47 protein-coding genes and 1 pseudogene (1 of these 48 only partly in view) are annotated in these 57,671 nt (G+C 58.0%); 19 read left to right on the top strand and 29 right to left on the bottom strand.

What is annotated here, in order from left to right; genetic code table 11:
- Window positions 1–182 precede the first annotated feature (182 nt).
- Window positions 183–2,765 carry a transporter substrate-binding domain-containing protein gene (locus tag ACR2TX_RS24155; protein WP_434130858.1) on the top strand — a complete coding sequence of 861 codons (2,583 nt, stop codon included), beginning with the start codon at window positions 183–185 and terminating at the stop codon, window positions 2,763–2,765.
- An 89-nt stretch (window positions 2,766–2,854) separates the two neighbouring features.
- Here the strand turns inward: ACR2TX_RS24155 and glgC are convergent, their stop codons facing one another.
- A complete protein-coding gene (glgC, locus tag ACR2TX_RS24150; protein ID WP_077729387.1) occupies window positions 2,855–4,078 on the bottom strand; it encodes a glucose-1-phosphate adenylyltransferase in 1,224 nt (407 codons plus the stop codon).
- A gap of 726 nt (window positions 4,079–4,804) precedes the next feature.
- On the opposite strand from glgC, the gene ACR2TX_RS24145 reads away from it, so the two are divergent.
- Window positions 4,805–5,401, top strand: coding sequence for a hypothetical protein (locus tag ACR2TX_RS24145; protein WP_156880683.1), 597 nt, complete (start codon window positions 4,805–4,807; stop codon window positions 5,399–5,401).
- Window positions 5,402–5,607: 206 nt separating this feature from the next.
- Here the strand turns inward: ACR2TX_RS24145 and ACR2TX_RS24140 are convergent, their stop codons facing one another.
- Together ACR2TX_RS24140 and ACR2TX_RS24135 are read right to left on the bottom strand one after the other, a co-directional pair.
- The gene (locus ACR2TX_RS24140) at window positions 5,608–5,949 is read right to left on the bottom strand and encodes a hypothetical protein (RefSeq protein ID WP_139841082.1); all 342 of its coding nucleotides are present in this window, start codon (window positions 5,947–5,949) and stop codon (window positions 5,608–5,610) included.
- Between the two features lie 44 nt (window positions 5,950–5,993).
- Window positions 5,994–7,754 carry a trans-sulfuration enzyme family protein gene (locus ACR2TX_RS24135; protein WP_434132544.1) on the bottom strand — a complete coding sequence of 587 codons (1,761 nt, stop codon included), beginning with the start codon at window positions 7,752–7,754 and terminating at the stop codon, window positions 5,994–5,996.
- Between the two features lie 535 nt (window positions 7,755–8,289).
- Here ACR2TX_RS24135 and ACR2TX_RS24130 point away from each other — a divergent pair.
- The 3 genes from ACR2TX_RS24130 to ACR2TX_RS24120 all read left to right on the top strand — a co-directional run bounded on the left by ACR2TX_RS24130 (window position 8,290) and on the right by ACR2TX_RS24120 (window position 11,972).
- On the top strand, window positions 8,290–10,275 hold the full coding sequence (locus tag ACR2TX_RS24130; RefSeq protein WP_205780700.1) for a cation:proton antiporter domain-containing protein: 1,986 nt from the start codon (window positions 8,290–8,292) through the stop codon (window positions 10,273–10,275).
- A gap of 633 nt (window positions 10,276–10,908) precedes the next feature.
- Entirely contained in the window at window positions 10,909–11,277 is a 369-nt protein-coding gene (locus ACR2TX_RS24125; RefSeq protein ID WP_133717420.1) for a translation initiation factor Sui1, read from the top strand.
- 392 nt (window positions 11,278–11,669) lie between these two features.
- Entirely contained in the window at window positions 11,670–11,972 is a 303-nt protein-coding gene (locus tag ACR2TX_RS24120) for a DUF5658 family protein (RefSeq protein WP_086134286.1), read from the top strand.
- A gap of 73 nt (window positions 11,973–12,045) precedes the next feature.
- Here the strand turns inward: ACR2TX_RS24120 and ACR2TX_RS24115 are convergent, their stop codons facing one another.
- From ACR2TX_RS24115 to ACR2TX_RS24105, 3 genes are all read right to left on the bottom strand, one after another.
- Window positions 12,046–15,822, bottom strand: a complete 3,777-nt coding sequence (locus ACR2TX_RS24115; RefSeq protein WP_434130855.1) for a PAS domain S-box protein — start codon at window positions 15,820–15,822, stop codon at window positions 12,046–12,048.
- Window positions 15,823–16,816: 994 nt separating this feature from the next.
- Window positions 16,817–17,392, bottom strand: coding sequence for an RNA polymerase sigma factor RpoE (gene rpoE / locus ACR2TX_RS24110; protein ID WP_077729405.1), 576 nt, complete (start codon window positions 17,390–17,392; stop codon window positions 16,817–16,819).
- 387 nt (window positions 17,393–17,779) lie between these two features.
- Window positions 17,780–19,348 carry a transglycosylase SLT domain-containing protein gene (locus ACR2TX_RS24105; RefSeq protein WP_434130854.1) on the bottom strand — a complete coding sequence of 523 codons (1,569 nt, stop codon included), beginning with the start codon at window positions 19,346–19,348 and terminating at the stop codon, window positions 17,780–17,782.
- 378 nt (window positions 19,349–19,726) lie between these two features.
- On the opposite strand from ACR2TX_RS24105, the gene ACR2TX_RS24100 reads away from it, so the two are divergent.
- Window positions 19,727–20,338 carry a hypothetical protein gene (locus ACR2TX_RS24100; RefSeq protein ID WP_205781060.1) on the top strand — a complete coding sequence of 204 codons (612 nt, stop codon included), beginning with the start codon at window positions 19,727–19,729 and terminating at the stop codon, window positions 20,336–20,338.
- 105 nt (window positions 20,339–20,443) lie between these two features.
- Window positions 20,444–21,415 carry a polyprenyl synthetase family protein gene (locus ACR2TX_RS24095; RefSeq protein ID WP_077729413.1) on the top strand — a complete coding sequence of 324 codons (972 nt, stop codon included), beginning with the start codon at window positions 20,444–20,446 and terminating at the stop codon, window positions 21,413–21,415.
- A 35-nt stretch (window positions 21,416–21,450) separates the two neighbouring features.
- Here the strand turns inward: ACR2TX_RS24095 and ACR2TX_RS24090 are convergent, their stop codons facing one another.
- Entirely contained in the window at window positions 21,451–22,152 is a 702-nt protein-coding gene (locus ACR2TX_RS24090; protein WP_077729492.1) for a class I SAM-dependent methyltransferase, read from the bottom strand.
- A 347-nt stretch (window positions 22,153–22,499) separates the two neighbouring features.
- On the opposite strand from ACR2TX_RS24090, the gene ACR2TX_RS24085 reads away from it, so the two are divergent.
- Window positions 22,500–24,125 carry a DHA2 family efflux MFS transporter permease subunit gene (locus ACR2TX_RS24085; RefSeq protein ID WP_086134290.1) on the top strand — a complete coding sequence of 542 codons (1,626 nt, stop codon included), beginning with the start codon at window positions 22,500–22,502 and terminating at the stop codon, window positions 24,123–24,125.
- Window positions 24,126–24,609: 484 nt separating this feature from the next.
- Here the strand turns inward: ACR2TX_RS24085 and ACR2TX_RS24080 are convergent, their stop codons facing one another.
- Genes ACR2TX_RS24080 through ACR2TX_RS24065 form a run of 4 tightly spaced genes read right to left on the bottom strand, consistent with a single transcriptional unit; the run spans window position 24,610 to window position 26,913 of the window.
- A complete protein-coding gene (locus ACR2TX_RS24080) occupies window positions 24,610–25,014 on the bottom strand; it encodes a CBS domain-containing protein (protein WP_086134291.1) in 405 nt (134 codons plus the stop codon).
- On the bottom strand, window positions 25,014–25,364 hold the full coding sequence (locus ACR2TX_RS24075; protein WP_077729416.1) for a P-II family nitrogen regulator: 351 nt from the start codon (window positions 25,362–25,364) through the stop codon (window positions 25,014–25,016). The genes ACR2TX_RS24080 and ACR2TX_RS24075 overlap by 1 nt, the downstream gene beginning before the upstream one ends.
- A gap of 11 nt (window positions 25,365–25,375) precedes the next feature.
- Window positions 25,376–26,158: a DUF1538 domain-containing protein gene (locus ACR2TX_RS24070; protein WP_077729417.1), complete on the bottom strand. Its 783-nt coding sequence runs from the start codon at window positions 26,156–26,158 to the stop codon at window positions 25,376–25,378.
- Window positions 26,155–26,913: a DUF1538 domain-containing protein gene (locus ACR2TX_RS24065; protein ID WP_077729418.1), complete on the bottom strand. Its 759-nt coding sequence runs from the start codon at window positions 26,911–26,913 to the stop codon at window positions 26,155–26,157. Before ACR2TX_RS24065 ends, ACR2TX_RS24070 begins: the two co-directional genes overlap by 4 nt.
- Window positions 26,914–27,277: 364 nt before the next feature.
- Here ACR2TX_RS24065 and ACR2TX_RS24060 point away from each other — a divergent pair, with 364 nt between their 5' ends.
- The gene (locus tag ACR2TX_RS24060; protein WP_086134292.1) at window positions 27,278–28,510 is read left to right on the top strand and encodes a cation:proton antiporter; all 1,233 of its coding nucleotides are present in this window, start codon (window positions 27,278–27,280) and stop codon (window positions 28,508–28,510) included.
- A gap of 34 nt (window positions 28,511–28,544) precedes the next feature.
- On the opposite strand, the gene ACR2TX_RS24055 is transcribed toward ACR2TX_RS24060, so the two are convergent.
- Together ACR2TX_RS24055 and ACR2TX_RS24050 are read right to left on the bottom strand one after the other, a co-directional pair.
- Window positions 28,545–29,768 carry a site-2 protease family protein gene (locus ACR2TX_RS24055; protein WP_077729420.1) on the bottom strand — a complete coding sequence of 408 codons (1,224 nt, stop codon included), beginning with the start codon at window positions 29,766–29,768 and terminating at the stop codon, window positions 28,545–28,547.
- An 83-nt stretch (window positions 29,769–29,851) separates the two neighbouring features.
- Window positions 29,852–30,541, bottom strand: coding sequence for a DUF502 domain-containing protein (locus tag ACR2TX_RS24050; RefSeq protein ID WP_434130852.1), 690 nt, complete (start codon window positions 30,539–30,541; stop codon window positions 29,852–29,854).
- Between the two features lie 363 nt (window positions 30,542–30,904).
- Between ACR2TX_RS24050 and ACR2TX_RS24045 the strand changes: the two genes are divergently transcribed.
- Window positions 30,905–32,653, top strand: a complete 1,749-nt coding sequence (locus ACR2TX_RS24045) for a multicopper oxidase family protein (RefSeq protein ID WP_434130850.1) — start codon at window positions 30,905–30,907, stop codon at window positions 32,651–32,653.
- Window positions 32,654–32,945: 292 nt separating this feature from the next.
- On the opposite strand, the gene ACR2TX_RS24040 is transcribed toward ACR2TX_RS24045, so the two are convergent.
- The 4 genes and pseudogenes from ACR2TX_RS24040 to ACR2TX_RS24025 form a co-directional block, all read right to left on the bottom strand.
- A complete protein-coding gene (locus tag ACR2TX_RS24040; RefSeq protein ID WP_077729424.1) occupies window positions 32,946–33,188 on the bottom strand; it encodes a hypothetical protein in 243 nt (80 codons plus the stop codon).
- A gap of 9 nt (window positions 33,189–33,197) precedes the next feature.
- Window positions 33,198–33,710, bottom strand: a complete 513-nt coding sequence (locus tag ACR2TX_RS24035; protein ID WP_434130848.1) for a cupin domain-containing protein — start codon at window positions 33,708–33,710, stop codon at window positions 33,198–33,200.
- A 181-nt stretch (window positions 33,711–33,891) separates the two neighbouring features.
- A complete protein-coding gene (locus ACR2TX_RS24030) occupies window positions 33,892–34,410 on the bottom strand; it encodes a lipocalin family protein (RefSeq protein ID WP_434130846.1) in 519 nt (172 codons plus the stop codon).
- Between the two features lie 200 nt (window positions 34,411–34,610).
- Window positions 34,611–34,904: pseudogene (locus ACR2TX_RS24025) on the bottom strand (DUF2956 family protein); the annotation flags it as partial.
- A 156-nt stretch (window positions 34,905–35,060) separates the two neighbouring features.
- Here ACR2TX_RS24025 and ACR2TX_RS24020 point away from each other — a divergent pair.
- The gene (locus ACR2TX_RS24020) at window positions 35,061–36,173 is read left to right on the top strand and encodes an RNA ligase (protein WP_434130844.1); all 1,113 of its coding nucleotides are present in this window, start codon (window positions 35,061–35,063) and stop codon (window positions 36,171–36,173) included.
- On the opposite strand, the gene ACR2TX_RS24015 is transcribed toward ACR2TX_RS24020, so the two are convergent.
- Complete coding sequence (locus tag ACR2TX_RS24015; RefSeq protein WP_077729430.1) at window positions 36,132–36,743, bottom strand: RNA ligase partner protein; 612 nt, start codon at window positions 36,741–36,743, stop codon at window positions 36,132–36,134. The genes ACR2TX_RS24020 and ACR2TX_RS24015 overlap by 42 nt on opposite strands.
- 231 nt (window positions 36,744–36,974) lie before the next feature.
- On the opposite strand from ACR2TX_RS24015, the gene ACR2TX_RS24010 reads away from it, so the two are divergent.
- The 4 genes from ACR2TX_RS24010 to ACR2TX_RS23995 all read left to right on the top strand — a co-directional run bounded on the left by ACR2TX_RS24010 (window position 36,975) and on the right by ACR2TX_RS23995 (window position 41,235).
- Complete coding sequence (locus tag ACR2TX_RS24010) at window positions 36,975–37,358, top strand: DUF6394 family protein (RefSeq protein ID WP_077729431.1); 384 nt, start codon at window positions 36,975–36,977, stop codon at window positions 37,356–37,358.
- The gene (locus ACR2TX_RS24005) at window positions 37,355–39,067 is read left to right on the top strand and encodes a potassium channel protein (protein WP_156880695.1); all 1,713 of its coding nucleotides are present in this window, start codon (window positions 37,355–37,357) and stop codon (window positions 39,065–39,067) included. Before ACR2TX_RS24010 ends, ACR2TX_RS24005 begins: the two co-directional genes overlap by 4 nt.
- Before the next feature lie 91 nt (window positions 39,068–39,158).
- On the top strand, window positions 39,159–40,571 hold the full coding sequence (locus ACR2TX_RS24000) for a M20/M25/M40 family metallo-hydrolase (RefSeq protein ID WP_156880696.1): 1,413 nt from the start codon (window positions 39,159–39,161) through the stop codon (window positions 40,569–40,571).
- 361 nt (window positions 40,572–40,932) lie between these two features.
- Window positions 40,933–41,235: a hypothetical protein gene (locus ACR2TX_RS23995; protein ID WP_156880697.1), complete on the top strand. Its 303-nt coding sequence runs from the start codon at window positions 40,933–40,935 to the stop codon at window positions 41,233–41,235.
- A 199-nt stretch (window positions 41,236–41,434) separates the two neighbouring features.
- Here ACR2TX_RS23995 and ACR2TX_RS23990 read toward each other — a convergent pair whose 3' ends face one another.
- From ACR2TX_RS23990 to ACR2TX_RS23975, 4 genes are all read right to left on the bottom strand, one after another.
- A complete protein-coding gene (locus ACR2TX_RS23990; RefSeq protein WP_434113807.1) occupies window positions 41,435–42,595 on the bottom strand; it encodes a papain-like cysteine protease family protein in 1,161 nt (386 codons plus the stop codon).
- Between the two features lie 232 nt (window positions 42,596–42,827).
- Complete coding sequence (locus ACR2TX_RS23985) at window positions 42,828–44,177, bottom strand: hypothetical protein (protein ID WP_210024014.1); 1,350 nt, start codon at window positions 44,175–44,177, stop codon at window positions 42,828–42,830.
- A gap of 371 nt (window positions 44,178–44,548) precedes the next feature.
- Window positions 44,549–45,319, bottom strand: a complete 771-nt coding sequence (locus ACR2TX_RS23980; RefSeq protein WP_434130841.1) for a Crp/Fnr family transcriptional regulator — start codon at window positions 45,317–45,319, stop codon at window positions 44,549–44,551.
- Between the two features lie 822 nt (window positions 45,320–46,141).
- Window positions 46,142–47,017, bottom strand: coding sequence for a radical SAM protein (locus tag ACR2TX_RS23975; protein WP_434113801.1), 876 nt, complete (start codon window positions 47,015–47,017; stop codon window positions 46,142–46,144).
- Window positions 47,018–47,198: 181 nt separating this feature from the next.
- On the opposite strand from ACR2TX_RS23975, the gene ACR2TX_RS23970 reads away from it, so the two are divergent.
- Window positions 47,199–47,879: a hypothetical protein gene (locus ACR2TX_RS23970; protein ID WP_077729444.1), complete on the top strand. Its 681-nt coding sequence runs from the start codon at window positions 47,199–47,201 to the stop codon at window positions 47,877–47,879.
- A 442-nt stretch (window positions 47,880–48,321) separates the two neighbouring features.
- Here ACR2TX_RS23970 and ACR2TX_RS23965 read toward each other — a convergent pair whose 3' ends face one another.
- Both ACR2TX_RS23965 and ACR2TX_RS23960 read right to left on the bottom strand, forming a co-directional pair.
- Entirely contained in the window at window positions 48,322–49,050 is a 729-nt protein-coding gene (locus tag ACR2TX_RS23965) for an MBL fold metallo-hydrolase (protein ID WP_077729446.1), read from the bottom strand.
- Window positions 49,051–49,303: 253 nt separating this feature from the next.
- The gene (locus ACR2TX_RS23960) at window positions 49,304–49,633 is read right to left on the bottom strand and encodes a hypothetical protein (RefSeq protein WP_434130839.1); all 330 of its coding nucleotides are present in this window, start codon (window positions 49,631–49,633) and stop codon (window positions 49,304–49,306) included.
- Window positions 49,634–49,966: 333 nt separating this feature from the next.
- On the opposite strand from ACR2TX_RS23960, the gene ACR2TX_RS23955 reads away from it, so the two are divergent.
- Together ACR2TX_RS23955 and amoC are read left to right on the top strand one after the other, a co-directional pair.
- The gene (locus ACR2TX_RS23955; protein WP_240506976.1) at window positions 49,967–50,566 is read left to right on the top strand and encodes a helix-turn-helix domain-containing protein; all 600 of its coding nucleotides are present in this window, start codon (window positions 49,967–49,969) and stop codon (window positions 50,564–50,566) included.
- A 369-nt stretch (window positions 50,567–50,935) separates the two neighbouring features.
- On the top strand, window positions 50,936–51,751 hold the full coding sequence (gene amoC / locus ACR2TX_RS23950) for a bacterial ammonia monooxygenase, subunit AmoC (protein ID WP_086134307.1): 816 nt from the start codon (window positions 50,936–50,938) through the stop codon (window positions 51,749–51,751).
- Window positions 51,752–51,872: 121 nt separating this feature from the next.
- On the opposite strand, the gene ACR2TX_RS23945 is transcribed toward amoC, so the two are convergent.
- The 5 genes from ACR2TX_RS23945 to ACR2TX_RS23925 all read right to left on the bottom strand — a co-directional run bounded on the left by ACR2TX_RS23945 (window position 51,873) and on the right by ACR2TX_RS23925 (window position 56,934).
- Window positions 51,873–52,385: an HXXEE domain-containing protein gene (locus tag ACR2TX_RS23945; RefSeq protein ID WP_156880702.1), complete on the bottom strand. Its 513-nt coding sequence runs from the start codon at window positions 52,383–52,385 to the stop codon at window positions 51,873–51,875.
- Between the two features lie 139 nt (window positions 52,386–52,524).
- Complete coding sequence (locus tag ACR2TX_RS23940; RefSeq protein ID WP_434130838.1) at window positions 52,525–53,640, bottom strand: hypothetical protein; 1,116 nt, start codon at window positions 53,638–53,640, stop codon at window positions 52,525–52,527.
- A gap of 451 nt (window positions 53,641–54,091) precedes the next feature.
- A complete protein-coding gene (locus ACR2TX_RS23935) occupies window positions 54,092–54,556 on the bottom strand; it encodes a pyrimidine dimer DNA glycosylase/endonuclease V (protein WP_077729456.1) in 465 nt (154 codons plus the stop codon).
- A 278-nt stretch (window positions 54,557–54,834) separates the two neighbouring features.
- A complete protein-coding gene (locus ACR2TX_RS23930; protein WP_434113781.1) occupies window positions 54,835–56,316 on the bottom strand; it encodes a PQQ-binding-like beta-propeller repeat protein in 1,482 nt (493 codons plus the stop codon).
- A gap of 192 nt (window positions 56,317–56,508) precedes the next feature.
- Window positions 56,509–56,934 carry a hypothetical protein gene (locus ACR2TX_RS23925; RefSeq protein WP_205780704.1) on the bottom strand — a complete coding sequence of 142 codons (426 nt, stop codon included), beginning with the start codon at window positions 56,932–56,934 and terminating at the stop codon, window positions 56,509–56,511.
- A gap of 564 nt (window positions 56,935–57,498) precedes the next feature.
- Between ACR2TX_RS23925 and ACR2TX_RS23920 the strand changes: the two genes are divergently transcribed.
- Window positions 57,499–57,671: the beginning of a CDP-alcohol phosphatidyltransferase family protein gene (locus tag ACR2TX_RS23920; RefSeq protein ID WP_156880706.1), read on the top strand. The gene runs 436 nt beyond the window's last position; 173 of the gene's 609 nt are visible here — the first part of the coding sequence; the start codon lies at window positions 57,499–57,501; its stop codon lies off the right edge, out of view.

Here is a 57,671-nt window from a genome sequence, read left to right as displayed (position 1 = left end):
ATCGCAAACGGGCTTTGAACTTAGAGCATGACAATCGCTCTATGGGGCAATGCTGTTTGAATTACAACAAACATGTTCTCTGCGATAGTTGAGCAGCGCGGCCGGGGTAATCACGCTATGCGTCTGACAGTGCGGTTTGGGAGACACAGCGCCGCGCTGTTTGCGGTTTCCAGGGAATGAACATGGACATCGCCGTGGCCGTTCGAAAAGACCTGGGACAGACTTGCCGACCCACCGTTCGGGTGCATCCGAAAGCCGGTTTCGGACTGAACTCGGCGGCGTGGTTTCGGCGGTGGCTCGTACCGTGGAGCGTGCGACTAACGCTCTTCCTGTGCTTGATCGTGCCCTGCTTGGTCCGGGCCGAGCCGGATCGTCCTCTCGTTGTCGGATCGGAGATCGGCTTTCCGCCCTATGCCGATGTCGATGCCGAGGGCCGACCGACCGGCTTCGCCGTCGAGCTGTTCGCCGCGGCGGCTGCGGCGGTGGATATTCCCGTCACTTTCCGTCCGGGCCGATGGGACACCATCTGGCAAGCCTTAAAGGCGGGCGAACTAGATGCTCTGCCCCTGGCCGCACGCATCGACGAACGTGAAGGGCAAGTGGAATTCACCCGGCCGCATACCATCGGATACGACAGTTTCTTTGTCCGCAAGGATCGTCCGCACATTCATGCCGTCGGCCAGGCCCGCGGCCTGAGCATCATCGTCTTGCGCTCGGATGCCGCTCACCAGGCCCTCGTCAGCCGCGGCTTCACCCATCAACTGGTGATCGTCGACAATCTGGCCGACGGCTTTCGTCTGTTGGCATCGGGGCAGCACGACGCGGTGCTGGCGCCGAGGCTGCAGGGAGACATGCTGGTGCAGACGAGCGGGCTCGCCGGAGTCATCGAAGCCGGTCCGCTGCTCAGGGATTACCGGCGGGAGTTCTGCTTTGCCGTGCGCAAGGGCCATACCGAACTGCGCGACCGTCTCGACCAGGGTCTGGCCATCGTCAAGGCGAACGGGGAGTACGATCGGCTTTACAGGAAATGGCTGGGCATCTACGAAACCCCGACGTTTCCGGTCAAACACGTCGCCTGGGGCGCGGGAGCGATTGCCGTCCTGCTGGCGCTCCTGGGCCTTTGGACCAGACAACTGCGCCGGCAGGTGGCGCTCCGCACCGCGGAACTGGGCCGGGCCGTCGCGGCCGTGCAGGCGGAACGCGAGCGGCTGCATGACGTGCTGCAGGCGCTTCCGGTTTCCGTGGTATTGCTGTCGCGAGACTACCGGATCGTGTTCGCCAATCGCTTCTTCGAACAGCGCTACGGCAAGGCATTCGGGCGGCGCTGCCACGACTACCTGTTCAACCGTGCCGAGCCTTGCGAGGTCTGTGAGACTTTCAAGGTCCTGAAGACGGACGCGCCTCTGGATTGGGAGTGGACCGGCCCGGACGGTTACGACTACCAGATTCACGATTTTCCGTTTACCGACACGGATGGTTCTCCGATGATCATGGAGGTCGGCATCGATGTCACCGAGATCAATCGGGCCAAGCAGGCCCTGAGGGAAGCCAATGCGTCGCTGGAACAGCGCGTCGCCGAGCGCACGGCCGAACTGGAGGCGGCACGACGGGAAGCGGAGGAGGCACGCGACCTCTTGCACGTAACCATGGACAATGCCCCGGCCCTGATGTCCTATATCGATGCCGACGGCCGATACCGCCGCGTCAACAAGGCCTATGAGCAATGGTTCGGTTACGGCTGTAAAGAGATGTATGGGCGTCGTATCTGGGATGTCCACGGCGAAGCCGCGTGGCAGTCCCTCGCTCCTTATGTCGAGAGGGCTCTGACGGGAGAACGGGTCGCTTTCGAAATTCCGGTGTCCTACGCCGAAGGCGGAAAGCGCTGGATTCACGCCACGTACTCCCCGGATCTCGATGCGGCAGGGCGGGTCCGAGGATTCGTGGCGCACGTGGTCGACATCACCGAGCGCAAACAGGCCGAAGATGCGTTACGCGAAACCGACCGGCGCAAGGACGAATTCCTGGCCATGCTCGCCCATGAACTCCGAAATCCCCTGGCGCCGATCCGCAACGCCGTTCAAATCATGCGCAGGCTGGGGGCGGCGGATGCCAAGCTGCCATGGGCGCGAGACGTGATCGATCGCCAGGTCGAGCACTTGACCCGGCTGGTGGACGATCTCCTGGATGTCTCCCGGATCAGCCGCGGGAAGATCGAACTCAAGAAAGAACCGCTTGCCCTGGCCGATATCGTGCAGCGGGCGGTGGAGACCAGTCGGCCGCTGATCGAGGCCCGCCGGCATCGATTCGCCGTGCATCTTCCGCCGGAACCGGTCAGCGTCGAGGGCGACCTGGTCCGTCTGGCGCAGTCGGTGTCGAATCTGCTCAACAATGCCGCCAAGTACACGGACGAAGGGGGGCAGATCACTCTGACCGTCGAGCCGTCCGAATGCGATGTCACGATTCGGGTCCGCGACACCGGCCGCGGCATCGATCCCGCGCAGGCAGCCAGCCTGTTCGACCTGTTCTATCAGGTGGATCACACCCTCGACCGGGCCGAAGGAGGCCTTGGGATCGGCCTCTGCCTGGTGAAACGCCTGGTGGCGATGCACGGCGGCGACGTATGGGCTTTCAGCGAGGGACTGGGTAAGGGTAGCGAGTTTGCGATCCGCCTGCCGCGCTTGCCGGAATACCCGGCGGTTCATCCCCTTGCCGTTCGGGGCGGCGCCGGCGAGCGGCGGATCTCGCTGCTTGGGCCGTCATCTTGAGGTCGGGACGTAAGGCTTGCAATCGCCCCACGGCCAGTATCCGGTGCGGGTTGTTCGCGCCGGAAAGCCGGAGCGTTCCGGCCGGTCGGTCAATAGACCGAAGCCGGTCCGCGCTTGCCTTTCGGTACGATGGTGATCCGGGGCGGGGATGCCGGACTTTGGTTCTTGTCGAGATATCGTCCGTCGCCAATGACGGAACCGGGCGGAATGATGTTGTAGCGATCGACGATGGTCCGGCGAAGTTTCGAGCCCCGGCCGATGACGGTGTAATCCATGATGATGCACTCGTCGATATCCGCGTCCGGCTCGACGATCACTTCGCGCCGAATCACCGAACGGTTGATCCTGGCGCCCCGGATAATGGTGCCCGCGCCGAGAATGCTGTTCCGGACTTCGCCGTCGATGATGCGGGTGTCCGGTCCGAGATAATTGTCGGAATAGATCGGCCAGCTCGGATTGAAAATTTCAAAGCGCGGCTCCTCGCCCAGCATATCCATATGGGCCGCGAAATAAGCGTCGATCGTGCCGACATCGCGCCAGTAAGGCTGCTCTTCGTACGGTTTGATTCCGGGAACCTGGTTCAAGGCGAAATCGTAAACGCACACCTTATGCGTGTGGATCAGCCGCGGCAGGACGTCCCGCCCGAAATCCTGTTCGCTGCACGGCCGAATGGCTTTGAGCGTGTCGATCAATACCTCGGTGCTGAAGATGTAATTGCCCATGGACGCGAGCGCTCTCCGGGGATTGCCGGGCATCGGCCTCGGGCTGGCCGGTTTTTCCTCGAACTCCGCCACCCGCCCGGCATGATCGGGACGGATGATGCCGAAGGCCGAGCATTGCTCCAGCGGCATGGGCAGAGCGGCGACGGTGACATCCGCGTGTTGATCGAGATGAAAGCGGACCATTTGATTGATGTCCATGCGATAGACGTGATCGGACCCGAACACGGCCACCACGTCGGGGCGGTGATGATCGATCAGCCCCAGATTCTGGTGGACAGCATCGGCGGTGCTTTGGAACCAGTCTGGTCCGTCCCGCATCTGGGGAGGCACGACGGTGACGAAATGTCCCGCAATCAAATGAGATATCGACCAAGCTCTGCGCACATGCTCGATCAAGGATTGGGACTTGTATTGGACGAGCAGGTAAATCGAATGGATTTCGGAGTTGACCAGGTTGCTCAGCACGAAATCCACGATGCGATACCGGCCGCCGAACGGAACCGCCGGTTTCGACCGTTCAGCCGTGAGTGGAAGAAGGCGGTTTCCCGCGCCGCCGGCCAAGACCATGGCCAAGACTTTGGGGGGCGCCATTGTTAGGCCTCTGTTGTTTTAGTTGAACAGCTTGGATAGCAAACGAACACGATTCTCTTTCCGGGTGTCCCAGGCAATACGGATGATTACTGACGGCTAGCCCGCATTTCTCACACCTCTTCGTCGCGAGGGCGTCGAGGCGCGCCGCACGGACCGAGCGACGGCGTAGTGGTAGGTCGGCAATCCTTTGCCGACGAATGTGTGTCGGGAAAGGATTCCCGACCTACGACGTCGAGCCGGCGAGAGGGGCGAGGCGGAGAAGCCCATCCTCCGCTGAAGGATGGGCCCGCCGAGCGGGCGGCCAAGGAAGTCCGCCCTGGACGTTGTGCGCAACCGGAGGGCGCAGCGCAAAGACGGTGCGCCACAGCGAGCGAAGCGACCGTTTGCGATTGGAAGGGTCGCGACTAAAGCGACCGTTTGCGATTGGAAGGGTCGCGACTAAAGCGACCGTTTGCGATTGGAAGGGGGACTTTGGTGCTCCCAAAGTTCCCGTTTGCGATTGGAAGGGTCGTCCTGGCGCTCCCAGGACGACCGTTTGCGATTGGAGGGATGTGAGATATGCGGGCTGGACCTTGTCGGCAATTTCCGCCACGATTTGCCTCCTTATGAACGCGACGGGTTCGGTATGTCTCGGCAGAGACCTGCTCGAGGAACGCTTTAACTGGTACCAGACTCCAAGCCAGGTCTTTAACCGATCCATATCCCTAAGGTATCAACGCGATGTCCATGTTCAGGTTTTTGCCCGGAATCCTCGTCGTGGAAGCGGCGACGGTCGGCGTGGTAGTGGCGGCGAGAGGGGCTTCCGGCGAGACGGACTGGGTTCCGCTCGGGTTGCTCGCCTTCATCATCACGCTGCTGATTTCCGTGTGGTTCGGCTCTATCGCCGATCATGTGAAGAAAGACGCACTGGCCGAAGCCCGGAACAGCTTTGCCCGAGAACGGGAGAATCTCTTGGTCGCCGCGGAAACCGATAAGCGGGCGACGCTCGAGGAAACTCATCAGCGGCTGGTCCGCGAAGTGAGCCGTGCCAACCGCAGGGCCAATATCAAACTCGGCCTCGGACTTTTCGCTCTCCTGAGCGTTGGAGCGATCCTCTTGGCTATCGAGTTGGTGACGGTGGCTTTGCTGACGTTCGCCGCTGCCGGCGGCGCGGTCGCGGGTTATCTCGTTCGCAGCCGGCAGGACTCCCTGGCGTACCAGCAGAAGACTGGCCAAGGCGCGCCGCCTCAGCTCGATCGCGTGATCGAGGTCAAGCAGGCGAAACCGATGTCGCGCCGCCTCATTCGGCAGAGACGTCGGGACGAAGAGAATGATGGGCGTTAGACGGTATGTGGGAGCGGGCTTCAGCCCGCGACTGAAGGCGCCGAACAGATCGCAGGTCGGCAATCCTTTGCCGACAAGGCCCGCTTGCCGACCCAGGGTGTCGGGAAGGGATTCCCGACCTACTATAGCCAGGAAGTGCTATACCAGACCGGAAAATGTGGGAGCCGTGCGCCGCTTTAGCGGATGCACGACATATACCGCCTTCGCTACAGGCGAGCTCCGGCCGACGGCCGTTTACACCGGATCACGATCGTTTTTTCGACGATGGGCGCCGTTTTTCCCTGCCGGATGGCTCCCGTCACCATATCGAAAATTTCATTCATCTGCCGTTCATCGTTTAAACCGATTTCGTCGTATCCCCGCGTCCCGCAGAGATCGCCGGCCTTCCGATAGCAGCTGTCTTTCGCGAGCCCTCGCTCTTCGCAGGTGATCTGATAGGCCGGTTCGCCGCTGGGCAAATAAATGGACCTTGCGGTCGGCTCCGACAACGAGTGGGCGCACCCGGTCAGCCCGCAAATCAAGCACATCATGCCCAGCCGCTTTTTCATGGATTCGCGCCTCGCGTAAGCCTGGAGTTCCTTAGAATTATATTTCACTCGGAGCTTTGAGCGGTCTTCGCCTCGATATATTTCCGGTGCGAATCCAGATAAGTCGTTCGAACCAGCTCCCGCGCCGCCGCCCAGGATCCGAAGCCTTCGGAGAAACCCGGTACGACCGGGTCGATCGTCAGCCGGGCCGTGCCGATCAAATGCAGGATCAGATCGAGCGGATCTTCGTCGCCGACGGCGACGCGAATGGTGGTCGGCGAGATGCCGGCTTCGCGCAGCGCCTTTTCGTCCAGTTCCGAATGCGTGGTCAGGGCCGGACAGGCCACGATCGTGTTGCTCTGGCCGAGGCTGATCATATGGCCGAAAGTCGGCGAGAGGTTGTCGAAGAACCGCTGGAAAGCTTCCCGAGGCAAATCGCCCATATCCAGGGTGAACAGCGGTGCGGGCAGCCCGAGCGTCGCGGTCCTCTTCATGATCAAGCGGTTGGGATTGTCGGGCAGCGCATTGCAGTGGACCGTGATATTCGGATGGGCGGCCAAGAACCGCGCGAGTATCTGCGTGTTGATGCATTTCTTGAGCATGCGCACATCCAGCGTACGCAGTCCCTGGAGTACGTCGAAAGCGGCATCGGCGTTGAGAAACGCGCCCTTGACGTAATACACGTTCCAGAACAGGGTTTCGTTCCACGGGACGCCGTTCATCGAATCGCCTTTAGGGGTGAACATGTCTTCGTTGCGCCCGATGACGACGCCGGCGATGACCGAGCCGCTGCCGGAAAGATCCTTGGTATAGCTGTGGATGACGAAATCCGGGCGCTCCGCGCGATCTTTGCGCTGCAGCGGGGTGTAGAGGAAGGGTGTGCCGACGGTGGAATCGAGGATGACGCGCAGTCCGAGCCGGTGGGCTTCCCGGCAAATGGCCGGCACGTCCAGCACATAGCCGTGCGGGTTGCACGGCGATTCGAGGTAGACGTAGGCGCGCCGCCCGGCCGAGAAACGGTCGGCGTATCCGGCGAGAGCACGCTGCCAGGCTTTCAGGAAATCGTCGACGGTATAGCCGTCGAAGGTTTCGACGGCGATTTCCAGGTTCGCAGATTTAGCGAACCAGTGGTGGATGAGCTGATGAGTGCCGCCGTAGACATTACGGCTGGTGATCAGAATGTCGTCGCGTCCGAGAACGTGCGACAGCACTCCGTCGATGGCGGCCATTCCGCTGTTGAAGTTCCAGGCGAAATACTCGTTAGCATAAGGTCCGGCTTCAAGATCGACGATGTGATGGGCCAATGCGATCGATGTCGGGTTAAGCAGTCGCGAATAGATTTCCAGAAGCCGCTCCTTGCCCTGGAAGGCGTCTTCTATCCACTCGGCGCAGGCGTAGACGTACGTCGCCGTGCGGGTAATGACCGGATTCGCGGAGAAAATCGCGGGAACGTTGTCGAAGACGCTGTAAGGTCCTTTGCTGGCGGTCGTCGCGGTACTGTAATTCAGGCTCTGGTAACAGCGCCGGTTAGGGCGCTGCAAGTTGTCGAGCAATTTCGCCAGTTGAAACGAGAGGAACTTTTTCGCGTTGAAATAGGCGATCCGGTCGGAACGATCCAGGCTTTGGACAGTCTCCGCGGTTTCGACCCAAAGCCGGTCGATATCGGCGCAGCTCTCGTACATCCGCCGCGACACGCGTGCCAGCGTTTGGCCGAAAGTCGTTTGGGGATCGATACCGAAATGGGCGAGCTGCTCCTCTACCAGTTCATCGAGCGAGCGAGCCGCCGTCGATTTCCGTCGTGGCGAGAGAATGCGCAGGCGATCGATGCTCTCGGAGGCATCGCCCGGCTGCGCCGGTTCACGAGGCCTCGGAGGCGAAGCTAATCCGGTGTTGTCCATAATTCGACTCTTCCTCTTGATCGAGCTTGCAGTGAGGCGACAGCCGATCGGTCGCCTTCGGCAATCATTAGACCAAATCGGCGGTCGATCCGCTCGCATAAGGTGCTGTTGTGCCCCTGTTTGGGGCGGGAAGGGACTATTTCGGTAAATGCGATCGTATCCCGTGGTCTGCTCGACGGCTCTTGCAGGCACTTCGCCGATTTTTGCGGATCGTCGCACGAGTACCTGTCACTTTTCGGTACACTAACCCAGTCGTGATGTCCTGGCCGAGGGCGAGGATGGCATCGCAACCAACCCCGTGCGAGCTCCAAGCAGTAGCCGTTCCGAACGGTTCGGCAGATGGAGCGGGGTATCGCCGCCGCAGGTCGAATTTTTCAGACCGCGCGAAAGTTCCCCTTGCGCGATGACTGGCATGAGGCAAATCCGTTGATCGCCTATATCCCCACATATGCACAGTCTGAGTTTGCTTGAAAATATCGCCGCTACGCTGAGCTTCGCGTTTCTGGGCGGGCTGATCGTTCAACGCATAGGCCTGCCGCCCATCGTGGGTTATCTGCTGGCGGGCGTCGTCATTGGTCCTTTTACGCCAGGGTATTTAGCCGATCCCGAAACCATCAACCAATTGGCCGAATTGGGCATCGTCTTTCTGATGTTCGGCGTGGGCCTTCATTTTTCCTTCGCGGATCTGTGGAAAGTGCGCGACATCGCCGTCGTGGGCACGCTGGGGCAAATGCTGACCATGCTGGCTTTGGGGTTCGGGCTCAGCCAGCTCTGGGGCTGGACGCCCATGGCGGGGTTGGTGTTGGGTTTCGTGCTGTCCATCGCCAGCACCATCGTCATGCTGCGCGGCTTCATGGACCGCGGCTGGCTGAATACCCCGGACGGACAGGTCGCGGTCGGCTGGCGGGTCATGGAGGACATCGCCACCGTTCTGATCATCATGATCATGCCTAACCTGGCTGACACCGGAGAATCCATAAATTGGAACACCCTCGGCCTGGCTTTGCTGTCCGCTTTAGGCTTTCTCGTGTTCATGTTGTTCGTGGGCACGCGCTTCATTCCCTGGCTGTTGCTGCGGGTGGCCCATACCCGCTCCCGTGAACTCTTCGTTTTGGCCATCCTGGCGATCTCTTTGGGAATTGCCCTGGGCGCCTCGCAGTTGTTCGGCGTTTCGTTGGCATTGGGCGCTTTCGTCGCGGGCGCGGTGGTCAGCGAATCGCCGCTCAGTCATCGCATCACATCCGATCTGCTGCCGTTCCGGGAGGCCTTTTCCGTCCTGTTCTTCGTATCCGTCGGCATGCTTCTGGATCCGGGCTTTCTGGTGCAGCACCTCGAACCGGTCCTCATTCTCACCGGTCTGGTGGTCATCGGAAAGTTCATCGTCTCGGGGCTTTGGGTCTTGCCGTTCCCTCGACCGGCCCGCACCGCTCTCGTCGTGGCGGCGGGCTCGTGTCAGATCGGCGAATTTTCCTTCATTCTGGATCAGACCGGGCTGCGCCTCGGGTTTCTCGACGAGGGGCAACATTCGACGATTCTGGCGGCTGCATTGCTATCCATCGTCGTCAATCCGCTCATGCTGCACGCAGTCGACCCGCTGCAGCGCAGTTTGCGGGCCATCCGGCCACTGTGGCGATGGCTGAATCGGCACGGCTCGACGCAGACGCCGGTGGAGGACTCCGTGGCCGATCATGTGGTGGTGGTCGGCTACGGGCGGGTCGGTTCGCACATCGTCGATATCATGGGCGAACTGGGGATTCCTTATTTGGTGATCGATTCCCGCATCCACCGGATCGAACGGTTGTCGAAAAGGGGCATTCCCACGCTCCTGGGCGATACCGCCAATTCCGACATTCTGACTCACGCCGCGCTGCACCGGGCCCGTCTGCTCGTGGTGACCTTGTCCGAGGAAGCCGCCACCGAACTGACGGTTGCGGCAGCCCGGGACATCGCCCCGGACCTTCCGATCATCGCTCGCGCCGCAACCCGGGCCGGCGTCAAACGGCTTTCCGACTTGGGTGCGCAACTGGTGATCCATCCGGAGCTCGAAGGCAGTTTGCAGGTGATCCGGCACACCTTGTTGCAGCTGGGGTTTCCGTTGCATGAAGTGCGGCATTACGCGGACACGGTTCGGCGCGAGCACTACGATGCGCTGGTCAAGGCACACGGCGAGCACGCGCTGCTGAGAGACTTGCTCGATGCCCACGAGTTGATCGACATTTCCTGGCGAAAAATACCCGCGGAAAGCCCAATGGTAGGGCAGACACTGGGCGAAGCTGCGTTCCGGGCGCGCACCGGCGCAAACGTGGTGGCCATCAAACGCAAGAACGAACTCGTGGTGAACCCGTCCACCCAGACCGTATTTCTTCCGGGGGACCGCATCGGCCTGCTCGGAAATCCTGAGCAGATCGAGGCTGTCGAGCGGTTATTGGCTGCGCATCAGCAAGCTTGAACCGATGTGAGGTAAGCCGGAAAAAGAGGACACCAAAGTTTCAAACTATGCGATGGAAGTGTTGAATGCAAAAGTTACCGAAAGGAACGTATACCAAAGAACCCGCGAACAGGCGGTGAAATTGGTGTTAGGAGAAGGGTTATTGTTGCGAGAGGCCGGCGTGCGGCTTTTTTGACTATCCACAGATTCCGTGGACAACCTTGTGGATAAGTGTGGGGGTAAAACGGACGGGACCTGATCTCACGGGGCTTTAAGTTAGCCTGGCTAGGTTTTTTTCAGGTCCTGGTTTCGCAGCAAGATAAAACGTAAGTAGTTGATTCTGAGGTTTTAATTTATTACGAAATAATGAATTAATAATTTACGGGGAGCAGTGATAAGTCGCCGCTTGCTGAAGTTCCTGTCAAGTCTTGACAGTGGATAAACTTTCAAGCTGGTATCCCGAACGGAACTACATGCATCAGAAAAGCGCCGCCGCAGCCGTTGGCCAAAAACGCCCGGGCGCGGTTGACGAATTCCGCACTTTGCCGGAAAGTTGTTCTCTGGGTCGCGGCGGGTAAGGGAAATGCCTATTGGTCGCTAGTCGGAAATGAGTTGCCCTAGCGTCCGAGCATTCGGTCATAATCGAATAACACTATGAGTTCACGAAAACACCCGGCAAACGGCGGTCTCGTATATTCCACCGAATTTGGACGGATGTGCCCGGCCTGTCGCAAACCCGTCGCCGAATGCCGTTGCAAGAAAGACCCGCCGGCGCCGAAATCGGACGGCATCGTGCGGGTGCGCCTGGAAACCAAGGGACGCAAAGGCAAGGGCGTGACGGTAATCACGGGGGTTCCGCTGGACGCCACGGGTCTTGAAAACTTGGGCAAACAGCTCAAGCAGCGCTGCGGTTCCGGCGGGACCGTCAAGGACGGCGTCATCGAGATTCAGGGAGACCATCGCGAACGGGTCGTAGAAGACCTGTCCAAACAGGGCTGGACCGTCAAGCGGTCGGGTGGCTGAATCAATCACCGTCTCGGTCGATGAATATCCGCCAATGCACCAATTTAATGCTATTAGCATTCGATGATATTCTTCTGCTATGCTCTACTTCTAAGCCCTATTTCTCACATTTCGCCGCAGCCAGGGCATCGTACGAACCGCGCGGCAGGAGAACAGAGAAATGCGGGCTAATATTGTCGGGAGGCAGACCCGCGATTCTTGATGCGTTTTCCGCCATCAATTCATCCGGCCTTATGGAACGCGACTTGCATTAATCGGGACAGAAAGGGTCGAAGGCATAACGCCTGTCATTTTTCCATACTGGAAGAGACGATATTTCGCCGTTGGATGATCTTTTAGTGCGTGGCAATGCCGAGGACCGGCATTCCGTGTCGAAACTTTGGAGCCGTTGTATGTACGCCATATTGATAATCCTGTTCGCACTCTTGCAAGTCGCAGATGGAATAGTGACTTACTTCGGGCTGAGCTTTTCCGGTTTGGAAGAAGCGAATCCTGTTCTCAATTTTTCCGCCGAACTGGTGGGGCTCGGATATTCGATCGTCCTGATCAAGGCCGCGGGCCTAGCGTTCATCGCGTTTTTATTCAGCGACCGGCATAAGGCGAGAAGCCGCTGGATCAAGGCGACCCTGACCTCGTCCGTTGCCTTTTACAGCTGGGTCGTGACGAACAATGTGATGTTGGTTATCGAGGCGTAGTACTGACGGCAGCCGCTTAACGTCCCCAAGCCGAGAGTCCTTGAGGGACGTCCTGCTCTGCGGCAGCCGGCCATCAAGCGCTCTGTACGTTACACGCCGGCTTCGCTTCCGTCTCCGCTTTGCAGTCGCCGAGCGGCAGCCGCACGATGAATTCGCTGCCCTTGCCGGGGCCTTCGCTTTTTACCTCCACCCGCCCTCCGTGCAATTCCGCGATCTTCTGTACGATGGTCAATCCGAGACCCAACCCGCCCTGAGCGCGATCCAGCGTCCGTTCCGATTGGGTGAACACGTCGAAAAGATGCGGCAGCAGCGCGCTGGGGATACCTTCGCCGTTGTCGCGCACCGAAATCGCGACCTCGTTACCCGTATGATCCACGCCGAGCCAGATCCGTCCCCCTGCGGGGGTATATTTGTTGGCATTATCCAGCAAGTTCGAAACCATTTGCGTCAAGCGCACCGGATCGGCCTCGAACCATAAGGGATATTTCGGCAGGGCCGCGGTAAGCAGATGGCGGCGGGCATCGAGCTGCGGTTTAGTGGCCTCCATGGTTTGATGAAGAAGGGCGGTGAGATCCACCGGCGTTTTCTGAAGCTTCAATTTGCCCTGAACGATCCGTGAGACATCCAGAAGGTCGTCCACCAGCCGGGTCAGGTGATCCACTTGCCGGTTGATGACTTCCTGCGCCCATTGCATCCTCGGGTTCGGCGGGGCGAACTTGCGTATCAAATGAGCCGCGTTGCGGATCGGGGCGAGCGGATTTCTCAGCTCATGGCCCAGCATGGCGATGAATTCATTCTTGCGAAGATCGGCCTCTTTGAGAGCGGTCTCGGTCTGGGCTCGTTCGATAATATCCGCGGTTTGACGCGCCAACAGGTCGAGCAGGCGCAATGCCCGCTCGTCCGGCCAGTGGGGTGTTCCGTAGTGGGTCGAAAGCACGCCGAACAATCGGCCGCCGCGGCTCAGCAGTGGGGTGCAGTGGATCGCGCGTACCCCTGCGTTCAGGATCTCCTGAAGCTCCCGCGCGTCGTTAAAGATAAGACTTCGGGTAACGTCCTCCACGATCACGCGCTTTCCCCATTCCATCGTAGCGCCCCAGGGCCCCGGCCCGGCATGGGCACTTTGCCAGAAATCGACGTAGGCCGGCCCGAAGCCTCGCTGAGCAACGATCCGGAGAGAGCCGGACGGCATGTCGACCAGTTGAATGTGGCCGCGATCTGCGCCTGCGATGGCCATAGCCGTTTCCACGATCTGATCGAGTACAACCGGCAGCCCGTCCTCCCGTACGAAGAGCGCACCGACCGCTTGCAGTCTCGTCATAGCCTCCAAATCGGCCGCCAAGCGGTCGTTCGCTGCCGCCAATGCCTGCTGGGCCTGTTTACGCTCGGTAATGTCGTGGCTCACCGTCGCGAATCCCACCGGTTCGCCGTTCGTATCCCGGATATAGAACACGTTGCAAACCATCCAAAGCGTAGCGCCGGTTTTAAAATGGCGAAAGCGGATCTCCACCTCGGCACGGCCTTCACGCAGCACGCGCGGGAAGAATTCTTCATAAACGAATTCTTGGTCTTCCGGAAAGACGAACTCCTTCACCGGCGTTCGGCACGCCTGCTCCAGGCTATCCAGTCCAACCAGGCGCCGACCGGCCTCGTTGACGTAGAACGGCTGGAAGTCCAGGTCGCACATGCCGATAAATTCCGTGCTCTGATCGGCGAAGGAAACAAATTTCTGGCGTTCGATCTCGATCTGCTTGCGTTCGGTGATGTCCAGGAAAGTGGCCGTGGCGCCCTGCACGCGGCCGGTGTTGTCATATAGCGGTGCGGCCGCGCTCAGGACGAACCGGCGTGTGCCGTCGGCGCGGACTATTTCCAGTTCCACGTCCTCCACGACTTCGCCCGTCTTCAAGACTCGGCACATGGGGAGATCCTGAGCGGGAACCTCCCGTCCGTTGTTGAAGAAACGGTAAAGAGCGGCGCCGTTCGTGTCCGGCACGGCCGATAAATTTTCGCCTTCCGGTACGCCCAGCAATTGATGCGCCTGAACGTTGCCCGTGATCAGCCGGCACTCCGGGTCATGGGCGACGCAGATGGCGACTCGCGCCGTCTGCATGATGGCCCGCATCTGGACGTTGGCTGCGAGTGCTCGGGCTTCACTGGCTCGCAGAGCTTCCTCGGTCCGTACCAAATCGTCGATATCCGTGAGCGAACCGGTCCAGCGGACGATTTTCCCATCGGCATCGCGATCCGGCAGGGCGCGGGCGATAAACCACCTGTACGAGCCGTCGGCCGACCTCAGACGATACTGGCTCTCGAACGACGTGCCGGTTCGTGCCGCTTTGTTCCACCGGGCCAAAACCTTCGCGATATCGTCGGGATGCAGCGCCGATAGCCAGCCTTGCCCCGCGCTCTGTTCCGGGGACAGTCCGGTATAAGAGCACCATTGCTCGCTTACGAAGGTATTGTTGCCTTCCGCGTCGCTTTCCAACGTAAGGCTCGGGACGGCCTGCACGATCGTGCGGAAACGCGCTTCGCTTGCCCGCAGAGAACGCCGGTCGAGAACCCGCTGCATGGCTATCGCCACCTGGTCGGTGACCGATTTCATCAGATTCAGTTCTTCGGCGGTAAATACTGGGCGGGTCTTGGTGCCGAATGACAGGATTCCGATGACGCGTCCCTGTACCAGCAGAGGATGGCAGGCGTAGGCTTGAATACCGTAGCTTCGGACACGGGCAGCACATAGTCCGCCGTGATGACGAACGTTTTCGGCGGCAACATATTCACCGTCGCCCGCGAAGCAGCCGCAGGCGATCACGTTGCAATCGAGCCACTCGAGATCGCGAATCTCCTCGGCCGACAAGCCGGCGGAAGCACTCAGGCGGAATCGTCCTTTGGCGTCGTCGAGCAGAAAATTGAAAAAGCATTCGCAGCCGAGTTGGCGCATTACGGCGAGGCAAAGATCCTCGATAATCGTATGCGGCTCATCGGTAGCCAATAGCCGCGCCGACGTTTCGGCTAGCAGCTTGAACCGCCGTTCGCTCGCTGCCAGCGTCTGTTCGGCCTGTTTACGCTCGGTAATGTCTATGTTGCTTCCGGCCATATGAACCGGACGGCCTTCGGCATCGTAGCGGATTGTGGCTCGCAGTTCGATCCAGCGGACGGCGAAGTCATTTTGGCGGATGATGCGGAATTCGCTGCTGAAATCCGGCGCTTGCCGCGCGAACGCCGTCTCTATACCCGACTTCAAGGTATCCCGATCGCCCGGATGTACCAGATTCAGCCAGGCATCGGTGGAGTGTTCGAACGCTTCGGGCGCGATACCGTAAATCTGGTACCACTGCGGCGACATACGGTGACGAGCGTCTTGGCTTAGATCGGCCTCAAAGCTCGCTACCTGGACGATCTTTTGCGACAGCTGGAGGAGTTGATCGCGTTCGTATAGCGCAGCCTCGAGGGGCTGCCGCTCGGCCAAGGCTCGATTGAGCAGCGACTGGCGCTCCAATGCGGCCCTGAACGCGCGCCGTTCGGCTTTGCGCAGGCGCGAAATCCCAAAGCTCAGTACTGTGCCTACTCCAAAAAGTAGTCCCAATCGCAGGGCTTCGGCGGGGTTCAGGATGTCGATAGAATCGGTCAGAATGACCAGGAGCGGAACGCTAGCCCCCATGCTCAGCGCGGTAGCCGCGAACCCCGCGCTCATTCCGCCATGCCATGCCGCGAACATTATTGCGACCAAGAACAGGGACAACGGTGGCGGTGGATCGAGAATGGCTCCTAGTGCAAGAATTATGGCGCTGACACAGGCCGTCGCTCCGATCGCAACCGAATATCCGTTTCCCAGCAATCGCTTTACGTTCACTCCGTTGTTCCCTCATATGACGTCAGGTCACGGGTTCACAAATGGTTAGTGTACTGCGGGTTGCGGGAAGGGGTGAAGGTTTTGTCGAGAGGCGGCTAACCGAACGAACGGACGCCCCTCGGACGGGCGGAATATCAAAAGCGGTTAGCTACGGAGAGCGGTGCCGGGCAGGGCATCAGGAAAAGGAGAATTATAAGAATTTTGCCGAAAGCCCCATTGCGGCTGAGACTTACCGCATTAGATGAGATAACTGGACCAGACCGCCTCCTCCTCTTGACCGACTCTCGGCTGGCCTTTGGCCGATGTCTTTTTCTTTAGTATTTTTCTGGTCCAGTTATCTTGGAGCATCCTGTTCCTGCGAGATCCGCAATCCTTTCGCTATGTCCTAAATCCTATCGAATCGTCCATGGTTCGGCCTCGAATCGTTCAACCCGTACTCCTATCCTTAGCCAGGCTTAGGGGTAGGCTGTTACATTCGAGTGACGCGTATTTAAGCGTGTTGCGCCTGATCAAGACATCCGCAAGTCTACGTATGGACACCGGTGTTCCGAAAAAGCCGTCGGTTTGGAATTGCCTGGGCCGTTCATGCGTCCATAGGCACTTTTGCGTATTTCCGAAAGAGCTCGGACGCTGTTCAATGACAACTACTCTGCAATCACCAAGGGCGCTTTCCCCCGAGGCGCCCGTGGCAGTCGTCGAGTGGAATCAGGGATGATTCGATCAGTGTCAGGACAAGCGAAAGGAACCGGGATGTCGCATGGAAAAGGATGTTCCGAGAGTAATGATGGCTGGGCGCTGGTGTCGAGTCACCCGGAAATGCGGAATTTGTCGCCGAAACAGCGGATGTTTAGGTCCAGTCGTCAAGACTCTCCCTCGAACCTCACGCTTCGGTTATTCTGTTTTATCGCATCTCGATCCCGGCCGATAGAACATCCTTTTAATCCAGCCAGGACGGAGGAGGGATCGCGTCGTCCTTGGCGCGTCGTCCGATGCCTCAATGTAAAAATTCGATTTGCTTGTCGAGGAATTCCCGCGCCCGGAAGATGCGCGAGCGGACCGTTCCGACCGGGCATTGCATGACCTGGGCAATTTCGTCGTAGCTCAGCCCGTCGAATTCCCGCAACTGGATAGCAGTCCGCAACTCCCCCGGAAGTTTGTCGAGCGCCTGCTGAATGGTTAGCGCAAGTTCCTCGGTTAATACCAAGCCTTCCGGAGTTTCCTGGTCTTTCAGTCGAACGGCGGATTCGAACTGCTCGGCCTCTTCGACATCGAGTTCGTCTTCCGACGGGCGGCGCAGCCGCATCGCCAGGTGATTCTTGGCGGTGTTGATGGCGATTCGATAGAGCCAGGTATAGAACGCGCTGTCACCGCGGAATCTCGGGAGCGCAAGGTAGGCCTTGATAAAGGCTTCCTGCGCGACATCCCACGATTCGTGAGGGTCCTTGATATAACGGCCTATCAGTTGCAAGAGCTTGGCCTGGTACTTGCGCACCAGACGATCGAAAGCACTCCGGTCTCCCTGTTGGACTCGATGTACCAATTCCTGATCGTCGATATAAACAGTAGCCATGAAGATCCTCCTTGGAAAGATTCTGTCGGATCCCATAACGGCTTCAGTGTTCGAGCTCATCAAGACCGTCCTGTCCAAAAAACCCTTCCGCTCAGCAGTTATACCGATTTTTACCGTTATCTTCCTGTTATCATTCGGCCATGGATATAGCCGCACAACAAAAAGCTTATATCGTTAAAAGGCAAATAGTGCCGCTACAGCAGCGAGTTACACCAGCCGTTAGGTGTTCCGACGTTAAATAAGAATTGGTTTATGGTCTTATTAAACACTCGGCATTTGTTGTAAAAAAGTCGTAAAACTTCGCACGAATATCTACGGATCAAATCTCTTCGCCTTTAACCGTTTTCCCGGTTCGTTGCCTGAAAAGACCTCGAAGCCCTTCAAATGTCAGCTGGATTTCATCGGAATGCGCAGTCGTTGACCTGGCCGAAGCACCGTCCCTTGCGTGATCGCGTTCATCGTCAGCAATTTGCGAAGTCCAACGCCGTATTTTGCCGCGATCAGACGCGGAGATTCGCCACGGCGAACCACATGTACCCGGTGCCCTTGTTTCGACAGCTTTGCGGACTTGGCTTTCTGCGCGACGGCTTTTCCGCGCCCGGAGCCCTTTACGATATCCTCTGCCGGGACCGGTGCCGGCGTCGTGAGCAAACGCGATGACATCATCACCGGCTCCTCTCCGACATCGATCAGCGAGGCAGTGACGATGCGTCTGTTGGACTGAGCGTCATCGCCGGCCACCAGCACGGGTTGTTCATAGGCCGAAATGCCCGGGGTGCGCTCCAAGGTCCCTTGAGGAAGCCAAACGTCGATGCCCGCGGGGAGCAGGGTGCGCCCCTTGATCGCGGATGTTGTCCAAGCGGGGTTGAGCTCGGCAAGCGTGTCGCGTTCCAGGCCGTGGAGTCTCGCCAGATGAGTGACCGGAAGGGAGCCGGTTAGACGGACGAGATCGTGCTTGAGAGGCGGTTGGAAGAATACGCCCGCCGGGAAATAATTCGGCAGATTCTGGATGATCGACCGCACGGCAAGGAATTCGGCATAAAAATTCCGTGACGCGAAACCGAAGGTCGAACCTTGGTAATAGCGGACGATCCGAGCGAGGTTCGGTCCGAATTCGTCTCTGGCGCGCGCCATTCCGCCTATGCCGTGGTTGTACGAGGTGATCGCCAGTCCCCAGTCGCCGAGCACTTCATAGGCGTGGGCCAGGTACCGTGCGGCGCCGCGCGTGGCAAACACCGGATCATAGCGCTCGTCGACCGCCCGGCTCAGGTGAAGGCAGCGGCGAGCTGTCGCGCGCATGAATTGCCACATCCCGGCGGCTCCCGCCGAGGAATGCGCGTGATTGACGAAAGACGATTCGACGTGGGGAAGCAAGGCGAGGTCTTCGGGCAATTCGGCCTCGCGGAATATCCTGCGGAACAGGCGATCGTAGCGGCCACTGGCTTCGAGTCCCTTTAGAAAGCGTTCCCGCAGCCCGCGTTGACCGCGTACCCGCTGACTTGCTCCGTACACGGCGTTTTCGCCGGCGTGGCTGACCAGGAGATCGAACAGTCGTTGCTGCGTGTCGGTCAAGCTGGCACCGAACCGCACCCGATCTTCCAAGTCCCGAAGTTCATTTTCGAGGGCATGGACGTGCCATTCTACGGACGCTTTATGCTCATGTGTCAGACCCTCGCCATCGACATCCGGCAGCTTGATCACGTCGTAGACCACGCCCAAATGAACGCTGTCGTGGAGTGCAAACTGATTCAGATGCCACACCCCGAAAACCTGGCGCCAGAATTGCACCGCATCCTGCAATCCTACCGGCTCGACAAACGGGGGGCTGCCTTGTTCCTGCACCGCATCCGGATAATGACGGGGTCGAGGAACGGTATTCTCGGCAGTGGATTCGGCAAACACCATCACCAAGATGCCGAGCGTCATCCAAGAGCGAAACGAGGATTTCGGTTTCATAACGATCCATCTCCATCCGTGAGAAACAGTCGTGCGGGCACGACGGAAAGGTAAAGTCGATGCCTTCTTTTTCGGGTTTCTGGGAAACTGGGGAAGCCCCCCGAAATACCCCGATGTAAGTATCTCTCCGTAGTCAGCTGGGGGCAAGTGATATCCGCAAGCGATTCAAACGGTGCTTTCGGGATCAAGCGTGACGAGGCTATCATCCCGAAATATTCGGCGGAGTGCTTCTACTAGAACCCGGATGGAGGACATGCGTTGACGCCCGATGACTCAGCGAAGCCGGACAGAGGATCCGAATGGTTCGTTCCCCGATTCGGCTCTCCTAAATTTCGGAGAGCGATCGGCCTTCTTTTTCTGCCCTATACGGCGATGGTCATGTCCTTTACCGTGATCGGGTCCGTGCTGGCACCCGATCTCCATTGGGACCGGGTGATCGCCATCGCCTTCATTTACTTCTTGGGTCTCGGAATCGGCGCCCATGCCCTGGATGCGCTGGGCAGCAAGGCGAAAAAGCCATGGGGCGACGTGTTCGGCAAACGGCAGCTGTGGCTCATGGCGGGATGCTCGCTAGCGGCGGCCTATCTGGTTGCAGCCTACTTCATGGTGCGTTTCGTGCCGAATCTGATCTTCATCGCGCTTGTCGAGGGATTCTTCGTCTTTGCCTATAACCTGGAATGGTTCGACGGACGCTACCATACCGACGGATGGTTCGCGTTTTCATGGGGATTTCTGCCGGTTTTGGCGGGATACGTGATGCAAACGAACACTCTCTCCGTCGCCGTGATCGCGGTCGCCTTGTCCATGGCTCTGTTCAGCCTGGTAGAGATCAAGGCATCGCGGCCCTACAAGGCGCTCAAGCAATGCGGCGGCGACCTCGGCGATGCCGATCGGGCCTTGATGATCCGGTACGAGGCGATTTTGAAAAGCATCAGCCTAGGAGTCATTGCGCTGGGCATGGGACTGCTGTTGTTTCGCCTGTTCGATTAGGGCGGTCCTTCTCTGCCGATACCGGGCCGAATATCCCATCGTGCCTGGTCCAAGTTGTGATATGGTCTCCCGAGCGGTTTTCGCCATGTGAGAAGGACTGCGGGCGTGAAGGGATTCAAGGATTATTGCTGCGGGTGTAGGCCGATTCTTGTTGAAGCGATCGATCAGACCTTGCAGGGACTTTTTCAGGGCCTGCATGTCCGTCCCGATGAGGCGCTGAACGATACGTTCCGGGGCGGAAAGATGATCAGAGGTTCCCTCGTGTGCCTGGTGAACGAAAGCCTTGGCGGAAATCCGTCGTCCGCAGTGCCGAGATCCGTGGCGGTGGAGCTTGTTCACGGGGCCACGCTGATCCATGACGATTTCGTGGACCAGGATCGCGCCAGGCGGGGCAAACCTGCTGCCTGGACCTTGGCGGGGGCGCGGAAAGCGGTGCTTTTGGGAGATGTCATCTTCGCTTCCGCCATCGAGATGATGAGCGACTTGAGCCGGGATGATGGTCTGGCGGTGTCGCGTGCGATCGCCCGAATCGCCAAGGGCGCGTTTCAGGAACCCATCGATCCTTCGGAACTGGCTGTTTATCTCCGGGCCGATGCCGTGCCCGAATCCCTCTATGACGCGATCATCGATCTCAAGACCGGCGTGCTTTTCGGCGTTGCCTGCGAACTGGGTGCACTTGCGGCGGGTGCCGAGCGGGATGTCCGAAATGCGTTTTATCGCTATGGTGTTTTGATCGGCGAAGCGTATCAGATCGCCGACGATTTGCAGGAAATCAAGCATCACCTGTCGAGCGGAGTCATCGACGCTCGGGCCATAGCCGCTCTTGCGCCTGCGATAGTCCGCTTCGGCGGGAACCTACAAGCCTCGATTACGCCCCTGTTGACCGGAGAGCGCTCGACGCTGTCGTGCGAACTGTCGAAAAGCTTCGAGGAAGCACGGATGAACATGGAGGAGGAGATGGAACGACGTCTCCAATTATCGTGTCTCGAGGTCTCGGGGCTCGTGCCCGACTCCCGCAAGAGAGTAATGATTCATGACGCTCCACGGGATTTGATCGACATGTTTAACGGGGTTTAACGCATCGGGCTTTGGAGTGAGCGCTCACCGGAATTTCAGCTCGCGGATTTCGTCGCCGTCACCAGGGCCGACGCGCCCCAGGTCAGCGTTTCGACGTTCACCGGGGCGAAGCCGTTCTCGCGCAAAACCTCCGGAAGTTCGGTCAGCCATGCGGTTTGTTTGAGAAATCCGGGCAGTTCGTCGAAAACCGTTTTCCATTCGGGGAAAAATCTGGGTCCCGCCATTTGAAGAATTTTGAAGTAAAACTCCCAGAGCCGGGCGAATATGGGACCGCTGGGATAGGTGAAATCGTGCATGACGAGAACTCCGCCGGGGCGAAGCATGGCCTTGGCGTTTCGAATCAGACTCTCCAGCTCGGCATATTTGGCCAGATAAGAGGATGTAATACAGTCGATCGGGCCATCGACGCGGATGTCTTCGGCTTTTCCGAGCATGAAATCCACATTCCGGAGTTTCAGCGCGCGCGCTTTTTCCTTGGCGATATTCAGATATTCGTCCCGGAGTTCCACGCCCGTGACCCGGCATGCGGGAAAACGGCGGGCGATCTTGAACGTCAGGATGCCGGTCCCGCAGGCCTGGTCGACGATATGCGAAGCGTCTTTAGGAATCGCGTCCACAATCCTCTGTTTCCACCAAAGGTCGAAACCCAGGGTGCAGAGTCTGACGATGGTGTCGTAGCTGGCGCCGGTGCCGGCGAAAAAACGATGGGCCGTGGCTGTTCCGGGATGCGAATCCATGCGACCGACTCCTTGGGCTGCAACAAAGCCCGAAAGTGGATATTTCTCGAAGGCCGAGACTATCACGCGCATTAGGGTTTCGACTACTCCGACATCTATGTCGTCGGACGCTTCCGACGGCGAATGATTTGGATTCTCATAGAGCGTGTTGCCGCCGAGACAAACCGTTTGCGAATCGTAAAGTTCCCACTTATCCTAAACTGAACCGTTTAGTTTAGGGCGTCGCAACTGTGTTCATTCGTTTTCTGCTTCATCGAACTTCTCCGCTGGTCTTTTTTCAACGCCGATTCGGCGCATCGAAGCGCGGTTCGTCTACCCTGATCAGGACTCGAGTTCGATAGCGCGTCATGGCGGCAAGCGCAGCGGAGAAAATCCGTCTCGACACTGCCGGGAGCGAGCCGGAGCACGTAAGCGAAAGTCCGGAGATCCGGGAAAGAGAGGTCAGCCCGTCCGAATGGATCGGTTTTACCGCCATGATCTTCGGAGTATTCATGGCGGTCCTTGATATTCAGATCGTCGCCAGTTCTCTGGAGCAGATTCAGGCGGGTCTTTCGGCGACGCGGGACGAGATCGGCTGGGTACAAACCGCCTATCTGGTCGCCGAAGTGGTGATCATTCCCTTGTCCGGGTGGTTGGGCCGGGCCTTATCGACCCGTTATCTGTTCGTTCTCGCCTGCGGCGGCTTCACCTTGATGAGCCTATGCTGCGCGCTGGCCTGGGATCTGCCCTCGATGGTGGCGTTCCGAGCCTTGCAGGGGTTGTTCGGCGGAGCCATGATCCCGTCGATATTCGCGGTGATCTACACCTTGTTTCCGCCCCGCTTGCAACCGGCGATCACCATCCTGGTGGGGCTGGTGGTTACCGTCGCGCCCACCGCGGGCCCGGTACTCGGCGGCTATCTCACCGAGACGGTATCCTGGAAGGCGCTGTTTCTGATCAATCTCTTGCCCGGCTTGCTGGTCTGCCTAGGAACCTGGCTGTTCCTGCGGATTGACGAGCCCGAATGGGACTTGCTGAATCGGATCGATTTCCGCGGCATTTTGTACATCGTGGTTTTCCTTGGCAGCCTGCAATTCGTGCTGGAAGAGGGGACTCGGAAAGACTGGTTCGAAAGCGGCGAGATCGTGTTTTTCGCTTGTCTTGCCGCGGCGGGCGGCGTCGCGATGTTTTACCGGGAACTGACGCTCGAACACCCTATCGTCGACCTTTGGGCGTTTCGCAACCGCAATTTCGCTGTCGGCTGCGCGTTCAGCTTCATCCTCGGCATCGGCCTCTACACCATGATTTATCTGATCCCGGTGTATCTGGCCGGAGTCAAGGGGCTGAACAGTCTGCAGATCGGTCAATACGTCATGGTGACGGGCTTATTTCAATTCGTATCCGCCTTCTTCGCCGGCCCGTTATCCAAGGTGCTGGATTCGCGCCTGATGCTGGCCGGCGGACTGGCGCTCTACGGAACCGGCGCCTGGATGAACGGCAGTCTGACCGCCGACGCCGGCTATTGGGAATTCTTCTGGCCGCAAGCCGTGGAAGGCTTCGCCTTGATGTTCTGTTTCTTGCCGATCAGCGGTTTGGCCCTCGGTACCTTGCCGCCGGACGAGGTCAAGAACGCTAGCGGGCTGTTCAATCTGATGCGCAATCTGGGCGGAGCTATCGGCATCGCTGTCGCCAGTTCCTTGAAAACGCGCTATATCAAGGAGCATTACGCTGCGTTGCGAGAATCCGTGACCGGGGGTTCGCGGGAGGCAGAAGCCTTGATCGCTAAGCTGCAGGCGCAAATGGCCGGATTTCCCTTGCCGGACAGCGAAAAAGCGGCGCTCAAACAGCTTTCCCGGTGGGTGATACGAGAAGCCGAGGTCATGGCCGCCAACGATTTATTCCATCTGCTGGGGGCTATCTTTTTCGCCTCCCTCTTGTTGATGCCTCTGGTCAGGAAAGTGTCGACGGATCAGGAAACCGGTGGAGGACACTGATCCCGCACCGATTCAACGAAAACCTCTTGGGGAAGGGCAGCAGTAGTCGGCAAGGGATTGCCACCTACGACTAAAATAAACCGGCTCCCGCGATCGGGAGATGTTCTTATCTAAGTCAGCCAAACAAACCTGGTCGCCTGTCCACAGATTTCGTGGACAACCTTGTGGATAAATATGGGGATGAAAGCGGCGGCACCTGATATTTTCGGGCCTTACGTTAGTCTGGCCAGGTTTTTTTCAGGCCCGGTTGTTGGACGGATTAAAATCGTAAACTATTGATTTTGCGAAGATGATTTATTACGAAATGATGAATTGATAATTTACGGTATCGCCTTAACTAAGCGCTGCTTGTTCAAAATCCTGTCAAGTCTTGACAGTGGATAACTTTTCGATGCCGTATCGAAAAAGTATAGCAGTGGCTCAAAAAAGTGCCGTGGCTCACCTTGCCTGATTTGGGCATCGGCGGAACAGACGGAAACGGCCCTCAAACGATCTGATAAAGCCCGTCCAGCACGAGTGTGTTGGGACTTATCATGCCCACGACGTTGCGGCCGTCCAGCACCGGGGCGCGTACGAGATTGTGATTTGCGAACAGGCGCGAGCAGTACCGGATATCCATGTCGGGGTGCACCGAAATCACCGGCTTGCTCATGATTTCGTAGACATTGACCCGATCGGGCGCACGATCTTTCGCCAATACGTGCCGAGCAATGTCCCCGGCGGTGATCAAGCCGTATTCGTCGTCATCGTGCCGCTTGTTGACCACCAGCACCGAGGTTCTCATCGATTTCATTTTCTTCAAGGCTTCGCTGATGGTGGCGATGCCGTCGATCGTTCCGAAATCGGTCTTCATAACGTCCCGGACCCGGATAATGGGCTTCTTTTCCATTAAAGTTCCTCCTCGACGATGGGGGCTAATTTTTCCATTTGATGCGTGATCCCTACGGCGTCTTCCACATCGATCTGAAGCGCGATTCCGGTGCCGGGCTTTTCGTCGAACTTGCCCGCACGGCCGATGGCTTCCAGGATATGTCGAGTCAGATGCTCCTCTACCAGGAACAACAGCACGTCCCTTTGGCTTTCCAGGCTCAGTCCGAAAAACGTTTTCGTTCGCTTGAGTCCTTCGCCGCGGGCATTGGCGATGACGGTGGCGCCGGTAGCGCCATGTGCACGAGCGGTTTTCAGGATGAGCTCGGTTTTATCGTCTTCCACGAAGGCGATGATCAGTTTGAAGCGCATATGAGGCTACCTTAGTCGTTGTTGGCCGCTTGATTGCGCCGACTCAACCACATGGCGATCTGGCCGTAACCAAGCACGTTGATTATAGGAATTAGACAAGTGAACGCAATCAGGCCGAATCCGTCCAGCAAGGGATTGCGGCCGGGAACGGCGGCGGCCAGACCCAATCCGAGTGCCGTCACGATGGGTACCGTTACCGTCGACGAGGCCACATTGCCGGCGTCGTACGCGAGCCCGGCGATGACCTTGGGGGCGAAAACGGTCTGAATGGCTACGATGGCGTACCCCGTAAGGATGTAGGTGTACAGCGGTGCGCCGGTAACGATCCTGAACGTGCCTAGCGCCAGTCCGCCGCCTACGCCGAGGGCGACCGCGAGACGGAGCGGCAGGGCTCTGATGCTTCCGGCCGAAACCTCCGATACCTTGACCGCAACGGCGATGAGGGTGGGTTCGGCCATGGCCGCGGCGAATCCGATGCAGCCGGCAAACAGATAGACCCAGATATAGTTATACCAATGGACACGATCAGGATCGGGCTCGATACCGAGAAAATCCGGCGCGGTCAGCTGTTGAGCCATCAGATCGCCGATCGGAAACAGGGCCATTTTGAGTCCTACCAGAAATAGGGCAACGCCTAGCAGGACGTACAAAAAGCCCACGAGAATCCGGCCCGGGTGAGGCAAGGGTTTTCTGATGACCAGCAGTTGGAAGAGCACCAGCAAACCGATGATCGGGGATACGGCGCGCAGGGTCTCCAACAATATATTTCCGAATTCGTGCAGCCACTCGTTCATGCAAATATCCCGTATCCCATGACGAAGATCATGGACATCAAGGCGGCGAGGGCGAGCAGTCCGAAGCCATCGCTCACGGGATTACGCCCAGGAATGGAGGACGAGAGTCCAACGCCCAACGCAGTCACCAGGGGCACGGTGATGGTCGAGGTGGTCACGCCGCCGGAATCGTAGGCGATGCCGATGATTTCCGGCGGCGCGAAGATCGTCATGATGCCTACGCCAGCGTAGCCGCCGACGATCACATAAGGAAGCGGCCAGCCGCGGATGATGCGGATCGTGCTGACGATCAGCGCGAATCCCACCGCCGTGGCGACGGTAAGGCGAAGACCCAGTGCGTATGATTTGCGGGCCTCTACCGAAGCTGTAATCGCGCCGTCGTCGGCGGCGATGCGGGCTGCTTCGTCGGCGACGGCGATAAGTGCCGGTTCGGCTACGGTGGCGCCGAATCCCAGTGCGAAAGCGAATACCAGTATCCAAAATAGGCTGCCCTTGCGGACGAACGCATGGGCCATGCTTTCGCCCAGCGGAAACAGCCCCAGCTTCAAGCCCTGCATAAAAAAGGTCAGCCCCAAAACGACCAGCAGCATGCCTGCAACGAACCGTCCGGCCTCGGGAATCGGCTGCTGGATTACCAGGATTTGAAAAAACAGGATGACCACCACGATGGGCACCAGATCCAGTGCGCTGGCGAGTAACTGCCGAACGAAGCGGTTATGCAAAACCCGTTCGATGAAAGGAAATTTTGACCCCATAAGTACAATCGTGAATCTTGCTCGATATGGATTGGTAGATGTGCGACCGCGTTGATAGCAACTTGGCGAACGCGAGTGCCCTAAGTGCGCGAAAATCGCCTCTTCCAGGTCGTTCCGAACCGACGAGGTTGAGCGGGTTTTGCGCTAATAGTGCACCCGGGGTGGGATAGTCTAATCATCGGCCATTTTGGTCGTGCTGTGCAAGGTGGTTGTCACGCTAGTGGTACATTAAGCCGGTATCATGCTGAGTCCAGAGAACGATGATTGAAAGCGTGCGGGACTTGACCGACGATACGTTTTTCCGGTTCTCTAGGCGTTTCCCCATACGAGTTCGCCGAATCGCCACATCGGGAGAATATGTCCTATGGAATACCCGGTACACGGATTCTTCCTCAATCTTCTAATCATTCTCTTGAGCGCGCGCATGTTCGCCGAGCTGGCGGCGCTGGCGCGGGTGCCCCCGGTGGTCGGAGAACTCATGGCCGGAGTCGTTTTGGGGCCTACGGTGCTGGGCTGGATCGAACCGAGCCAGACCATTCGCATGTTGGCCGAGATCGGTATCATTTTGCTCTTGTTCGAAGCGGGGCTCGAAACCGACATCCGCCAGTTGGCGCGCGCCGGCTTCAAATCCTCGATCGTGGCGGTCAGCGGCTTCGCCTTGCCGTTCGCATTCGGCTTCTTGGTGAGCTATGAAGTCTTCGAACGCCCGTTGCTCGAATCCCTTTTCATCGGCGGAACCCTGACCGCCACCAGCATCGGCATCACGATACGGGTTTTGACCGACCTGCATCAGAGGCACTCTCACGAAGCTCAACTGGTGCTAGGGGCCGCAGTAATCGACGACATTCTGGGGGTGGTGCTGCTCGCGATTCTTTATGAGTTTTCCATCGGCGGCGGTATCAGTTATATGAACGCCGGCCGGGTGCTGCTGTTCATTGCCGTATTCTTCCTGCTGGCTCCGATTTTCGCCAAGCTCATATCGCTGGAGATCAGGCGCTTCGACGAGTTCAGCCAGACGCCGGGACTGATTCCCACGACCGTTGTGTCCTTGGTCCTTTTTTTCGCCTGGCTATCCCACGAGATCGGCGCGCCCGAACTTCTCGGGGGATTTGCGGCAGGACTCGCCCTTTCCCGGAGATTTTTCCTGCCGTTCGGTCTGGCCGTGCATGCCGGTACCGAATTCGCCGAGCGCATCGACAATCAGATGCGCCCCATCATTTATCTGTTCGTGCCGATTTTCTTCGTGATGGTCGGGCTATCGCTGAATCTCCGAACCATCGATTGGACGTCCCCCTTCATTTGGGTGTTTTCGCTATCCCTGATCGGTACCGCAATAGCGGGCAAGCTGTTCAGCGCGCTGTTCATCAGCGAACGCTGGGTGACTCGTTTTGCCGTCGGGCTGGCGATGATTCCGCGCGGCGAGGTAGGGCTCATCTTTGCCGAGCTGGGGCGGACATCGAACATCTTGAGCAACGAGATCTATGCCGCTTTGATCATCGTCATCGCCTTCACCACCATCTTCGCGCCGCTGCTGCTGAAAGGGTATTACCACGCCCTCGGGTCCCGGCTTGCAGCCGAACCGGTTCGCAGACAGTAAATCCCGAGCCTTGCCCGCCGATGGGCGGTTTCCGTCAGCCGAGAGGCCGCGAAGCAGGCCGGCCGCCTTCAGTGACAGTCAGGCCGGCATGAAGCGATAGCCATTTCAAAATATCTTCGCGCCGGACGAATCCGAGGAGCTGCCCGTTTTTCAGCACCGGCAGCTGATTCACGTCACGCTTGCCGAAAAGGTCCAGCGCGGCGGCTGCGTCCTGCTCGGGAGAAAGAGTCACCAATTCGTGTCTCGGCGTCATGATGTCGCCGACAGTCGTGGTCCTCCACGCGTCGCGCGGGCGCTTCGGCAGATCGCGAAGGCAGATCATTCCGATGAACTGGCCGCGCTCCTCGACCGGAAAAGCGCGTTGTCCGCTCGGCATCAGGTGTTCGTCCACCAATGCCTGAAGAGATAACTGCGGCGCCACCCGCTCGAACCGGGTGTGCATGATGCGCAGGACGGGCACGTCCTCGAGCCATTGGTGAACGAGCAACTGGCGGTAGCTCATGACGGCCGCGTTGTTGAGGAACCAGCCGATCAACGCGAGCCATAAGCCATTGATGAAACCGGCCCCGAATATCGGTACGCGCAATCCCAGGATCATGAGAAAGCCGGACCCCATCAACACCCAGGCAAACCCTTGCCCGACTGCCGAGGCGCGGCGCGTAGCGGTGAGCAAGTCGCCGGTCGCGCCCCACAGCGCGGCACGAAGAATCCGCCCGCCGTCGAGCGGAAAGCCGGGAACCAGATTGAACAGGCCGAGAATGATGTTGATGGGGCCCAGCCACATGAGCAGGCTGACGGTAGGCCCCAAAGTCGCGAACGATTGCTGCGGGTTGTCGGGATCGATCTCCATGGGACCGATAACCATCTTGGCCAGTCCCAGAAAAACGAATCCGAGCACGAGGCTGGTGATCGGCCCCACGGCTGCCATGTACAACTCGGCGCGCCATGAGGGAGGTTCTTTCTCCATATGCGCCATCCCGCCGAACATGAACAAGGTAATGCGCGGAATCGGAATACCGTTGGCTCGGCCAACTATGGCATGGGAAAGTTCATGCAAAAGCACCGACCCGAAGAACAGCAAGGCCGCGGCGATTGCGGTTCCCCAGATCAGCAGCGGGCCCCAGTCCGGATGCCAAGCCGGAAACAAGCCGGCCCCGAGACTTAAAGTAATGAGCGAGAAGATGATCAGCAGGCTCCAGTCAACCAGGATTTCGATGCCTGCCACGCGCCCGAGGCGCAAAGCTGTTCGTGCTCCCATGGTAATGCTCCGTTCGGTTGGTCCGGCCGTCGATAAACTCTTTGACAGTTTCGGGCGGGATAAAGCATCGGAACGCGCAAATCTCACCCCGATCGACTAGTTGGTTCTTTCATCGGCATTTCGCTGCCGTCTTGTCCGCGGCGTTGGGCGTCCGAAAAGCCGACATGCTCGCGGGTGCTGGTCCCGCACGATATGACGAATTGCATGCCTTCTTCCACGGTCCAATCGGTGGGCGTCACCTGGGAAAGGGGCACGATTTCCATATAACCGGACGTCGGATTCGGAGCGGTGGGCATATAAACCACCGCCAGTTCCTCGCCGGTTTCGGTATCCCGGACGATGCGTGTCACAAAGGCCACGGCCCGCATTTTCTCGGTGGGATAATTGATCAGCACGACCCTTTGGATCTGCTCCGGTTGCGCTTGAAAGGCGAGTAGCAGCCGCTTGGTGGAGCCGTAGATGGCTTTCAGTACCGGGATTTTTTCCAGCAACAATTCAAACCCGATCAGAATCTGCCGACCGACCACCCGGCTCGTCAGCCAGCCCAGCATGAAGAGCAAGACGAGGGTGATCAGCAGGGCGAGCACCGAATCGATCCAGCCGTTGAGCATCAAATCCGCCAGCTTGGGAGAAAATGTATAAATGGCTCTATACAAGGCCGGTATCCAAGGTCGCCCGAAGGCGATCAGCTTTGCCAGGATGAAGTCGAAAACGAGCCAGGTGAGCAGTATCGGGGTAAGGACGACCAGCCCCGCGAGAATGTTTCTCTGCACGTGGTGGATGAAAGATCTTCGCCGTTTGCTCTCCATAGAAATTACCGACAAACGTTTTGCAAAGTCGTTGCGTGATTCAGGCTCGCCGAGATATCGCGAGGTTCAAAAATTCTGGCTACGGGCCGGCGAAATCCGTCTTTCAAGAAGGGGCTGCGGCAATCTGTCCATAAGAAAATCATTGAATTATTATGCTGTCGCTCCTGTCCTAGGCGTATCATAGTACCGGTCGGCAGGACTGCGCGATCATTCGGTTTCCAGGAGGAAGAGATCTATTTATTCCAGGCGCTCGCCGGTCGCGGTGAACAACCCCAAACGATGCGGCTGAGCCGTCTGCGACCATAACGACAGATTCGAGGAGAGCTTATGCAAGATCCAGTCGATCGTTCGCGCCGCCGCTTCATTTTTCAAACCGGTGTCGGTTTATTAGCCGCAGCGAGCATGCCGGCATGGGTGCGTGCCATGGAGATGCACGGCATGCCCAAATTGACGCCCAATCGGGCGTCTCCCGCCTTCAAGCCCGATGTCGAGATCGAATTGGCCGCCCGCCAAGGCTCCATATCCATTCTGCCGGGCCAGGCGACCCGGGTGCAGCACTATACGGCCAAGTTGCTGAGTGGCCCGAAGGATACGCTGACCGAGCTGCCCAGTTGCTATCTCGGACCGATCATCCGCTTGCAAAAGGGCCAGAAAGTCCGCATTCATTTCCGCAACGACCTGATGGAACCCACCATCACGCATTGGCACGGACTCCACGTCCCCGCGCTGATGGATGGCCATCCGATGTACATCATCGATCCGGGCGAGACCTTCGTGTATGAATTCGAAGTGATCAACCGGGCGAGCCTCAATATCTATCATCCGCATCCGCACGAAATTACCGCGAGGCAGGTGTACTACGGTCTTGCCGGCGGCTTGATCATAAACGACGAAGAGGAGGCGAGACTCGAATTGCCTTCCGGCGAGTACGAGATACCCATTGTCCTTCAGGACCGCCGGTTCAATGCCCAAAACCAGTTGATTTACGGTCCGCACATGCACGATCGCATGATGGGATTCTACGGCGACCGCATCCTGGTCAACGGCCAGCCGAATGCCGAGTTCGAAGTGGCCAGCCGCGCCTACCGTCTCCGTTTCCTCAACGGCTCCAATGCCCGTATTTACAAACTCGGCTGGAGCGACGGCACGCCGGTGACCGTGATCGGCGTCGACGGCGGACTCCTGGAGTCCCCGGAAACTTTCCCTTACGTGATGCTGGCACCCGGGGAGCGCCTCGATGTCTGGGCGGATTTCAGCGGCCGGCCCAAGGGCACTGAGTTGACGATGCGCAGCCTGCCGTTCTCCGGCGTGCTGCCGATGATGGCCGAGCACATGGGGGGGCGCGGCGGAAGGGGAGGCATGGGCGGCATGATGGGAGGAATGGGCATGATGGGCGCCATGGCCTTGCCCGTCGGCAGCGATTATCCCCTGTTCAAGATCCGCGTCACCCGCGAGACCGGCGAGAGCCCGAAGCTGCCGAGCCGGCTGTCGAAGATCGACCGCTATACGCTGGACGATGTCGCCAACCCCAGCAAGCCCGTGCCGATCGCCATTTCTGAGTCTCCGATGGCGATGCTGCTCAACGGCCGCTCCTATGCCTTCGACGATATTCAGCCGTTCGAGCGGATTCCGCTCGATACCGTGCAGCTCATGGAAATTTTCCATACTAGCGGCGGCGGACACGGCATGGGCGGTATGGGCCACGGTATGCGAGGCCGCATGATGGGAATGATGGGCGGCCACGGAAGCGAGGCCCAGGAAGAAGGGCAGGGCATGGGCGGTATGGGCATGAGGGGTGGCATGGGGATGATGTTTTCCATGGCGCACCCCATCCACCTGCACGGCGACCAATTCCAGATCATCAGCCGCACCGTAGCCGTCGAGAGAGCGGACAGCTATGCGACGGTAAAAGACGGTTTGGTCAGTAGCGGCTGGAAGGATACCGTGCTGGTCATGCCTGGCGAGACCGTGCGCATGATCAAGCCGTTCCACCACTTCAAGGGCGTGTTCATGTATCACTGCCATAACCTCGAACACGAGGACATGGGCATGATGCGGGACTTCTTGATCGAGTAGCCGCCGGGATTTGTCTGTCAACAATATCCCGCCACACCGGAAAACGATGGCGTTGTAGCGTTGTAGGGTGGGTTAGGCGCGCATCACGCCGAGTCCGCAAAGTTCCCTCTGTGTTTCTGCGCGCCGTAACCCACCAGGCAAGGCCGCGGAACCGGTGGGCTTCGCTTCGTTCTACCCACCATCGATGGGTTTCGCTTCGCTCTACTCATCCTACGCCTACGCCGGAAACATGAGGCGTAATCGTGTTTTCCGTCCAACTCGAGGCCGGCATCCTTCGCCGACGCCTGTCCCTCTAATCGGCTCTCAGTCGCTTTCCATCGACTTCGATCAGGCGGTCCAAGCGAATCTCCAACCCGCTCTTCAACTTCAGGAATTCCTCCTTGTCCCTGGCGTAAATATCCTCGATTCGGTCCTCGACGGTAACGGGATCGCCGGACGCGTCCCGATAAGTGATCGGGCACGTACGGCGTCTCACCGCGAGCGTTTCCAGTTCGTCGTGGAAATCACAGCTGATGGGTTGGTAATGATCCGTCACCGGAATGGCTCAGTGATGGGTATAGTCATGGAAGGATTTCTGAAAAAGCGGCGTCAGGGTTTCCCACAAGACTTCGCTTCCTTGCGCGATGAAATACGAGTCGCCGGGTGTCAGATAAGTGATTGTTCCCGCTGAATCTGTGATTTTGAGCACCCCGTGAATGACTTGCATGTGCTCGTCGAACGGAAAGACGATCCGGATCCTGGCTTGTCCGATCTGCTCGAAAACCCCGTGCACGGTAGTGTCGTCCGGAGGAGGCGGCGCGTCGAACCGCATCTTGATGGTCGGATTGCCCTTCAACACCGTTCCGCCTAGCGCCGGTATCTGGGAAGTGACATCCACGAAATCGGAATCGTCGACGATCCGTCCCATCTTGTAGATCATTACGCCGGTATTCGAGGTGTTGGAGCCTTGAACGCCCTCAGTCATGTCTGTGGTGCCGGCCCAACCATGACCACTATAAAGGATCAAAGCGGAAGCCATGGCAATCGCAATGCGCGAGATGGATTTTTGAGACTTCATCGATACCCTCCCTGAGTTTCCTTCGATTGCTGTTGAGCAAGAACCAGCGGTTTCCTTCGGAAGAAGGAACGTGGCGGAAGGGTATATATCCCAAAAGGGCTTGTCAGGCAAGCGGACGTCCGGGCCGCCTGAGCCGGCTGTATGACCGATCGTTGACTCGGCCGATTGGCGGATATGCCGGTTACTTCTCGCTGTGGTCGACGTAGATCAGACGATCGGTCGCAAATCCGAGCGCTTCGGCTTTCGTGACCAGGTGGTGTAGTACAGAGGATTCCAGTGTCTTCTCTCTCGCCAATATCCACAAATACGATCGGGTGGGGCCGGAAACGAGGGCGTAGGAGTAGTTCTCCTTGTCCAGATCGATAATGTTATAGCCGCCGTAAAAGGGCCCGAAAAACGAAACCTTCAGCCGGCCGATGTCCGGACCTTCCACGAAATAAGCCTTGCCTGTCGCTTCCCGCCATTCCTGCTTTCGGGCATCGAAGCCCCGGTTGACCACATTGATGCCGCCGTCCTCCCGAAGGCCATAAGTCGCGGTGACGCGGGTCAGGCCTCGTTCGAACGAGTGGTCGAGGCGCGCGATTTCGTACCAGGCGCCGAGATACCGGCTCAGTTCAAAGCCATGAACGGGCGAAACGCCTTTGGGGATACCGGCGCATCCCGCGAGAAATAGGGTGGACAGGAGTGCCAGCAGTTTCATTGACCGTGATTCAGCCGAATGGCCTTATAGAAGAACCACCCGGAAAACCCGGCAAACGCCATGGCGGCGGCCAGGGACGCCCAGACGGGCAGGGTGAAAGGACCAAAGCTTACCAGCCATCCGGCGACAAGCGATACGGCGAGGATGCCGGCCATAACGGCGAAGACTCCTCCGCCGAGGAGCAGCATTCCGCTGATACCCGATTCAGCGAGGTCCAACGTGAAATCCGCTTCATCCTCCTCTCGCTGTTGGCCGGTTGACTCGACCTGTTTGAGTTTGAGCGCTTTCTTGCGCACTTTATCCCGTTCCCGGGCCTTGGCGCTCTGCTGTTTCTTGTAAAGCTCGATGCCTTTGGCGATACCTTGCGCCACCAACTTGGTTTGTTCCTTGGTTTGCCCCGGCTTCTGGATACTCCTCGCGACCTTGAGCGCTTCTTCCTGGATGCTTTCGTTGATTTGAGTCTGAATCGACGGTCGAGAATCGGTCTTGGACATGGTGTTTCAGAAGAATGAATTTAATTTCCTCACGTTAGTCCAGGAATGGGGCGTTTGACAATTGCTTTCATAAAGCGAGCCGGATTCAAACGGGTTGCCTCGGCCATCCCAGAGGTCTATTTATTCAAGGTATCGATCTCCTGGAGCTTATTACTCGTGATTTCAGAACCCGCAATCGACGCCGAACGGATTCGAAAGGCCGTGCAATCGGGCAAGGCAGCCGATGCCGAAAGCGGCGGTTTGCGCCATGTCCGATTCGTTCACGATTTCGAGGACATTGCGCGCGGCACCGTCGTCTTCGACGAAGGAACCGTTTACGGCTATCCGGCCATCGGACGGCTGCTCGCGCTGCGAACCGGGCTCGCGAAGCAACTTTCCGGTCCTTTCTGGATGGAGGAGAAAATCGACGGTTTCAACATCCGTGTGACCCGAATCCAGAATAGCCTCATCGCTCTGACCCGCGGCGGTTACGTTTGCCCCTTTACCACCGATCGCTTGCCCGATCTGCTGGACACAGCGATTTTCGACGATCAGCCGGATTTGGTGCTGTGCGCCGAGGTCGCGGGGCCGGACAATCCCTATATTGAGAGTGCGCCGCCGTTCATTACGGAAGACGTGAGGCTGTTCGTATTCGACCTGATGCGGCGGAACAGCCCGCGCTTTCTGCCCCAGGACGAGAAAATCGAGCTGATCCGCCGGCATGTCTTGCCGTCGGTCGAGATCTTCGGACGCTTCGAAACCGGCGATTTAAAACCCATTTCGGACATCCTGAAGCGGCTCGACGAGGAAGGCCGCGAAGGCGCCGTGTTCAAGGAGGATTCGCCCCGCCAGCGGCGCACCAAGCATGTCACCGGCAGCGCCAATCTTTCGGACATCCGAACCAGCGTCTACAGCCTTCTGGATTTGTCGCCGGAATATTTCACCAGCCGAATTCTGAGACTGGCATTCTTTGTCGACGAGCAGGAGCTGGAAGGATTCGACGATTTGAACCGGCGCGCCGGAGCGGCATTCCTGGACGGTTTGCAAGAAGCCATCCGGCAGCACCGCCGCGAAGGCCGGGTTTCCCACCGCTTCCGCTGCCGTTTCCGCGATCCGGAAAACGCCCGCCGCTTGATCAAATATCTGAAACGGGCCTCGGGCCACGTTCAGGTCGTCCAGCGGGAGTTGAAGCCGGAGGGCGGATTCTGGCTACTGGAGTTCGACCGCATCTATCCGTCGCTGAACGGTCTATTGAGCGACTGGCTGGCCGGGAAAGTGGTGTTCGATTAGCGTTTCCAGAACGCTGCGGAGGTTTTCCGGCATCAGGATTTTTACGCCGACCTTGTCGGCCCATTTCCGAAGTCCCTCGTCGGCGGATATCAGGACGCCGTCCAATTCGTACGCCAGCAGCAGCACGTCCATGTCTTCGCGGCTGTCGATGATGCCCTGCCGCAGCGCTTCCCGGTAACGCTCCCTGAGCCGGTTGATGACCCGTCCCGCGTCCTGGATTTCGCCGGTTTCCCGGGCGGCCTTGGCGTATTCCTCGGCGATGTGCTGGCCGCGGTCGATGCGCTTGCGCACTTCTTCGATGAGTTCGTAAACGATCTGGGCGGGAATCTGCAAGTTGAACTTGCGCGGCGAGCGGATGCGTACGCTGGCCTCGAAAGCCGGCGGCAGTTCGCCCATGTTTTTCATGAGGCGGAGCTCGTCGTACACCGAGCGCGGCATGAAACATTCGACGGACGTCTGGCGGACCAGTTCGAGAAAGCCGAGTATGGCGCTCGGCGAATCGACGCCGAATTGGGTGTAGATGTCGGGATTGGTGAAAACGCTGGTATCGAGGACGAAGCGCTCGGTCATGGCGGCTCCTGCGCGGGTTTTGGAAGGTTATAGCCAACCGGGTTGCGAACCGTCAACCGTTACTGCATGCGATTCGTGACCGGCGAGCAATGCTTTTCATTACCCTTGGAATCACCCCGGCCGCACACGTTGCAAACCTGGCATAAGGGGAATATGTTGAATCCGGCGGCCTAAGCCTGAGGAGAATGCCCCGAGTGCGGACGTATCCGCTTATTCACTGAGAGGAGTTGCATGAATCTGGAAAAAGTCGTCTTTGGTTTCTTCATCGTTCTCGCCGCCACGCTCAACTTTGGCTTCTTCGTCGGCGAAATCGACAAGCCTCATCTTCATCATGTCTCCGAGTTGTTCGCCGCCATCGTGGTGAATCTGATCGCCACCGTGCTCAAGTTCGGCGATCGCACGCAGATCGGCGCGATTCATCTGGCCACCAGCCTGGTGGCCGACCTTCAGTTGATCGCCGCGGCCGTGGACTGGGGCTATGCGGTTTATATGTCGGCCGAGGGGCTGACGCCCGGAGCCATGGCCAGCGTGGTTTCGCTTGCCGGCGGTGCGATGCTCGCCAATCTCATTTCGGTGACGATGCTGATCGCCGAGACGGTAATGCTGCGCCGATGAATACAAGCCCGATAAACACCGCCTTTTTTGTCGCGCTCCGCCACATGCGGGCGCCGCTGATCTTCTTGATCGGGATCTTTGCGATTTCGGTGGGCGGGCTGGTGCTGATTCCCGGTGTCGATGCGCAAGGAAATCCCTGGCGGATGGATTTCTTCCATGCGCTTTATTTCATCAGTTACACGGCAACGACCATAGGCTTCGGCGAAATTCCCTACACCTTCACCGACGCGCAGCGGCTTTGGGTCATCTTCTGCATTTTCCTGTCCGTGATCGGCTGGGCCTACGTCATCAGCAAGCTGTTTGCCGTGATTCAGGACCGCGGTTTCAAACAGGCGCTGACCGGACAACGCTTCGCCCGTTCGGTAAGAAGGCTGGGAGAACCTTTCTATCTGATTTGCGGTTACGGTGAAACCGGCCAGTTGCTGGCCCGTTCGCTGGATTATCTGAACATCCCGTTCGTGGTGATCGACATCGATCCCGAGCGTATCGACGAACTCGATTTGCAGGATTATCTATTCGATGCGCCAGGCCTGGCCGGAGATGCCCGGCTGCCGAACAATTTGATCATGGCCGGCTTGACCCACCCGAACTGCGTGGGCGTCATCGCCCTCACCAACGACGACTCCGCCAATCTCGCCGTCGCCATCGCGGTACGGCTGTTGAATCCGGAGATTCCCGCATTGTGCCGGGCGACGACGGTCGACGTGGCCGCCAACATGGCATCCTTCGGTACTCGGCACATCATCGATCCCTTCGAGAAATTCGCCGAATATCTCGCGCTGGCGATACGGTCTCCCGGCTCCTACCGACTGCTCGAATGGCTGACAGGGCTGCCGGGCACGGAACTGGCCGCCGAGCGGGTGCCGCCGCGCGGGAATTGGCTGGTGTGCGGCTACGGGCGATTCGGGCAGGCGATCGTTCGTCATATCACGCACGAACAGTTGGACGTAACCCTGATCGACCCGAAGCCGCCCAGCCGCGAAACGGCTCTGCCCTGGGTTCTCGGCGTGGGCACCCGCGCCGAGACGCTGTGCGAGGCCGGGGTGAACGGAGCGGTGGGCATCGTCGCCGGTACCGACGACGACATCAACAACTTGTCGATCGTGGTCACGGCGCGCGAGCTCAACCCCAATCTATTCGTGGTGCTCAGGCAAAACTTGCAGGCAAACCGCGAATTGTTCACGGCTTTCGATTCCGATTTCACGGTGGTTCCGAGCGAAATCATCGCGCACGAATGCCTGGCGATCCTGACGACGCCGCTGCTGTCGCGCTTTCTCGCGATCGTGAAGCGCAAGGACGATGCCTGGGCCGACGATGTCATCGCCCGGATTTCCGCCGTCACCGGGACGCTCGTTCCCGCCGTCTGGAGCGTGACCCTCGATTCTCGGCAGGCCCCGGCCGTCGCGGAGATGATCCACCGCTCGGCGATTGGTTTGGACAGCCTGAAGCGCGATCCCGTCGACCGGAATCGGCAGCTGCCCTGTATCCCGTTGATGGTGGTGCGGAGCGCCGAGGACATCGAGATTCCTGCGCCGGAGCTCATGCTGCGCGAGGGCGACAGCATCCTGTTCGCCGGGATGTCGTCGGCCATTCAGGACCAGCAGTCGATACTCCGCAATCTCAATGTCCTGAATTATGTTTTGTTCGGCACGGAGGTTGCCGGCAGCTGGCTTTGGCGAAAGCTGACCGGCGCCGAGGCGGGACTCTAAGGGTACAGTCCATCTTGGCCGCCGTGGTGGACGGACCGTTTGCCGCTATGACAGACTTTTTCGATTGACGACCCTGCGAGAAGACATACCGATGACCATTCACCCTGACGCACTGCGGCAATCCATCGATGAATTTTGGGACCGAGAGATCCTGCCGACGCTCATCGATTACATCAAGATCCCCAATCTGTCGGTTGCGTTCGATCCTGACTGGCAGGCGAACGGCCACATGGAACGGGTGCGCCGGCTGGCGGTGGACTGGCTGAACACGCATCCTGTTCCGGGCTGGACCCTGCACGATCTCAGCATTCCCGGCCGGACGCCGCTGCTGCTCCTGGACATTCCGGGCAATCTGGACAAAACCGTGCTGATCTACGGCCATCTGGACAAGCAGCCGGAAATGGAAGGCTGGCACGACGGTTTCGGGCCGTGGACGCCGGTACTCAAGGACGACAAGCTCTACGGGCGGGGCGGCGCGGACGACGGTTATGCGCTGTTTGCCGCGGTTGCCGCCTTGAAAGCGCTGGAAGGGCGAAAGCGCCCTCGCATCGCGATTCTGATCGAGTTCTCGGAAGAAAGCGGATCGCCCGATTTGCCGCCTTATCTCGAGCGTTATGCCCATCTGATCGGCAAGCCGGAGCTGGTGATCGCGCTCGATTCCGGGGCCGGCGACTACGAGCGCCTCTGGTCGACCACCTCGCTGCGCGGCCTGGTGAGCTGCATCATCGATGTGAAGGTGCTGACCGAATCCGCCCATTCGGGCATTGCCAGCGGCATTGTGCCTTCGTCCATGCGGATCATGCGCCAGTTGCTGGAGCGCCTGGAAGACGCGGCAACAGGCGGCATTCGCCTGTCGGAGCTCCATGCCGAAATTCCGGTTCAGCGCCGGGAGCAAGCAAAAGCGGCGGCGGCGATACTGGGCGGCGGCCTGCTCGAAAGTTTCAGCGCGGTGCCGACGCTCCGTCCGGTGAGCGACGATCCGGCCGAACTGCTGCTCAACAGTACCTGGCGTCCGACGCTTTCGGTAGTCGGGCAGGGCGGCATGCCGCCGCTGAAATCCGCCGGCAACGTGCTGCGCGCGCATACAGCTTTCAAGCTGTCCTTCCGCCTGCCGCCGACGGTGGACAGCTTGAAGGCCCAGGACGACATCCGTCGCGCGCTGACCGCCGATCCGCCTTACGGCGCCGAGATTTCCGTCGAGTTCGAGCAGGCCGGAACCGGCTGGGACGCCCCCGCCCTGGCGCCCTGGCTGGAGCGGGCCACGAGCGAGGCCTCGCAAACCTTCTACGGCCACGATGCGGCCTATCTGGGGCTGGGCGGCAGCATTCCCTTCATGGGCATGCTCGGCGAGCAATTCCCCGAAGCCCAATTCCTGATTACCGGCGTTCTGGGCCCCAAGAGCAACGCCCACGGGCCTAACGAGTTTCTGCACATTCCCTATGCGAAGAAGCTGACGGCGTGCGTGGCATATATTCTGGCGAGATACTCGGAGTTGGCGGGTTGAATATCCAGCCGCCCAAATGTGTAGTCTGGCTTGAGCAACGAAACCCGGCAATTTCGCGGGGTTGCCGGGATTCCCTCGTCATTCCGGGGTGCTTTTGGGACACGTGGGAGTCGTAGGTCGGCAATCCCTTGCCGATGAAGCCGTCGGGAAAGGATTCCCGACCTACTTGGTGGCCCGGTTTTGTAGGTCGGCAATCCCTTGCCGACAGACCCGCTGGGGGCCCTCCAATAAGCAGAAGAATGCTCTCGCCGTCCCCGGAGCGGGGCCGACCGGCCGAGATCTTCAGCCGATAACCGACTCCGGATTCCGTCAGAAGATGTTCTGGCTTGGCGAGATCGACCTTTAGCTGACCGGTCGCGAATTGTCCGGCCCCGATGCCGCCGCAGTCGAGGCTATCGCCCGGCAGGCCGTGAAAGACGGCACCGTACCGCTGCACCCGGAATCCGGCAGCTATCCCGTCCGCGATCCCTTCCGGAACCGCCGGGAGTTCGCCGCCCTCCTCGGTTATTGGTGGCAACTGCCTCCGGAGCTGGAGCGGTATTACCCGACCCTCGAAGAGGACGGCGCCGCCTCGGCGATCGCCGACGACGGCACCGAAAGATGGATTTACTCTTCGCCGAAACGGCTCGGCGTTGGAGAAGAGTTTCTGCTCCGGACCGGATAGTGAAGAGCAGGGCGCCGGCGATCATTCGCTCTTTGCCGAGTTGATGCGGCAAAGCCACGAGCCCACGGGAAAACGGCCCGATAATCGAAGGCTGGGGTCGCCGACCGGTCAATTGGGACGGATTCCGCGAAGGCCCCGGCTTGGTTACGGAGATAGCGATGTACCGAATGCGATTTCCGCGATCGTTTACCGCATGCGATCAGGCGCCCATCGTCTCGTCCATTTGCGCCAATGGACGTGCCGCCTCCCGCAGGGCATCGAACGCGTCGTCCAGAGGCACCGCCTTGCAAGAGGCCAATCGGCCGACGGCGCGCAAGGGCACGAGCACGTCCTTGGTTTCATCTTCACAATTAATCCATAGCGCCTCGAAATTGAGAGCAGGCACACGGAACATTCTCAGTTCACATTCCTCGCCGATCTGTTTAACCGTTGCCAGCGCTTCCGCCATGCCACGCGCGAAGGGTTCCAGATGGTTCTTCGATGCGGACATCTGCAGCAGGCGTGGTTGTTCCTCTTCGCTGACATCGAAGAAAGCCTGTGGCGTGTCGCCGGATATTTCATAGACACGAATACCGATCGCGTGGGGTGCCGGAGCTCGATCGGCGACCAATGAATCCAAGCCGACCGAATAGATGCGATGGGCCATTCCAAGGGAGGCACGTCCTTCCTGCAAGGCATCGCGCATGTTCCCGGTGAACGTCATATCTTGCTTCAAGCTCAACAGCGGTCGAGCTTCCCATATCCGGCGGAGAATTGGTTCTTTGGGAATCAATAGTTTAATCGGCATCTTGAAGTAACTCTTGGTGAAGTATGTGTGCGTCCAAGTTCCGCTGCCTTGGTAGTTACTGGCGAACTCCGAGACGGCAAGATGGCTATTGCCGTAGATCGGGTCATCAATATCGAAGTATTCGACACCGCCAACAAGGCTATAGCCGCAGATCACCATGAAGTGGCCACCACCCCCGTTCCAGCCAACCCGCGCGCCGACGGGTCGTCCGGCATCGATTTCATCGCGTATCTGCTGAAAGCTGGCCTGTCCCATCATACTGACAAAATTATCGGTACGCGTCAGCGCCCGATCGAGATACCACGGAACGTTACACGCCGGTGGGACCGTGCTGTTGCAGCAATCGCTTCGTCCCAACTCGCTGCTCGCGACGCGGCACTGCGTCCATGTGCTCGTGAGCCAATAAAAGTGAGACACGCTTGTTGCCGTCGCGGCCCAACACCAGTTGGATTCGGTCTGCGCCTGCATCTCAAAGGCCAATTGCTTTGATGCGAAGAGCTTTCCCAGAATGCTCACCTCCCGTAACAGAGAGCTGTACGGGCGACTTGTAGCCAGTGTGAAGGATGCATTCATACCTCATTTCCTCCTAATCAATGGTGGGCAAGGTCCCCAGCTGAGGCACGTGCCATGATGGCCCGGGCCAAAGCCGGGGATGCTTAACGCTAACTCGGACGTTCGCCGAGTCCGCCGGGCAGGGCTACCCCGCTAGGGGCTCTATCTCTTGCGAAACAAGCCTTCCCGGTCGGTCGGCGGTTAAAAGAAGCACATTGCTCCGATACGAGAGCGGATTCACGAAACCTGCCGGTTACGATGCGCTTCGGGCGTGTCTGTTCAATACCCGCTCTATCGTTCGGGGAGGCTTGATGGCCACACCGGGATATTCCGTCAAGTCAACGCCGAACACGTTCACGCTCGGGTCGGAGGAAAATTCCAGGGATGTAGCCGGTTCGTCCGATACCGTGTTATCCAGGATCGCATCGAGATTGTTATTGGCGTCTTGATACGACACTGCTTGTGCCTTGTCCAGAAACGCCACGAACTGCTTGTAGTCATCGGAGGTCGTGTCCAATATCGATGCCTTCAAGCCGGTGACGTAGTACTCGTACTTGAAGTCGAAGGTCAATTTCTCCACCGTTGCACAACTGGACGTGAAGGCATGCTGGGAGGAGTCGACCGAGATGTAGTAGTACTTGATCTTGGGGAAGTAGACGGTCGTCTGATCCGAAGCATCTACGGGAACCGCTTCGTGACATTGACCGAGCAAGGCGGTCGCATAATGCCTGGACTTGTCGTCCCAACTCGCCCGCAGGGATTGTCCGACTCCTTGCACAAACTTCACGACATCACTCACGATGCTCTCGGGAGCCGCAGCCGCGTCGAATAGAAGCTTGATCAGCGAGGTGCTGAACTCGGTGATGACCTGAGTTACAGAGTAAGTTTCCGTTGTGACCCTGTAATTCGTGAGTCCGCCGGCCTGAGTCAGCAGAAATTGCATATAGTGGGTCACGGCGGCGTCCCACTGCGTTTTCGGCACGCTGTCTCCCGGCAGAACCTTGCCGGGGTTCTTCTGTAGATAGCCGAAAACCTTGATTCGCAGGGTCGCGAAGAAGTTGGAAACTTTGTCGCAGACCTCCCGTCCGGTTTTGTATTCCGGGTTGCTGGTAACGAAAGAGCTGGACATGTTTACGAACGAGATCAGTCCATCCGAGTCCTGGAAGGCCGATTGGTCCGTGGCGAGGACTGCGTCTAAAGCCGCGTGGGGGCCGGCGGCGATGATTTGATCCAGTTCAGCCAAGGACATGGTCGATACGGCACTCAGCTTCAACGCGCCGCCATGGGTGCTTTCACCTGCTTCCACGACCTCTACCCACGTTTCTTCCACCTGGAATAGCAGCCTGTCGCTTTTACCTTTTCCGTGCGTTCCACTCGGGTATATTTCTACATAATTGTTCTTGCCCGCCAATTTTCTGGCGTCTATTCCTTTCTTCCTCAAAAGAGAAAGCCACTGCGACATGTAGTCGGGTTGTCTCTTGGTATCAAGGCAAAGCTGCGCAATTTCGCGCAACACCTCCTTTGCCTTCCCTTCGTCTTGAAGAGACCTGTCAATCTGTTTTTCGATCTTCGCCACATCCGTCCGATTCTCATAGGTACACATATCAACCTCCGAAATGTTGCGGCGCTTGGTCCATAAATTAAGCTCCCTCGAAGCGCCCTTTAGCGGCGGAGCCTAATGCGTTAGCCTGGAGGTGCTGAACTTCCGCCGGAGAGGAAATGTCCAGCGCATCTTCAGAACGCGCTGACAAACTAACTCGGCCGCAACGAGATATCGGTACGCTGGCGTACCCAATGCAAAAAAAATTGGAATCGAACGGATGATTTTGACGCTGCAAGCATGCTGTTAGTCCTGTCTGCACGGTTAAACAGGACTGGCGTATCCGCGCTACCGCAGCAACCGGCCGCTCCCCTTCCGCAGTGCCCGGGCCACGCCCCCTAATGGGCGCCGATTGTTCCGGCGTTCCCGACTCGTTAATGACGGATGGCGTTTCCAACCCGTCGCGAGTTTGCTTCCTGGTTGACGGCCCAATAGCATTCACAAACGGCCGCTTCCAAGCCCGACCGGTCCAAAACCGTGATTCGGCCCCGGTAGCAAACAATCAGTCCCATTTCCTGCAAATGGCCCGCAGCGACGGTGACGGTCGCCCGGCGGCCGCCCAGCATGTTGGCAATGCCGTCCTGCGTCACGGCTATCTCGTTAGACGAGAGTCGGTCGAGGCGCAGGAGCAACCAGCGACATAGGCGTTGCTCCATGGAATGGAAACGATTGCACACGGCGGCTTGTGCAACCTGAGCAAGAAAGGCTTGGCTATAGCGCAACAGCACGCGCTGGAGTAGGTCGCCGCGGCAATATTCAGCATGCAGCGAGGCAAGCTTGATTCGGAATGCGTCCCCGGCGAGTGTGCAAACTTCCTGGCCTGGCGCCGTCCCCCCCAGGAAGGTGTTTAAACCCACGACGCCATCGTTGCCTATGACGCCGATTTCTACGGTCGAACCGCTGGCCAGGGTATAAATAAATGAGACAAGAGCGGTTGTTGGAAAATACAGATAAGCTTGCGTGCAAAGCGGGGTTTTCGGCGAAATTCGGGTAATCTCCAGATGGGGCGTCAGACGCTCGATCTCCCCATGGGAGAGTTGGGTAAGTAAACGATTACCGACGACACAGGAAGACTTACGAACCTGTGAAGCTACACCCGCTCTCAATTTTGAAAGCTCCTTGGCATAAGTGGACATGTCCCTCATGTAAAGTAGCCTCGATCCGTGGCTCGGTCGGTACGCTGGAGTACCGTAAGTGTCCATTGCAGAACGGGGAGTCTCAATAACGTGATATCGGCGGCGAAGCCGCGAGACAGCTAAGCCTTATCGTCGCGTCCAATTCCACATCGCGCCCGTCGACACAATAAGCTCGTCCTCATCTTTAGGTGCGACGGAGTATGGCGAGACCGCCAAGGGGGTGAGCCGTTTCGCCACGAGCTCACGCCGCGTCCGGGAAGGTGCGGGGCATCGAAGCACCGGAAGGTCTCTCGTGCTGGATGTGCTTGATGCCGGAGCCGGTGGGCGTCAGTCTTGGAGAGTGTTGCGACCTGATCAGGCCCTGTCCCCGTCCGGGCCATTTGCGCAATCGTTTTGGGCTTCCGACGCCGCCTTGGTGAACTCGGGCTCGATTTCCGACATCCTCGGCGGGGATTCCTAAGTTGAAAAGGAGGTCAGGAAGATGGATGAGACAGGGATCGTTACCCTTTTTCCTTTCGGCGGTCGCGGCGGATTTACATAGCAACTGCACGATTTCGCGCTGAGGGGAATAAATTTCTTTGCGGTGTTCAAGATTCTACGGCCCGTGGCGATCGGCCGGGTCAATCGGGAGTTTGCGAAGTGCCCCGAATCCTACCGTCCGTGCTTTCTCACCGCGAAGTTGCGCTGGTTCCCAGACTCCCGTTTGGGAACCCAGTTCGAGAAGCTCCCGCTTCGCGATTCGCATGCGGTTTTGAGAAGCTTGAGTTTCTCGGATAAGACTCCGAAGCGGGAGCTTGGGAGCCAGCGGAAAGAGTGTTCTTTCGGGTCGAATCATCGGTTCACGCGGACGGCCATGTCGAGCGCTCGAATCGCTTCCGCGATTCGATCCAGAAATGCCTCAGGCAAAGCCGAGAGCCGTGGCGCCTGCTCCTGCATCGAGGGCCGCGCGAGGCCGTAGAGCAGGATGCCCCGGATCGGCACGCTACGCCGTTTGAGCTCGGCCAAGAAATCCAGATACGCGTCCAGTTCCGCTTCGGAAGGTGGCTCGCCGTCGAATGCGAATAGGCAGGTTTGAATCCAGGTGGGACAAAGCCGTGCGCTGATCTCCAGATTGCGGAGCACGGTCTCCGGGGCGAGGTTGACCTGGTTGATCCGAAGCATGCCCTCGGCCGTCGCGCTGTCGACTTTGAACCAGACTTCGCCCCCGAATTCGCCCCAGCGTTTCACGCCTTTCTGCACGACGGGCTTGTGCATCAGGCTGCCGTTGCTGATCAGCACGAGCTTGATCTTGCCGAGCAGGCCGAACTCGCCGCAAACCGCGCCGATCCACTCGACGATCCGGTCGAAGGTCTTGCAGCTGGTCGGTTCGCCGTTTCCCGAGATGGCGATGTCCTTGATGGCGCGCTGTTCGTTCGGTATCTGAAACCGTTCGTAGAAATCGCCGAGCAAGATGTCGTTCAAGAGTTCGAGCAGCTCTTCTCGCAGACAGTCTTCATCAATGTCGGGAGCGGCGCCGCGGGCGAGATTCGGCACCTGGCAGTAGACGCAACGCCAGTTGCAGGCATTGTTGGGGTTGAGATTGATGCCTATGGATAACCCGCCGGAGCGCCGGGAAATGACCGGGTAAACATAGGTGAGGCCGGCGCTGTCGCGGCTGTGGTTCGTGGTGGTGAGTCGATGCATGAATTGACGGGAGGGTTTGCTCATTAGTCAGGCGTGATGTTTACAAGTTTCTTGAAATACTACCTTCCCCGCAATCGATTTTGCCCGAGCGCAAGGCCTCAGCACACCGTTTTTCCGCCGTAGCCCAGTTCCGGCTCGGTGTTGAACTCAGACTCGATTTTCGACATCCTTGACGGGTTCATTAGTTGACAGGGAAGTGCAACATATGGATACAACAGGGACTGTTTCCGTTTTTCCGTTCGGCGGACGCTGCGGGTTTACCCAGGAACTGCACGATCTCGCGGTGAAAGGGATAAACTGCTTTACAGTATTCAAGATTCTACGAGCGGTGACGATAGGGCGGGTCAATCTGGAGTTTACGCAATGCCCCGAGCCTTACCGACCGAGCTTCCTTACCGCGAAGAGGCTTCGCGAGTTCGCCCTTAACCCCGAAAACGGGATGTCGGAGAGCTTCATAGAGGAAGCGCTGGCAAAAGGCGACGAGTGCTACGGCATCTGTGACGGCAATCAGCTCGCCTCTTACGGCTGGTATTCGTTTCGCCCGACGCGCATCGATCCTCCGGATCTGCTGCTGCGCTTCAACCGCGACTACGTCTATATGTACAAGGGATTCACGCATGCTCGCTATCGCGGGCAGCGGCTCCACGCGATCGGGATGACGCTGGCTTTGCAACACTATCTCGGTAAGGGATACAGGGGACTGATCTCCTACGTCGAGTCGAACAATTTCGACTCGCTCAAGTCGGTCTCGCGGATGGGATATGAGGAGTTCGGCTCGATCTATCTGATGAGGATTTTTGGCCGCTACCTCACGCATGCGAGCCGCGGCTGCGAAAGCTTTGGCTTCGCCCTCGAGGAACTGTCGGCGGAACCCGCCGGATTGTAGCGGCATCCGGCCCAACCCATTCTCTCCCAGGGAGCCGATCTACAGCGCATGCCATCGAGGTCAAAAGGAATCAGACGCGACCATTTTGCTTCCTCGGGCTGCCCATCCTTTTCGGAGCGTAGCATGAAATATCCCATTCGATCCCCTACTGGATTCTTTTCATGATTCTCACTGCATGCCGAGTTTCCGAAATGCAAGCGGCAGGTCCAGAAGTGACCGAATGTGTACGGTGGCGCCTTGCAGTTGCTCCAACGTATGCGAGGTAAGAACCGCAATTACCCGCATGCCGGCTTTCAAACCGGACGCTACTCCGGCCGGGGCATCCTCGACTACGATACAGCCTTTTGGCGGGACAGGATCGGAACTGGCGGACGCTTCATGTTCTCAACGGCCGAGGGATTAAGTCGGTCATTTGGGTATCCCCAAGGCCACGCGGCCTGTACTAAGCTGACAGTGCGTCTGCCAGAGCACGCAGCAGTTTCGCGCCGTCGCCGGACCAGGCGCTGCCGTGCATGCACGCGAGGGTGGTCGGCTCGGTGGCGGCCAGCCGCTCGAGGAGCGCATGGCTATCCCGCCCGTGCGAGAAGTAATCCATTTTCTGTCGGAATGCCTCGCTGGGTCCCAGGATGTCCGTTTCCGTGACCGGGGGTAGATTCGCGCCGCCCTGCGTGAACAGATCGCCGCAGAGCAAGGTGCGGGTTCGTTCTTCCATCAGGAAGCCGCATTCCCAGGCATGGGGCAGATGGGGCGTATCGAGCCAGCGCACGCGATGTTTGCCCAAGGTCAGCATCTCTCCGTCTGCGAGCGCCCGAGGAGCCCGATCGGCCAGATCTTGGATGGAGACCATCGCCGCAACCGCACCGCACACGGGCACGGATCGAGGGGATACGGCAAGCCATTCATTGAGTGATCCACACTCGTCAGCCTCCACGTGCGAAAAAGCGATGTATCGAAGCCGTTCGACCGGCAGTATGCTCGCCACGGCTTCACGCACCAAAGGAAACATCTTTCGAGGCCCGGTGTGGAACAGCAAAGGCTCATCGTCGACGATGAGATATTGGTTGAATGTAAAGCCGTCTGCGCCTTCGATCACAACTGGCGTATTGATGCGGTAAATCCCTTCGGAAACTTCATGGACGTTGGTCCCCGATTGGCTATTCGTAACAGTCATGGCATTCTCCTTGATCCTTAATTATGCGGTTCATGATGGGAAAATAGGTCCTCGTTATCCAAGGCTGGCGATAACAGGTTAATTCGAAAAAGAGAAAAACGGTTCCTAAGCCCAGAGTCCCAATTGATCGTCCTTCTTAGACGCTTTTCTCAATGGGCTTTCCCATCACCATGATGCTTTTGTTTTCATGAAATTCTAACGACGAGTAGAAGCGCGAATGGATATTATCTCTATGGGTGGCCAGGTATATTCTTTATACTCCACTTTCTCTTAGCATTTCCTCAAGCGTCATCGTAAGAGCTGTGCCGACTTTTTCCCTTTGAATGGCTTTGCTGATACATATTTCTTTTAGGCAATAAGGCGTAGCGAAATTCCATCGCTTAACTCCTTCAAAAAGAAAGCCACATGTATCGTCGATACTTATTTTCTTGATAGCGACTGCTTTAGGAAGAGCTAGAAAGTCACTCGGCTTTTCAAAGGTATTGTTCGGCGTCCATTCTTCATTCCAGGGAAACTCATGAAAACTAGCGACATATAGCTCAGAACAACGGACTAAATCACCATCATCAATGTTCGAAAACATTATTTCCATCGTTTTGTTCAAGCTATTGCTTCAGTAGCGAAAAAGGGGGCGGACGCCTAAAATACCAGTATATGACCCTATTTTATTCCGTTTTGATAACAGACCAAGTCGAACCTGCCGACGGACAATGGTAGCGCCTCGATAAAATTGACGGAAAATTTTGCAAACTTTAGCCTATTCTGAAATTCTTGCAGATAGTCCTCCATGAGTAGTTTCCAGCAACTTTTCTCCTCAAAACGCCGACCCCAAGTTAGTTGTGAGTCCTGCAGTCTCGGCAGACTCTGCATTCCGCAGGGCCTTAGCGAGCAAGAAGTGGAGTTGGTCAGCAGGATCGTGACAATCAATCGCACGCTCGGCAAAGGCGACTATCTCTATCACAGTGGGGAGTGGTTCCACCGCTTTCTGGCGCTGAAGTCCGGCACGGTCAAACTGGTTACCCTGGACGGCGCAGGCAACGAGTATGTCGTCGATTTCGTGATGCCAGGCGAACTGCTGGGCTTCGACGGACTCAGCGGAGAGCGTTATACCTGTTCCGCGATTGCTTTGGAAACGGTCAGCTACTGCGAGCTGCCGCCTCATCAGCTGGAACGGTTGGGACGGGAAATCCCCAAGCTTTCGCAGATATTGTTGCAGCTTTCCGGAAGTCAATTCCAACTGGGCATCCAGCGGGTCGTCCTCAGCCGCCGCCAGGCCGACGAACGTTTGGCGGCATTTCTGGCGCATCTTTCCGAACGTCATCGAAAGCGAGGATTCTCGCCAACGGAGTTTCGTCTCAGCATGACCCGGCAGGAAATCGGAAATTATCTCGGTCTGGCACCGGAAACCGTAAGCCGCCTAATGAGTCAATTCGAGGCGAGCGGGCTGATCCTGGTACAAGGCAAGATGGTCCGCATACTCGACATGGACGGCTTGCTGCGATTCTGCTCACAATGATTCCTAATTCCAAATTGCTTTCAATAAGGAATTAATTTTTGTAGGGTGGGTTAGGCCGCGAGGCCGTAACCCACCGAGCGGCCTCGAATCGGTGGGTTACGCTTCGCTAACCCACCCTACAATTAATGTTCACTCGAATGCCGAATGGAATAACCCCTCGGCAGACATTCCCGCTTTCCCCCGAAAAACTGATCTGGATCAGTTTAGAGCCGCTCAGCGGCTGACCTGAAACAAAATACCCGCCATCCCCTTTCTTTATGATCTTCGCCACGGTCAGACCTCTTCAAGGTCGCGCCGTTGCAATGATCAAGAGCTGTTCGCAGTTCGTTCGACAAGAACCAAAACATATTGATTTTAGGGGAGCACACGATGGCTACTAGCGATTTCGATATACAGCAAGAGGCAAAAGCGACTCCTGCCGTCGGCGCACGGGAGAGCGATGCGCCGCTGCTCAACAAGCGCAATCTTTTCGGCGGCGTTGCACTTTACATCGCCTTCTACGTCTGGGTGCGCTGGTATGAAGGCGTGTACGGTTGGGCGGCCGGTCTGGACTCGTTTTCACCGGAATTCGAGACGTACTGGATGAACTTTTTATACACCCAGATTGTGATCGAGGTCATTGTGGCGTCTCTTCTGTGGGGGTATATCTGGAAAACTCGCGACCGCAATCTCGCCGCCGTGACGCCACGCGAGAACCTCCGCAGGAATATGACCCATCTGGTTTGGTTGTGCCTCTACGCCACGGCAGTGTACTTCGGCGGAAGTTACTTCACCGAGCAGGATGCAACCTGGCATCAGACCGTGGTGAGGGATACCGACTTTACGCCCAGCCACATCATCGAATTCTATCTGTCCTATCCGATTTACATCATCACCGGATTCGCCTCGTTTCTCTACGCAAAAACCCGTTTGCCGTACTTCAGTGTGGGCATCTCTCTTCCCTACATTGTCTTCACCGTCGGCCCGTTCATGATTCTTCCGAACGTCGGTTTGAATGAATGGGGCCACACCTTCTGGTTCATGGAAGAATTGTTCGTGGCACCGCTGCATTACGGCTTCGTCGTATTCGGCTGGTTCGCACTGGCCATCTTCGGCGTGCTCTTGCAAATCATGGATTGCGCCAAACAGCTGATGGGTAGGGAAGTGTGCGATGCGATCGACGCCGGTGTGTTGAAACTTAGGTAAGATATCCTCCAAGCTCGCACTTTAGTGCATGAGCAAGGCGGTTTTGCAGAGGGGGGCAAAACCGCCTTTTTATTCCTTCTTACGTCATAACGCCTCTGGTATTTCTCTGGCTTCGTGCGGGTTATGGCAACGGCATTCCAATCCGCAGAAATGCCGGTCTGGCTTTTCGGCCAATGAAGAACAGTACCGGTATGCTCGCCAAAATGACTGCAACACTCGCTGGACCAAACCACGCGAATTTGTCGGTGCTGATAGATCCATCCTGCACTCCAACATACAGCAGCATGCTGCACACCGCCAGATTGAATAACAAAGCTGTTGCCGTGCCTGGCATGTATTGGCGCAACGCAATGGTTGCCAAGACATGCGGAAAGAAGACATTCAGCAGCATTGCCAACGCGTAGCCGGCTATAGCGTAGGCTGCCATGGCTTGCGGGCCTTGTATCGAGGAGAGATATGCGACTCCATAGGCAAGAAGCGCAAGGACTGCCGCAGCGAATCTGAACTCAAACGCACTCACTGGAGCGCGCCACCGACCGCCGCGCATAGACCACTTCGGTAAAAGCAGCGCTTCTTCCGCATTGTGCAGAGTGACGGCAACTGCAAACAGCCAACCAAGCGTTGAGTAGGTCATGGAAAACTAATGCCCCGGTTCACCACCGCAGCCACCGGAGGGGACGCCGGCGAATCGCGTAGAGTTGCTTCTTGCTTTCATGCATTAGCACTCGATCCTCAAGCAGGGCAAGGTGTCCGGGACCAATCCCAAGCAGCCGCTAATCGTTCATCAGTTCAAATGACCCCAAGGGCAAAGCGCATCCGTTCAACAGAACATCGACCCGGTGCGTCCCGGTGTAATGTTTGCGCGTCGTCATCTCGGCCAAGGAAATAGTCTTCCCCAGTTGTACGGTTTCCTGAGGCGCGAGCTGGATAGTTTTTAATTTGAAAACCTTTGGACTGGTCTTTCCGTTAGCCTTCACAAAATGGACGCGGAAATCCACCAACACACGCTGCCGTTGCGAATCGGTGTTTGTGATTTCAAAGGCGATCGCCACCGAGCCCCCAATCATGGGGCGTTCAGGAGTGATGCTCGCTTTGTTTACCGATACCTTTGCATTTTTGCCGAAACCCAGAACCTCAAGAACTCCCGGTTCGGCACGCTTCACGGCTGAACGTAGCGCATGATGGATGAGCCAGCGTCTTTCATCCGTCGCATCCGTCATCCACCGGTGTGCGGTTTCGACAAGTATTAACGGATGGTCTTTGCCGATATCGTTCAGATTATTTGCTACGGAACGGCGCACATAAAGTTCCGGGTCGTCCTTTAGCAATTCAAGCAGTGCCAACACCGGTCGGGGGTCTTTCTGGAAAGACCGCAGCCGGGGCGCCCACGGCAAGCGGGGACGAGTTCCCTCGGATACGAGGCGACGAACATGGGGACTTTGGTCTTTCGCCCAAAACGTAAGGCGAGCAAGCGTTGCTTCCGGATATCGCTCCAAGAATGGCCGAATGCTGAACTCGGCAGAAAATCGTTGCGTCAGCTCGTATTGGGCGTGCATCGAAACCTCGAAGTGGTCGAGCCCGTATCCCGCAACAAAGCAAACGTGCGGAAGATACAGGAAGGGCGCCATTCCAAAGTTTTCGGTCTTTTCGAGTTTCGGACCGAGCGAGTTAATCAGTATCTCGACCGCCTCCGAATAGTCGTCAGGCAAATGGCGGCGAAGCGCCTGTGCGATCTTCAATCCACGCGGCATCAGATCGAGAGCCTCGTATCCGTCAAGAGCGTCTCTGACGAAGGCGTCAGCAGAGAATCGATGAAATTTCGCAGATATCATCCCGGCAATTTTGCCGGGCACGTCCACTCCGAATTGATTCTTGAGCGGTTCAGCCAAGCGAAGACTCCTTGTATAAGAAACTGTTCGAATTCACCGGGTCGTTGTGAGTCGCGCGAAACGCCGCTTTGCGACGAAACCGGCGGGATGACGGCTTGGACGGCAACCTCATCGGTGATTCACCGCCAGTTTTACGCCGAACTCGACGAGCCGCACGCCGGCAAGCCGAGTCGCGGGTTCGGGATAAACTGAGTCAGGCTATTTTTGTTTGACCCCGCCTGTTTCCGTTTCAGTGAGCATAGCCACTTCGCCTAAAGAAATCTGTACCAAATTACAAACGTCTGATTCTTTCAGCGAAAAACCGCATTCCATCAATTACGCGATGGCGTCGACAGTCGGGCATTCCGTCGTTTCATGCGGCGCAATATCCGGGTACGCCACGTCCTACGCAAGCTGACCCTTGTTGTGACCTGTAAAGTGGTGAGGCGGGACGATGGTCCGAGGGCGGACCTCAAGAGCCGGCTGCACCCGGTTGTCGGGCGTCGCCGTGCCCTTTCTCCCATTCGGCGATGCCGCCAGGCACAGTGTAAAAAAGCGGGTGCGGTTCCGGAATGCGGACGCGGGCGATCCTAGCCAGCCATCCCGGATCGCGTGCTTCCAACTTACTCAGTAGATGCAGCCACTCGAATTCCAATTGTCCGCGGCTTACCGCGATACGGCCGTCTGCCTGCGAGCGACTGATCTTTGTCGCCGTAAACCGGTAGCCGCGGCTTGCCGCCTCCGCGTAGACCGCCCTTAGGTACTCGGCAAGGAATCCGACCGGGTCAGGCTGGGTGCGAAAACGATGAAGTTGCGGGTGATGAACGTAGCCCTTCGTTTTTCCTTCGAGTACGGCCTGGGCAAGCAGGGCCTCCCGCCACAATGTGACCAGACCGCATGGGTCGAGATATTTCGGATGCAGACTCCAGAGCCTCATAGCCGCTACTTTTTAACTGTTGTTCAACCAAAAACCGACACCGAGAACGACGCAAGAGTTCGCAGCTTCGAGGTGTATATGTTGATGGCTAGTTGAGGCGTTTATTGTTTGACTTCGGCCGTTTCCGTTTCACAAAACGAATCACTTGGCACAATCCGAAGCCAATACGAAAGCCCGACCCGTTCACAGGCTGACCCGCCCGGCACGGTGAGTTTCCGGGGATATTGGTGGTGCGCCCATTACTTTACGCTTGGCGCCGTGATCAGCAACAACGGCCGTCAGGGTCTCGCTGATGCCGGCGCGATCGGAGGACGTACCGTGCCCGGGCACAGGCTTCCGGGAGGACAACGCGACGGCGGCGCCGGAAAGCCATAGAGCGTGTCGCCCGCGAGCGCATAGACCCTTCCGTTGGCGGAGATCGCCGGCGACGAGAGGCCGCCGCCTTCCCAGAGGAACTCCTCCACCACTTGAAGGCTTGCCGCGTCGATGGTGTACAGCTTGTCCACGCCCGAGACGAAAATATGAGTGCGCGATGCCGCCGCGGGCGCGATCGATTCCGACGCGAGCGGGATGTGCGGATCAACGACGCCCACGTTCGGATAGGTGCTCACCAAGGTGACTCCGCCGGCTCGGTCCACCATGACGATCTTGCCGTCTCCGGTGATCGTCGGCGTCGTGCCGGTGTGGGGTACGACGACTTCCGTCCAATTGACCGGATGCGGCCCGGCGAATAGAACCCAGCCTTGCGAATCCGAATTGCCGCGCACGACCGAATGCCCGTCGCCGAGCATGACGGGCGAGGACATGCTGATTCCCCTTTCATCGTTGGTGATGTGCTTGCGGAAGTTCTCTTGGAAGCCGGCCTCTGGCGAGAAGGTGTAGCCGACGATGTTCTGATAATTGTCGGCAACGACCACGAACGGCTCGTTACCGATCGATGTGAACAGGGCCACGCTCGGCATTGGCGGATTGACTTCGGGCGGCAATTCGTTGGGCTCCGGTATCGGTACCGTTTCCTCGAGAAAACAAGGAGGAAGAAAGAAGAATATCCCACACAAAGTCTCGCCGACGCTCGCGCCGCCCGTTATGTCGCCGTAATCCACGGTGGTGACCGGCTGGTTGAACAGAACGCCGCCGCCGGTGGAAAACGCCACGATGCTGATCACGTGGCCGTTGTAGCTACGGTGAAGGACCGGCACGAGGATGACTTCGGTCGCACCGGAGCGCCAGATGTTGGGCGCCGCGCTCGTCACACCCGTTCCGAATTGAGCCGGCGTGAGGGTGCCTTCCGGAAAGGGGGCCGCCCAAAGCATGGCGGCGGTGGAAGTGAATCGATACAGGGTCAACTCGTTACGGGTGACTACCTGGCCGCCGCGATGATCGCGCACGGTCCTCGCGCCGATCACATAGATCGAGCCATCGGCGCCGATGACCGGCGAGGCCACGATTTCATGGCCTGGCGTGTCGCGCGTCCATTTCAACGTACCGTCCGGTGCGAACGCTTTCAGCAGACCGGCCCGATTGCCGAGATAAACCGTACCGTCCGCGGCGATGACGGGGCCGGCGCCTATTGCAAACGAGCCGAGATCGGCGACACGCACCAGGTCGTTTGCGGCGGGTGCCGTATCCACATTGACGAATCCCCTGTTGGCGGCATCGCCGTGCGCATGGTCCCAGGTTGCCGTCGCGCCCGACACTGCCGAGAGCAAGAACGCGGCAAGGATGATGTTTCGAACCGAACAGAGTTGCCTGTGCAGCATGGCTTATTTCCGCTCGTCCGGATTCTCTAAAGGGTCAGTGGACGGATCAGACGTTTACCGTTCATTTCGGCGGCTTCCGTTTCACTCGGCATCGTCGTTTCGCGCGAAGAGATCTAGACCTATAGCAAAAGTCTGCCCCCAAAAAAGAAGGACCGCGATGGCCAAACCTACGGGCCCCTTTGCTTCCGCAAATCAATAAGCCCACCAGTATCCCGGTCCCCACAGTTCCCAATTCATGGCGGCATCCTCGTTCATTTCGGCGGCCATTCTTTGATCTTCGGCGATTCTCTGTTGCGTTGCCAATCGCTGGTAGCGCTGGTAAGCCTCCTCCGGCCCCCAGTAAACGCACCGGCACGTCGTGGCATCGGCGTAGACGTAATACACCGTGCCGTCCTTCTCGTGCGGCACCAGCTTGTGCTGGGTCAGGCTCTTAACATGGGCGAGCTTGTCCGGGGTGTCGGCGGGTTTTACCTTGAACCCTGCCGCGGCCAGCAATTGCTCGGTGTCCCTCGCCCGGTCGGCCTCCATCGTTGCACAAGACGAACAAAGCCCACCCAGCATCGCAAAGGCCAAAACCCCGGAGAAAATGCGCGGGTTGAAAATACGCTGCGTGTCCATGTTTGAATCACTCCTTTGATCGAAACCTGTCAGCCATTCCTTGTGTGACACCTCTCCACCGGGAATATATCCACAGATATCTACAAATAAGCCCGACCGTTTCCCGCCGTACCCATTTGCCAATTCGGCAATACTGCCGGGTGCCGGGTAACACAAAGCGGGTATGGCTCCGGGGTGCGAACGCCGATGATCCCAGTCATCTCGGATCGCGCGTTTCCAACCGACTGATGAGATGCCGCCATTCGAATTCCAATTGTCCGCGGCTTACCGCAATATGGCCGTTTGCTTGCGAAAGCGCTGAAGTTGTGGGTGATCAATAGCCATGTCTTTCCTTCAAGTATGACCTAGGTACGCAGACCCTCTGGTCGTAAAACAATTAGGCCGTATGAGTCGTGATATTTCGCAATAGGTGGGACATTCGTTTTACTGGCAAACTATGCCGGGTTTCCTAGGCGTTGATTTGAGGTGCATTGAACAGCTTGAGAACCGTCTTGCGCGAGGCGGACCAGCTATGCCCAGAAAAATGAACTCCGAAGCTTCAAAAAAAAGAATAAGGACAACATCATGCCCAGCATTTACCAACTCAAACCCCTGTTCCAGCAAAGCCTGAGCGGCATCGTTCGAAAACTGGCGGCTATCGGTGTTACGGCCAATCAGATCACGGTATTGGCGGCGGCGCTTTCCGTCGCTCTGGGCGCGGCGCTGGCGTGGTTTCCGCAGAGCGCGTCATTGTGGCT

The sequence above is a fragment of the Methylocaldum sp. GT1BB genome, from assembly GCF_051027545.1.
Lineage (GTDB): Bacteria > Pseudomonadota > Gammaproteobacteria > Methylococcales > Methylococcaceae > Methylocaldum.
The sequence above is the reverse complement of the archived record's forward strand: the minus strand, read 5'-3'. Positions and strand labels throughout refer to the sequence as shown.

Coding starts and splice junctions, on each gene's coding strand:
- ACR2TX_RS24155 (WP_434130858.1), top strand. CDS start 183: ATGGACATCGCCGTGGCCGTTCGAAAAGACCTGGGACAGACTTGCCGA.
- glgC (WP_077729387.1), bottom strand. CDS start 4,078: ATGGCGCCCCCCAAAGTCTTGGCCATGGTCTTGGCCGGCGGCGCGGGA.
- ACR2TX_RS24145 (WP_156880683.1), top strand. CDS start 4,805: ATGTTCAGGTTTTTGCCCGGAATCCTCGTCGTGGAAGCGGCGACGGTC.
- ACR2TX_RS24140 (WP_139841082.1), bottom strand. CDS start 5,949: ATGAAAAAGCGGCTGGGCATGATGTGCTTGATTTGCGGGCTGACCGGG.
- ACR2TX_RS24125 (WP_133717420.1), top strand. CDS start 10,909: ATGAGTTCACGAAAACACCCGGCAAACGGCGGTCTCGTATATTCCACC.
- ACR2TX_RS24120 (WP_086134286.1), top strand. CDS start 11,670: ATGTACGCCATATTGATAATCCTGTTCGCACTCTTGCAAGTCGCAGAT.
- rpoE (WP_077729405.1), bottom strand. CDS start 17,392: ATGGCTACTGTTTATATCGACGATCAGGAATTGGTACATCGAGTCCAA.
- ACR2TX_RS24105 (WP_434130854.1), bottom strand. CDS start 19,348: ATGAAACCGAAATCCTCGTTTCGCTCTTGGATGACGCTCGGCATCTTG.
- ACR2TX_RS24100 (WP_205781060.1), top strand. CDS start 19,727: ATGTCCTTTACCGTGATCGGGTCCGTGCTGGCACCCGATCTCCATTGG.
- ACR2TX_RS24090 (WP_077729492.1), bottom strand. CDS start 22,152: ATGGATTCGCATCCCGGAACAGCCACGGCCCATCGTTTTTTCGCCGGC.
- ACR2TX_RS24085 (WP_086134290.1), top strand. CDS start 22,500: ATGGCGGCAAGCGCAGCGGAGAAAATCCGTCTCGACACTGCCGGGAGC.
- ACR2TX_RS24080 (WP_086134291.1), bottom strand. CDS start 25,014: ATGGAAAAGAAGCCCATTATCCGGGTCCGGGACGTTATGAAGACCGAT.
- ACR2TX_RS24075 (WP_077729416.1), bottom strand. CDS start 25,364: ATGCGCTTCAAACTGATCATCGCCTTCGTGGAAGACGATAAAACCGAG.
- ACR2TX_RS24070 (WP_077729417.1), bottom strand. CDS start 26,158: ATGAACGAGTGGCTGCACGAATTCGGAAATATATTGTTGGAGACCCTG.
- ACR2TX_RS24065 (WP_077729418.1), bottom strand. CDS start 26,913: ATGGGGTCAAAATTTCCTTTCATCGAACGGGTTTTGCATAACCGCTTC.
- ACR2TX_RS24060 (WP_086134292.1), top strand. CDS start 27,278: ATGGAATACCCGGTACACGGATTCTTCCTCAATCTTCTAATCATTCTC.
- ACR2TX_RS24055 (WP_077729420.1), bottom strand. CDS start 29,768: ATGGGAGCACGAACAGCTTTGCGCCTCGGGCGCGTGGCAGGCATCGAA.
- ACR2TX_RS24045 (WP_434130850.1), top strand. CDS start 30,905: ATGCAAGATCCAGTCGATCGTTCGCGCCGCCGCTTCATTTTTCAAACC.
- ACR2TX_RS24035 (WP_434130848.1), bottom strand. CDS start 33,710: ATGAAGTCTCAAAAATCCATCTCGCGCATTGCGATTGCCATGGCTTCC.
- ACR2TX_RS24030 (WP_434130846.1), bottom strand. CDS start 34,410: ATGAAACTGCTGGCACTCCTGTCCACCCTATTTCTCGCGGGATGCGCC.
- ACR2TX_RS24015 (WP_077729430.1), bottom strand. CDS start 36,743: ATGACCGAGCGCTTCGTCCTCGATACCAGCGTTTTCACCAATCCCGAC.
- ACR2TX_RS24010 (WP_077729431.1), top strand. CDS start 36,975: ATGAATCTGGAAAAAGTCGTCTTTGGTTTCTTCATCGTTCTCGCCGCC.
- ACR2TX_RS24005 (WP_156880695.1), top strand. CDS start 37,355: ATGAATACAAGCCCGATAAACACCGCCTTTTTTGTCGCGCTCCGCCAC.
- ACR2TX_RS24000 (WP_156880696.1), top strand. CDS start 39,159: ATGACCATTCACCCTGACGCACTGCGGCAATCCATCGATGAATTTTGG.
- ACR2TX_RS23990 (WP_434113807.1), bottom strand. CDS start 42,595: ATGAATGCATCCTTCACACTGGCTACAAGTCGCCCGTACAGCTCTCTG.
- ACR2TX_RS23985 (WP_210024014.1), bottom strand. CDS start 44,177: ATGTGTACCTATGAGAATCGGACGGATGTGGCGAAGATCGAAAAACAG.
- ACR2TX_RS23980 (WP_434130841.1), bottom strand. CDS start 45,319: ATGAGGGACATGTCCACTTATGCCAAGGAGCTTTCAAAATTGAGAGCG.
- ACR2TX_RS23975 (WP_434113801.1), bottom strand. CDS start 47,017: ATGAGCAAACCCTCCCGTCAATTCATGCATCGACTCACCACCACGAAC.
- ACR2TX_RS23970 (WP_077729444.1), top strand. CDS start 47,199: ATGGATACAACAGGGACTGTTTCCGTTTTTCCGTTCGGCGGACGCTGC.
- ACR2TX_RS23965 (WP_077729446.1), bottom strand. CDS start 49,050: ATGACTGTTACGAATAGCCAATCGGGGACCAACGTCCATGAAGTTTCC.
- ACR2TX_RS23960 (WP_434130839.1), bottom strand. CDS start 49,633: ATGTTTTCGAACATTGATGATGGTGATTTAGTCCGTTGTTCTGAGCTA.
- amoC (WP_086134307.1), top strand. CDS start 50,936: ATGGCTACTAGCGATTTCGATATACAGCAAGAGGCAAAAGCGACTCCT.
- ACR2TX_RS23945 (WP_156880702.1), bottom strand. CDS start 52,385: ATGACCTACTCAACGCTTGGTTGGCTGTTTGCAGTTGCCGTCACTCTG.
- ACR2TX_RS23935 (WP_077729456.1), bottom strand. CDS start 54,556: ATGAGGCTCTGGAGTCTGCATCCGAAATATCTCGACCCATGCGGTCTG.
- ACR2TX_RS23930 (WP_434113781.1), bottom strand. CDS start 56,316: ATGCTGCACAGGCAACTCTGTTCGGTTCGAAACATCATCCTTGCCGCG.
- ACR2TX_RS23925 (WP_205780704.1), bottom strand. CDS start 56,934: ATGGACACGCAGCGTATTTTCAACCCGCGCATTTTCTCCGGGGTTTTG.